This is a genomic window from Planobispora rosea (genome assembly GCF_014648175.1).
GTDB lineage: Bacteria > Actinomycetota > Actinomycetes > Streptosporangiales > Streptosporangiaceae > Planobispora > Planobispora rosea.
The window spans coordinates 1-46,225 of sequence record NZ_BMQP01000056.1; the positions used below are offsets into that span (position 1 = coordinate 1).

40 protein-coding genes and 1 tRNA gene are annotated in these 46,225 nt (G+C 71.7%); 35 read left to right on the plus strand and 6 right to left on the minus strand.

Annotated elements, in window-relative coordinates:
- Positions 1–202: 202 nt before the first annotated feature.
- The 23 genes from IEZ08_RS35300 to IEZ08_RS35410 all read left to right on the plus strand — a co-directional run bounded on the left by IEZ08_RS35300 (position 203) and on the right by IEZ08_RS35410 (position 26,762).
- Positions 203–1,495, plus strand: a complete 1,293-nt coding sequence (locus IEZ08_RS35300) for a bifunctional folylpolyglutamate synthase/dihydrofolate synthase (protein ID WP_068925724.1) — start codon at positions 203–205, stop codon at positions 1,493–1,495.
- 147 nt (positions 1,496–1,642) lie between these two features.
- On the plus strand, positions 1,643–1,960 hold the full coding sequence (locus IEZ08_RS35305) for a DUF4233 domain-containing protein (protein WP_229803878.1): 318 nt from the start codon (positions 1,643–1,645) through the stop codon (positions 1,958–1,960).
- An 11-nt stretch (positions 1,961–1,971) separates the two neighbouring features.
- Positions 1,972–3,927 (plus strand): prolipoprotein diacylglyceryl transferase, encoded by a 1,956-nt coding sequence (locus IEZ08_RS35310; RefSeq protein ID WP_141704196.1) that lies wholly within the window; start codon positions 1,972–1,974, stop codon positions 3,925–3,927.
- A gap of 92 nt (positions 3,928–4,019) precedes the next feature.
- Positions 4,020–4,430, plus strand: coding sequence for a nucleoside-diphosphate kinase (ndk, locus tag IEZ08_RS35315; protein ID WP_068925719.1), 411 nt, complete (start codon positions 4,020–4,022; stop codon positions 4,428–4,430).
- 211 nt (positions 4,431–4,641) lie between these two features.
- Positions 4,642–5,673: a rod shape-determining protein gene (locus tag IEZ08_RS35320; protein ID WP_068925718.1), complete on the plus strand. Its 1,032-nt coding sequence runs from the start codon at positions 4,642–4,644 to the stop codon at positions 5,671–5,673.
- A gap of 13 nt (positions 5,674–5,686) precedes the next feature.
- Positions 5,687–6,592 (plus strand): rod shape-determining protein MreC, encoded by a 906-nt coding sequence (gene mreC / locus IEZ08_RS35325; protein WP_068925717.1) that lies wholly within the window; start codon positions 5,687–5,689, stop codon positions 6,590–6,592.
- The gene (gene mreD / locus IEZ08_RS35330; RefSeq protein WP_189243902.1) at positions 6,593–7,156 is read left to right on the plus strand and encodes a rod shape-determining protein MreD; all 564 of its coding nucleotides are present in this window, start codon (positions 6,593–6,595) and stop codon (positions 7,154–7,156) included.
- Positions 7,153–9,249 carry a penicillin-binding protein 2 gene (gene mrdA, locus IEZ08_RS35335; RefSeq protein ID WP_068925714.1) on the plus strand — a complete coding sequence of 699 codons (2,097 nt, stop codon included), beginning with the start codon at positions 7,153–7,155 and terminating at the stop codon, positions 9,247–9,249. The genes mreD and mrdA overlap by 4 nt, the downstream gene beginning before the upstream one ends.
- Positions 9,246–10,406, plus strand: coding sequence for a rod shape-determining protein RodA (rodA, locus tag IEZ08_RS35340; RefSeq protein ID WP_068925712.1), 1,161 nt, complete (start codon positions 9,246–9,248; stop codon positions 10,404–10,406). Before mrdA ends, rodA begins: the two co-directional genes overlap by 4 nt.
- A 147-nt stretch (positions 10,407–10,553) precedes the next feature.
- Complete coding sequence (locus tag IEZ08_RS35345) at positions 10,554–10,808, plus strand: hypothetical protein (RefSeq protein ID WP_068925711.1); 255 nt, start codon at positions 10,554–10,556, stop codon at positions 10,806–10,808.
- A gap of 102 nt (positions 10,809–10,910) precedes the next feature.
- Complete coding sequence (locus tag IEZ08_RS35350; protein WP_068925709.1) at positions 10,911–12,347, plus strand: NsdA family TPR-like regulatory protein; 1,437 nt, start codon at positions 10,911–10,913, stop codon at positions 12,345–12,347.
- On the plus strand, positions 12,344–13,240 hold the full coding sequence (locus tag IEZ08_RS35355; RefSeq protein ID WP_084780539.1) for a phosphotransferase enzyme family protein: 897 nt from the start codon (positions 12,344–12,346) through the stop codon (positions 13,238–13,240). The genes IEZ08_RS35350 and IEZ08_RS35355 overlap by 4 nt, the downstream gene beginning before the upstream one ends.
- Positions 13,241–13,258: 18 nt before the next feature.
- Positions 13,259–15,169, plus strand: coding sequence for a TIGR03960 family B12-binding radical SAM protein (locus tag IEZ08_RS35360; RefSeq protein WP_189243903.1), 1,911 nt, complete (start codon positions 13,259–13,261; stop codon positions 15,167–15,169).
- 229 nt (positions 15,170–15,398) lie between these two features.
- Entirely contained in the window at positions 15,399–16,178 is a 780-nt protein-coding gene (locus IEZ08_RS35365) for a TIGR03936 family radical SAM-associated protein (RefSeq protein WP_189243904.1), read from the plus strand.
- Between the two features lie 94 nt (positions 16,179–16,272).
- Complete coding sequence (locus IEZ08_RS35370) at positions 16,273–19,146, plus strand: Rne/Rng family ribonuclease (protein WP_189243905.1); 2,874 nt, start codon at positions 16,273–16,275, stop codon at positions 19,144–19,146.
- Positions 19,147–19,407: 261 nt separating this feature from the next.
- The gene (gene rplU, locus IEZ08_RS35375; RefSeq protein WP_068925702.1) at positions 19,408–19,710 is read left to right on the plus strand and encodes a 50S ribosomal protein L21; all 303 of its coding nucleotides are present in this window, start codon (positions 19,408–19,410) and stop codon (positions 19,708–19,710) included.
- Between the two features lie 19 nt (positions 19,711–19,729).
- Positions 19,730–19,987 (plus strand): 50S ribosomal protein L27, encoded by a 258-nt coding sequence (gene rpmA, locus IEZ08_RS35380; RefSeq protein WP_068925700.1) that lies wholly within the window; start codon positions 19,730–19,732, stop codon positions 19,985–19,987.
- 277 nt (positions 19,988–20,264) lie between these two features.
- Complete coding sequence (gene obgE, locus IEZ08_RS35385; RefSeq protein WP_068925698.1) at positions 20,265–21,617, plus strand: GTPase ObgE; 1,353 nt, start codon at positions 20,265–20,267, stop codon at positions 21,615–21,617.
- 60 nt (positions 21,618–21,677) lie between these two features.
- On the plus strand, positions 21,678–22,811 hold the full coding sequence (gene proB, locus IEZ08_RS35390; RefSeq protein WP_218061748.1) for a glutamate 5-kinase: 1,134 nt from the start codon (positions 21,678–21,680) through the stop codon (positions 22,809–22,811).
- A gap of 21 nt (positions 22,812–22,832) precedes the next feature.
- Positions 22,833–24,173 (plus strand): glutamate-5-semialdehyde dehydrogenase, encoded by a 1,341-nt coding sequence (locus tag IEZ08_RS35395; RefSeq protein ID WP_189243906.1) that lies wholly within the window; start codon positions 22,833–22,835, stop codon positions 24,171–24,173.
- Positions 24,174–24,226: 53 nt separating this feature from the next.
- Positions 24,227–24,661, plus strand: coding sequence for an SRPBCC family protein (locus IEZ08_RS35400; protein ID WP_068925694.1), 435 nt, complete (start codon positions 24,227–24,229; stop codon positions 24,659–24,661).
- 49 nt (positions 24,662–24,710) lie between these two features.
- Positions 24,711–24,902 (plus strand): hypothetical protein, encoded by a 192-nt coding sequence (locus IEZ08_RS35405; RefSeq protein ID WP_068925693.1) that lies wholly within the window; start codon positions 24,711–24,713, stop codon positions 24,900–24,902.
- Between the two features lie 147 nt (positions 24,903–25,049).
- Positions 25,050–26,762, plus strand: a complete 1,713-nt coding sequence (locus IEZ08_RS35410; protein ID WP_189243907.1) for a serine/threonine-protein kinase — start codon at positions 25,050–25,052, stop codon at positions 26,760–26,762.
- 36 nt (positions 26,763–26,798) lie between these two features.
- Here IEZ08_RS35410 and IEZ08_RS35415 read toward each other — a convergent pair whose 3' ends face one another.
- Both IEZ08_RS35415 and IEZ08_RS35420 read right to left on the minus strand, forming a co-directional pair.
- The gene (locus IEZ08_RS35415; protein WP_084780537.1) at positions 26,799–27,572 is read right to left on the minus strand and encodes a neutral zinc metallopeptidase; all 774 of its coding nucleotides are present in this window, start codon (positions 27,570–27,572) and stop codon (positions 26,799–26,801) included.
- An 87-nt stretch (positions 27,573–27,659) separates the two neighbouring features.
- Positions 27,660–28,682 (minus strand): M48 family metallopeptidase, encoded by a 1,023-nt coding sequence (locus IEZ08_RS35420; protein ID WP_176728579.1) that lies wholly within the window; start codon positions 28,680–28,682, stop codon positions 27,660–27,662.
- A 74-nt stretch (positions 28,683–28,756) separates the two neighbouring features.
- On the opposite strand from IEZ08_RS35420, the gene nadD reads away from it, so the two are divergent.
- Together nadD and IEZ08_RS35430 are read left to right on the plus strand one after the other, a co-directional pair.
- Positions 28,757–29,377: a nicotinate-nucleotide adenylyltransferase gene (gene nadD / locus IEZ08_RS35425; protein ID WP_176728578.1), complete on the plus strand. Its 621-nt coding sequence runs from the start codon at positions 28,757–28,759 to the stop codon at positions 29,375–29,377.
- An 84-nt stretch (positions 29,378–29,461) separates the two neighbouring features.
- Positions 29,462–30,208 carry a hypothetical protein gene (locus tag IEZ08_RS35430; protein ID WP_203863656.1) on the plus strand — a complete coding sequence of 249 codons (747 nt, stop codon included), beginning with the start codon at positions 29,462–29,464 and terminating at the stop codon, positions 30,206–30,208.
- 229 nt (positions 30,209–30,437) lie between these two features.
- Here the strand turns inward: IEZ08_RS35430 and IEZ08_RS35435 are convergent, their stop codons facing one another.
- Entirely contained in the window at positions 30,438–30,845 is a 408-nt protein-coding gene (locus IEZ08_RS35435; protein WP_068925685.1) for a neutral zinc metallopeptidase, read from the minus strand.
- Positions 30,846–31,016: 171 nt separating this feature from the next.
- Between IEZ08_RS35435 and IEZ08_RS35440 the strand changes: the two genes are divergently transcribed.
- Positions 31,017–31,487, plus strand: a complete 471-nt coding sequence (locus tag IEZ08_RS35440; protein WP_068925683.1) for an SRPBCC family protein — start codon at positions 31,017–31,019, stop codon at positions 31,485–31,487.
- Here IEZ08_RS35440 and IEZ08_RS35445 read toward each other — a convergent pair.
- Positions 31,472–34,699, minus strand: a complete 3,228-nt coding sequence (locus tag IEZ08_RS35445; RefSeq protein WP_068925681.1) for an AfsR/SARP family transcriptional regulator — start codon at positions 34,697–34,699, stop codon at positions 31,472–31,474. The two genes, IEZ08_RS35440 and IEZ08_RS35445, sit on opposite strands and share 16 nt — an antisense overlap.
- Before the next feature lie 537 nt (positions 34,700–35,236).
- On the opposite strand from IEZ08_RS35445, the gene IEZ08_RS35450 reads away from it, so the two are divergent.
- The 7 genes from IEZ08_RS35450 (at position 35,237) to IEZ08_RS35480 (ending at position 40,197) form a co-directional block, all read left to right on the plus strand.
- Positions 35,237–35,812, plus strand: coding sequence for a MauE/DoxX family redox-associated membrane protein (locus IEZ08_RS35450; RefSeq protein ID WP_084780536.1), 576 nt, complete (start codon positions 35,237–35,239; stop codon positions 35,810–35,812).
- Positions 35,803–36,354 (plus strand): TlpA disulfide reductase family protein, encoded by a 552-nt coding sequence (locus tag IEZ08_RS35455; RefSeq protein WP_068925677.1) that lies wholly within the window; start codon positions 35,803–35,805, stop codon positions 36,352–36,354. The genes IEZ08_RS35450 and IEZ08_RS35455 overlap by 10 nt, the downstream gene beginning before the upstream one ends.
- Positions 36,351–38,198: an ABC transporter ATP-binding protein gene (locus IEZ08_RS35460; protein ID WP_068925675.1), complete on the plus strand. Its 1,848-nt coding sequence runs from the start codon at positions 36,351–36,353 to the stop codon at positions 38,196–38,198. The genes IEZ08_RS35455 and IEZ08_RS35460 overlap by 4 nt, the downstream gene beginning before the upstream one ends.
- Entirely contained in the window at positions 38,195–38,653 is a 459-nt protein-coding gene (locus IEZ08_RS35465) for a S26 family signal peptidase (protein WP_068925672.1), read from the plus strand. Before IEZ08_RS35460 ends, IEZ08_RS35465 begins: the two co-directional genes overlap by 4 nt.
- A 225-nt stretch (positions 38,654–38,878) precedes the next feature.
- Entirely contained in the window at positions 38,879–39,295 is a 417-nt protein-coding gene (gene rsfS, locus IEZ08_RS35470; RefSeq protein WP_068925670.1) for a ribosome silencing factor, read from the plus strand.
- Positions 39,296–39,368: 73 nt separating this feature from the next.
- Entirely contained in the window at positions 39,369–40,001 is a 633-nt protein-coding gene (locus tag IEZ08_RS35475; RefSeq protein WP_068925668.1) for a histidine phosphatase family protein, read from the plus strand.
- 123 nt (positions 40,002–40,124) lie between these two features.
- Positions 40,125–40,197, plus strand: a tRNA-Ala gene (locus IEZ08_RS35480).
- Positions 40,198–40,407: 210 nt separating this feature from the next.
- Here IEZ08_RS35480 and IEZ08_RS35485 read toward each other — a convergent pair.
- On the minus strand, positions 40,408–42,042 hold the full coding sequence (locus IEZ08_RS35485; RefSeq protein ID WP_068925666.1) for an ABC-F family ATP-binding cassette domain-containing protein: 1,635 nt from the start codon (positions 42,040–42,042) through the stop codon (positions 40,408–40,410).
- A gap of 96 nt (positions 42,043–42,138) precedes the next feature.
- On the opposite strand from IEZ08_RS35485, the gene IEZ08_RS35490 reads away from it, so the two are divergent.
- Positions 42,139–42,888: a TetR/AcrR family transcriptional regulator C-terminal domain-containing protein gene (locus IEZ08_RS35490; protein WP_068925664.1), complete on the plus strand. Its 750-nt coding sequence runs from the start codon at positions 42,139–42,141 to the stop codon at positions 42,886–42,888.
- 191 nt (positions 42,889–43,079) lie between these two features.
- Here the strand turns inward: IEZ08_RS35490 and IEZ08_RS35495 are convergent, their stop codons facing one another.
- The gene (locus IEZ08_RS35495; RefSeq protein ID WP_189243908.1) at positions 43,080–44,672 is read right to left on the minus strand and encodes an alpha/beta hydrolase; all 1,593 of its coding nucleotides are present in this window, start codon (positions 44,670–44,672) and stop codon (positions 43,080–43,082) included.
- 298 nt (positions 44,673–44,970) lie between these two features.
- Between IEZ08_RS35495 and IEZ08_RS35500 the strand changes: the two genes are divergently transcribed.
- On the plus strand, positions 44,971–46,225 hold a 1,255-nt coding region (locus IEZ08_RS35500; protein WP_189243909.1), incomplete at its 3' end, for an AfsR/SARP family transcriptional regulator.

Sequence of the window (46,225 nt, forward strand, 5' to 3'; positions counted from 1 at the left end):
GCCGGACAATCGTTTGAAAGAGGGTCACCCTTGTGGGTGGCCCTTTTTCGCGTTTACGGGAGTGTGCCCGGACGGCGGAGTGACTCCGGCTGAGCCGCTCCTTCGACTGTCTGCCCCGGTACGTCCCCCAGGCCGGTCAGGAACCCATCGCTGAGGTCAGTAGGCTGGGAACGTGGACTATCGAGCGGTTGAACTGGCAATCATGGAACGCGGCGTCGAATGGAACTTCGACCCCTCTCTCGACAGGATCGCCGCTCTCATGGACGTGCTCGGTTCCCCGCAGCGCGCCTACCCCGTCATTCATGTCGCCGGCACGAACGGCAAGTCGAGCACGACACGGATGATCGAGACCATTCTGCGTGAGCGCAATCTCCGTGTGGGGCGGTTCACCAGCCCGCACCTGGTCTCCATGCGCGAGCGCATCTGCGTCGACGGAGTCCCGCTGAGCGAAGAGCGTTTCACCGAGGTCTACGAGGATCTCCTTCCCTATCTCCAGATGATCGACGCTCAGGGGAGGCGGCTCTCCTTCTTCGAGACGCTCACCGGGATGGCCTTCGCCGCCTTCGCCGACGCGCCCGTCGACGTGGCGGTGGTCGAGACGGGGATGGGTGGCACCTTCGACGCCACCAACGTCGCCGACGGCGCCGTGGCGGTCATCACCCCCGTCTCCCTGGACCACACCGACTACCTCGGTCCCGACATCGCGACCATCGCCGGGGAGAAGGCCGGGATCATCAAGCCCGGGGCGACCGCCGTACTGGCGCAGCAGGAACTTCCCGCGGCCGAGGTGCTGATGCGCAGGGCCGTGGAGGCGGGCGCCACCGTGGCGCGGGAGGGGCTGGAGTTCGGGGTGCTCGCCCGGGAGCTGGCGGTCGGAGGGCAGCTGCTCCATCTGAAGACGCTCAAGGGTGAGTACGAGGAGATCCTCCTTCCGTTGTACGGCGCGCACCAGGCGGGGAACGCCGCCTGCGCGCTGGCGGCGGTCGAGGCGCTGACGGCCGGGGACGACCCGCTCGACCCCGAGCTGGTACGGCAGGCGTTCCTTCAGGTCCGTTCGCCCGGAAGGCTGGAGGTGGTCCGGAGGAGTCCCACGGTCCTCGTGGACGCCGGGCACAACCCGGGTGGGGTCCAGGCCACCCTGGAGGCCGTGCACGAGTCCTTCGGCTTCGCCAAGCTCATCGGGGTGGTGGCGGTGTTCGCGGACAAGGACGTGCGGGGCATCCTGGAGCTGATGGAGCCCATGCTCGACGAGATCGTGGTGACCCGGAACACCTCGCCCAGGTCCATGGACGTCTCCGAACTGGCCGCGCTCGCCGAGCAGATCTTCGATCCCGAGCGGGTGCACAAGGTCGAGCGGCTCGACGACGCGATCGATCTCGCCATCGCGCTGGCCGACGAGGCCGGTGAGTTCAGCGGGGCCGGAGTGCTGATCACCGGGTCGGTGGTCACCGCGGGTGACGCGCGCGTGCTGCTCAAGGTGGACGGGACGGGGTGATTCAGATGACCCCGCCAAACCGGCTGACCACGATGATCCTGAAGACCACGATGATCCTGAAGACCTGAAGACCATGAAGACGACGTGGGGCCGCCAGGCGGCCGGAAGACGGCGGGAAGGCAGAAAATGATCACGGTTACCCCGGGCATGCGGAGGCTCTGTGCCAGTGTGCTCGGCATGGAGGCGATCGTCGTCGGGCTCATCACCCCGGTGGCGATCAACACGCAGGATGTCGAACCTTCCGTGGCGGTGACCGTCGGCCTCGGCCTGGCGGTCCTCTGCGTCCTGGTCATCGGCCTGCTCAAGCGCCCCTTCGCCTACATCGTGGGGAGCGTCGTCCAGGTGCTCGCGATCGCCTCCGGCTTCCTGGTGCCGACCATGTTCTTCCTCGGCGCCGTCTTCGCCGCGCTGTGGATTACCGCGATATTCGTCGCTCACCGTGTCGAGGACGTGACTTCCCGCTAAAGTCGGCCTACATGGCCGTTCCCCCAACGAAGCCGGAGCAGACCGTGGCCGAGGAGCCCGCTGTTCCGGCGCGAGCACCCCGTTTCTCGCTGCTGGACGCCGTCCTCGGACTGCTGGTCGCCGTGGCGCTTCCGCTGGCGATCGTCGCCATCCCGAACACCATCTCGGTGGTGGCCGCCCTGCTGCCGCCCGACGTCTCCCAGATCGACATGATCCGGGCTCACGGGCTGGCGCTGCCCGCGATGGTCCTGACCGTTCCGCTGGCCGCGGTGGCCGTCCGCCGGATGCGGGCTGCCCCGGTCCTGGTCGGCGGGCTCACACTGCTGGCGGTCGCCGACGTGGTGGGGGGATACGCCGACTCCCCACTGCTGGTCGGTCTCCTCCGCGCCGCGCACGGCGTCGGCGCCGGTCTGCTGGTGCCGGCCACGTTGGTGGCGGTGTGGGAGCGCCCCCGGATCCTGCGCGCGGTGTGGGCGGGAGTGCTCGCGGTGAGCCTCCTGGCCGCGCAGGCCCTGGCGCTGTGGCCGCTGGACGCGGTCACGTCGTGGCGCATCACGCTGCAGCCGTACCCGATGCTGACCGGTGTCGCCCTCGCGCTCGCGGCGCTCTATCTCGTGCTCTGGCTCAGGAGCGACGAGAGCGAAGGGCGCGCTGCGAGGATCGGCGCGCTCGGCCCCGAGCGTGGGCGGTTGCTGATGACCGCGGTGCCCGCCGTGGGCATCGCGGTGCTCGCGCTTGGCACCACGTTCGACTGGTCGCCGGTTCTCGTGGTCGTCGCGGCGCTGCTGTCCGTTCTGGCGCTGCTGGGACTGGCGTCCGCCGGGACCTTCGCGGGAACGCGCGGCAGGGTCGCCGCCTACACCACGGTGGCGGTGGGAGCGGTCGTCCTGCCCACCGCGGCGCAGATCACCTACGTGGAGCTCCGTGGGCTGGGTGGTCCCGGGTTGTCCGGTCTCTGGCCGGCGTTCGTGATCGCCGGGGTGGCGGGCCTCGTCGCCGCCGTGCTGCTCGACCGGGCCGATGACGCGGTCATGCCGGTGGCCTCGGCGGGAGGCCTGGTCATCGTGGTGGCCGGGTTGTGCGCGGTCCGCTTCCTGCTCCCGGCCACTGACGGGCCCACGCTGGTCATCCCGTTCGCGTTGCTCGCGGTCGGCGCGGCGGTGGCGCTCACCTCGGCCCTGCGCCCGTCCGCCGTGGGCACCGCGCTCTTCGCGCTGTCGCTGTTCTTCCCCGGCGTGCTCGCGGGTTTCCTGCTGGGAAGCGGGGTCCAGTTCATGCACCTGGAGGAGGCGGACTCGCCGCGCGAACTGGTCGACGCGTTCGTGAGCGCGATGCACTGGTGGGCCTTGGTCGGCGGCATCCTCGTGGTGGTCGTGATCGTCCTCGGCGCGATCCTGACCCGTCGTTCCACGGAGGCGGGCACGGAGACGGCGGGTGAGCCGAAGGGCGGCGAAGGAGACACGGAGGCAAACGCGACAGGAAACGCGGCGGAGGTGACGGCTACGGGGGTGGGGACCGCTGAAGGAGGCCCGGCGGAGCAGCCGGTCGCGGAAACGAGGGCCGCAGGGCCGGAGCTCACCGATCTCACCGAGCTCACGGAGGTCGACGATCTCAAGAGCGCGCCCGGTGCCGAGCCTGTCTCCACCTCCACCTCCACCTTCCCCTCCGCCTCTCCCTCCGTGTCGGGTCCCGGCTCCGGAGCCCGACCCGATGCGCTCGTGGCGGCCGGGCCGGGCACGGCGGCGAAGTCCGACGCGGTGTCACCCGCGGCGACGAAACACAAGCCCGCGGCCGGAGCCCGCTCCGGGCCCGGGGCCGAGTTCGAGCCGGACGGATCTGATCCGGACGGGTCTGGTCCGGACCGGTCTGGTCCGGATGAGTCCGGTCCGGGCGGGTCCGCACCGGCGGTGCCCTCGCCGATGTCGTCTCCGGAGGGGCCGGCGGGGGATCGGCCGACGGGTGCCTGAGCTCGCCGCTCACGGGAGATCCGGCCGGGGGCGATAAACTTTCGCCCGTTCACCGCAGTCTGCGGGTCATCCATGTTCGAAGGAGAACATCAGTGTCCGAGCGCACTCTTGTCCTGATCAAGCCCGACGGCGTCGCGCGTGGTCTCATCGGCGACGTGATCGCCCGCATCGAGCGTAAGGGCCTGAAGGTCGTGGCGATGGACCTGCGCACCCTGGACGCCGACACCGCCAAGGCTCACTACGCCGAGCACTCCGAGCGGCCGTTCTTCGGTGAGCTGGTCGAGTTCATCACCTCCGGCCCGCTCGTGGCGATGGTGCTCGAGGGCCCCCGCGCCGTCGAGGCATTCCGCGCCCTGGCCGGCCTGACCGACCCGGTCAAGTCCGCGCCGGGCACCATCCGCGGCGACCACGCCCTGGAGATCGGTGAGAACGTGGTCCACGGCTCCGACTCCCCCGAGTCCGCCGCCCGCGAGATCAAGATCTTCTTCCCGGACCGCTTCTGACCGTCCGGTAGCAGTCGTCCGGCCGGGTTCTCCGGCGCCATCGGGCCTCGTCATCCCCTGGGGATGGCGGGGCCCGATGCGTTTTTCGGTACTAAAGATTTTTATGGGGCAAGACGGCTCATAATGCGGATAGTTGGGTACGTGTGGTTACGTTTCCACTCCATTCCGTAATTTCCGCCGGTGACCGGACGGAAGGAAGGCAGGCTTCCTCATGGGTGGCAAGCTGACGTTCCTCGGCCGCGACATGGCGGTTGACCTGGGTACGGCCAACACTCTCATCTACGTGCGAGGCCAAGGCGTCGTCCTCAACGAACCCTCCGTCGTCGCGATCAACACGACCACGGGAAAGATCGTGGCGATCGGCATCGAGGCCAAGCGAATGATCGGCCGAACCCCAAGCAACGTCGTGGCCGTACGGCCGCTCAGGAACGGGGTCATCTCGGACTTCGAGGTCACCGAGCGGATGCTCCGCTACTTCATCCAGCGGGTGTTCAAACGCCGTGTCCTGGGCAAACCACGCATCATCATCGCGGTCCCGAGCGGGATCACCAGCATCGAGCAGCGCGCGGTGAGGGAGGCCGCCTACCAGGCGGGAGCCCGGAAGGTCTACATCGTCCAGGAACCGATGGCGGCGGCCATCGGGGCGGGGCTCCCGGTGCACGAGCCGACCGGCAACATGGTGGTCGACATCGGCGGGGGCACCACCGAGGTCGCCGTCATCTCGATGGGCGGCATGGTGACCAGCCAGTCGATCCGGGTGGGCGGCGACGAGCTGGACCAGGCGATCATCTCCTTCGCGAAGAAGGAGCACTCCCTCATGCTCGGCGAGTGCACCGCCGAGGAGATCAAGATATCGATCGGCTCGGCCTGCGCCCTGCCGGAGGAGAAACACGCCGAGATCCGGGGCCGCGACCTGGTGAGCGGTCTGCCGAGGACGGCGGTCGTGTCCGCGGCGGAGATCCGTACGGCCACCGAGGAACAGGTCGGCTCGATCGTGGACGTCGTCAAGACGACGCTGGACAGGTGCCCGCCGGAGCTCTCCGGCGACCTGATGGACCGGGGCATCGCGATCACCGGGGGCGGGGCGCTCCTGGCCGGGCTGGACGAGCGGCTCAGGGACGAGACGGGTATGCCGATCCACCGGGTGGACAACGCCCTGGACGCGGTCGCCCTGGGATCGGGCAAGTGCGTCGAGGACTTCGAGGCGTTGCAGCAGGTCCTCGTCCCGGAACAGCGGCGCTGATGAAGGGACGCCGATGAGGGACACACGCCGGACCCGGGCGATCATGGGGCTGCTGCTGGCCATGGCGCTGGTGCTCATGACCGTGGACAGCCGCACGGGGGAGGGGTCGCCCCTCAGCCTGCTCAAGGGGGCCGGCACGACCGTGTTCGGTGCGGCCGAGCAGGTGGGGGCGGACGTGGTGCGGCCGGTGACCCGGTTCGTCGCCGCGCTGGTGGACGCGCCGGGGGCGCAGCGGCGGATGGAGGAGCTGACCCGCGAGAACGACCGGCTCCGGCAGGACCTGGCCGCGCAGACGCTCGACCGCAGCCGCTCCGAGCAGCTGCGCAGCCTGCTGAGCACCGCGGGGGCCGGCGGGTACACGATCGTGCCCGCCCATGTGATCGCCAGGCGCGGTGTGCCCGGGTTCGAGGAGGCCGTGGAGATCGACGCGGGCGAGGCCGACGGAGTGCGGCCGGACATGACGGTACTGAGCGGCGCCGGGCTGGTCGGCAGGGTGATCCGGGTGGGGCCGTCCACCTCGACCGTGCTGCTGATCAGCGACCTCGGCTCGGCGACGGGGGCGCGGCTGGAGGGCAGCGGCGAGATCGGGGTGGTGAACGGGGCCGGGGAGCAGGGCCGCCTGCTCCACTTCCGGCTGCTCGACTCCACCGCCCCGCTCGCCCCCGGCCAGCGGATCGTGAGCTTCGGCTCCCACCGCGGCGCGCCGTACGTGGCGGGAGTGCCGATCGGGGTGATCGAGCGGGTGGAGGCGACGCCGGGCGAGCTGACCAGGATCGCCTACGCGCGGCCGTACGCCGATCTGACCGCGCTGGACGTGGTCGGGGTGGTGGTGCGGCAGCCGCGACGCGATCCGCGTGACGCGGTCCTGCCGCCCGCACCCCCGGAGTCGTCCGCGAGCACGAAACGTGAGGGGGCCTGAATGACGAGCCGTGACACGGCCGGTCTGATACTGATCGTGGCGGTGATGATCGCCCAGGTGACGCTCGTCAACCGGCTGCCGCTGCCCGGTGGGATAGCGCCCGACCTGGCGCTGCTCGTCGTGGTGGGGTTCGCGCTGGTGCACGGGGCGGAGGCCGGGGCGATCACGGGGTTCTGCGCCGGGCTGCTCGGCGACGTCGTGCCGCCCGCCGTCCACCTGACCGGGGAGCACGCGCTGGTGCTGTGCCTGGTCGGGTACGCGGCGGGCCGCGTGGTGGAGCAGGCCCCGGACACCGGGCCGCTGGTGGCGCTGGGCGGCGCGGCGGCCGGACCGGTGCTCGCGGCGGTGGCCGGCGCGGCGTTCGGCGGCGTCCCGGTCGGCCCGGTCGTGCTGGCCGACCGGCTCGTCCCGGCGGTGGTGTGCAACGTGCTGGCCGCACCGCCGGTGGTGTGGGGGGTGATCCGGGTCTTCCGGGGCCGGACGCGGGTCGCGGAGCGGACGGAGTTCGAGGTGCCGGGCCGGGTGCGCTACGGCGTGCGCGGGCCCCTGCGGAGCCGGTCGTGATCCGGTTGCGGGGGCGCCTGCGCGTGCTGCGGGCGCTGACGCTGGCGCTGATCCTGCTGCTCGGCGCGCGGCTCTGGCAGGTCCAGGTGCGGGAGGGCGAGCGATACGTCGCGGCGGCGGCCGCGACGCGCACCCGCGACGTCGTCGTCCCGGCCGTGCGGGGGCAGATCCTCGACGCGATGGGACGGCCGCTGGTGCGCAACCGGACCACGCTGGTGGTCTCGGTGGACCGCGGGGCCCTGGAGCGGATGAAGGACGGCGGCAAGTCCGTGATGGCGAGACTGGGCAAGGTGCTCGGCCGCGACCCCGACGACCTGCTCCGGCAGATCCGGCCGTGCGGCCCGACGATCTCCCGCCCGTGCTGGACCGGCTCGCCGCACCAGCCGGCTCCGGTGGCCGGCGACGTCACCGCCCGCCAGGCCCTGCAGATCCTGGAGCGGCAGGAGGACTTCCCCGGCATCACCGCCCGGGAGCAGGCCGTACGGGAACACCCGGGCAAGAGCGCGGCGGTGCAGGCCCTCGGCTACCTGCAGCCGGTCACCCAGGAGGAACTGGAGAAGCGCGAGGGGCTCAAGGCGGAGTTCTCCGGGATCGACGTGGCGGGCCGGGACGGCCTGGAGTCGGTGTACGACCGGGAGCTGCGCGGCACGCCGGGGCGCAAGCGCGTGCAGGTGGACCGGCTCGGCAAGGTTCTCGGCGTCGAGCACGAGACGGCGTCGCGCCCCGGGGACACGCTCATCACCAGCATCGACGCCAAGGTGCAGGCGGTGACGGAGAAGGCGCTGGCCGAGGCGATGAAGAGCGCGCCGCAGGCCGACGGCGCCGCCGGGGTGGTGCTGGACGCCAGGACCGGCCGGGTCATGGCGATCGCCAGCGCGCCGACCTACGACCCGGAGGTCTGGACGGGCGGCATCGACGAGGCGGACTACCGGCGGCTGCTGTCGGAGAAGGCCGGCCTGCCGTTGGTGTCGCGGGCCATCAAGGGCGAGTTCGCGCCCGGATCGACGTTCAAGATGTCGTCGGTCACGGCGATGCTGCGGGCCGGATACCCGATCAACGGCCGGTACGACTGCCCCGGCTCGTTCATGGTCGGCGGCCGGTCGTTCAACAACTTCCGGGGGCGGGCGCTGGGCGTGATGAGCCTGCACACGGCGCTGGTGAAGTCCTGCGACACGATCTTCTACCGGGCGGCGTTCGAGCAGTACACGAAGGACGGCGGGAGGCACCCCAGGGGCAGGCCCAAGGAGGTCATGGCGAACACGGCGCGGGCCTTCGGGTTCGGCAGCCCGACCGGCATCGACCTGCCCGGCGAGTCACCGGGCAGGATCCCCGACCGGGCGTGGAAGAAGAAGATGTGGGCCGCGACCAAGGACCAGAACTGCCGCCGCGCCAAGATCGGCTACCCGGAGGTCGCCAAGACCGACCCGGGCCGGGCCTCCTTCCTCAAGGCGCTGGCGCGGGACAACTGCCAGGAGGGCGACCAGCTGCGTCCCGGTGACGCGGCCAACTTCTCCATCGGGCAGGGCGACGTGCTGGTGACGCCGTTGCAGCTGGCGGCGGCCTACGCGGCGCTGGTCACCGACGGCCGGCTGCGCAGCCCCCGGGTGGGCTGGATGCTGGTGCGGCCGGACGGCACCAAGGTCAAGGAGATCAAGGTGCCGGTCCGGGGGAAGCTGCCGCTCGCGCCGTACGAGCGGGCCTACATCAAACGGGCGCTGAGCCAGGTGGCCTCCGACGGTACGGCGGCCGGGGCGTTCCTCGGGTTCCCGATGAAGAAGGTGCCGATCGGCGGCAAGACCGGAACCGCCGAGGTGTACGGCAAGGCCGACACCTCGTGGTTCGCCTCGTTCGCCCCCGTGCACGACCCCCGGCTGGTGGTCGTCGTCATGGTGTCCCAGGGCGGCATGGGAAGCCAGACCGCGGCGCCGGCCGTACGGAAGATCTACGAGGGCATCTACGGCCTCGCCCCCAAGGGGGAGAAGCCGGCTCCGGCGGCATTGCCGGGCGGGGTGCCCGCGTCCAGGCCTCCGGTGATCCTGCCGGACGGCACGGTCGCCAAGAAGATCGTGCCGGAGCGGGGGAGGGTGCGGTGAACGGGTTGGTCGGGACGCGGGGCAGGCCCTTCGCCCGCAGACCGGCGGGCGTGCGCTCGCCGGTGTGGAAGGCCGACGGGCTGCTCATCGTCGCGGTGGCGGGCCTCGCCCTGATCGGCACGCTGCTGATCTGGTCGTCCACCAGGACCTGGACCGCGGACGGCACGAGCATGCTCAAGAAGCACCTGCTCAACCTCGGCATCGGGACCGCCCTGGCCGTCGCGGCGGCGACGGTGGACCACCGGCTGCTGCGGGCCTACACCCCGCTGGTGTACGCCGCCGCCGCGCTCGGGCTGATCCTGGTGATCACCCCGGTCGGCTCGGAGGTCAACGGCGCCCACTCGTGGATCATGCTGGGCGGCGGGTTCGCCCTGCAGCCGTCGGAGTTCGCCAAGCTCGCCCTGGTGCTCATCCTGGCCATGCTGCTGGCCCAGCCTGCCGAGGGCGACGACCGGCCCCGCGGGCTGGACGTGATGATCGCTCTGGTGGCGGCCGCGATCCTGATGGGCCTGGTGATGCTCCAGCCCGACTTCGGCACCACCATGGTCCTCGGCGTGATCACGGCGGGGACGCTCATCCTCAGCGGGCTCCGCAAACGCTGGATCGCGGCTCTGGCCGTCGCCGTGGCCGCCGGCGGGACCGCGGTGTGGTTCCTCGACGTGCTGGAGCCGTACCAGGTCGCCCGGTTCACCGCGTTCGTCAACCCGGCCACCGACCCCAGGGGGGTCGGCTACAACAGCACGCAGGCGCTGAACGCCGTCGGTTCGGGGGAACTGTTCGGCAAGGGCCTGTTCGGAGGCGGCCAGACCCTGGGCCGGTTCGTGCCGGAGCAGCACACCGACTTCGTCTTCACCGTCGCGGGCGAGGAGTTCGGCTTCCTGGGGGCGGTGACCGTGGTGGTCCTGCTCGGGGTGGTGCTGCTGCGGGGCCTGCGCATCGCGCGGTTGTGCGAGGACCGGTTCGGCACGCTGGTGGCCGGGGCGATCGTCTGCTGGCTGGGCTTCCAGACCCTCATCAACGTCGGCATGACGATCGGGGTCATGCCGATCACCGGCCTCCCGCTCCCGTTCGTCTCCTATGGCGGCACCGCGACCTTCGCCAATATGATCGCCGTCGGGGTGCTCCAGGCGATCCACATGCGTGAGCAGTGGCACTGACCCGTCACCGGCCCGACGACCGGTCACCGGCCCGGCGACCGACATGAGAGCCGTCCGCATGTACGCGGCCCCCGGCTCTCACTGGCGTTTCCACCGTCAAGCGAACATTCTGGGAACGACGACGGAACTCGCGATGACGGAGGGGCCGTGACATCGGAGCTCGCCGAGCGGAAGCGCGCGCTGGAGTTGTTGCGCACCGCGTTCCCCGACTACCGGATCGTGTTCAGCAAGGGCAGGTGGGTCGCGGTGTCGGCGGGCAGCCCGCCGGAGGTCTTCTTCGCCGAGAGCCCGAGCCGCCTGTGCGGCCAGCTCTTCCAGGCCCAGCTCCGCGCCGGCGGGACGGTCGTCCCCTTCCGCCGGGCCGTACCGCCCCGTGACGGGACGGCGGAGGCGGCCCCGTGAGAGGAGCGCACTCCCGTGGCGGAGGAAGCCTCTCAGTCCACCCGGCGCCTGCCGGGACATTAGTGTCGTGGTGACCGCTCGCAGACACGGCCGGGAGAGCCGATGACCCACAGTTCACGTGGCGGTGACCGCGCCACGCTGGCCTACGCGACCATCATCCGCAACCGGACGCTGGCCGAGCTGTCCGGTCTGCCGTCCGCGGCCGTCATCCAGCGGATGGTGGACGAGATCCACGCCTGCGCGCCGCAGCAGACCAGGTTCAAGTGCTGGCGGCTGGCGCACGGCTGGACGGTGGAGGAGGCCATCGAGCGCTTCCACGCCATGTGCGACCGGCAGGGCGTCAAGCGGCGCGGGCTCAGCGAGCGCTCCTGGCGGGAGTGGGAGGCGGGGGCGCGGCCCGACCGCGACTACACCGACCTGCTGTGCCGCCTGTTCGAGACCGGGCCGGTCCAGCTCGGCTTCGCGCACGACTACACGCCCGAAGGGCTGCGCACCGCGCCGCCCGCACTCGACCTGATCGCCACCGCCGCCGACGAGGCGGGCAGCCACGCCGAGCAGGCCGAGGCCAGCGAACTGGGCTCCGGCGCGCTGGAGCGGCTGCGCACCCAGGTGATCTGGATCGCCAAACGCTACGTCTCCGAGCCCCCGCTGCCCCTGTTCGTGGAGATGCGGGAACTGCAGGAACGCACCCGCCGGGCACTGGACAAGCGCATCCACCCCGGCCAGGCCCGGGAACTGTACTTCCTCACCGGCACGCTGTGCGGGCTGATGGCCAACGTCAGCATGGACATGGACCGCCGCATCCCCGCCGACACCCTCGCCCGGGCGGCGTGGACCTACGGCAAGGTGGCCGGGCACGCGGTGCTGATGGGCTGGGCGCGCGGCATGCAGTCCTCGGTGGCGCTGTGGGACCGGCGCTACGGGGACGCGGCGCGCTACGCCGAGGAGGGCCTGACCCACCTGCACGCGGGCTCGGGCGCGACCCGGCTGCACATGCTGAGGGCCCGGTCCTACGCGATGATGGGCCGCAACCGGGAGGCCGGCGAGGCGCTCGTCCAGGCGGCGGACGTGCGGTCGGCCGGCGCCGACGAGCTGCACGACGAGATCGCCGGGGAGTTCGCCTTCCGCCCGGCCAAGGAGCGCTACTACGCGGCGGTCACCCACCTGCACCTGGGTGAGCCGGAGCCGGCGATCGAGGCGGCCCGGGAGTCGTTGTCCCTCTACGCGGTGGGGGAGCCGGAGAACCGCTCCTACGGCTGCGAGTCCATGGCCAGCGCCCACCTGGTCGTCGCACACCTGATGGAGGGCGACACCGACGGCGCGGAGGACGCGATGGCGCCGATCCTCGCGCTCCCGCCCGACAAGCGCATCAGCAGCCTGGGCACCACGTTGAACACCGGCCGCGCGCTGGTCTCCGCCCAGCGGGGCGGGGAGCGGATCACGCGGCAGATCGAGGGTTTCTGCGCCGTCGGCCTGCCGCAGCGGGCCCGGAACGCGATCTTTCGAGCACACGACCCCCGAGAGGAGCCGATGACATGACGATCGCCGCCGAGGGGGAACTCCTCGGCCAGGCGGGCGCCGCGGCGCTCCGCCTGGCCTGCGGGCAGGCCGGGCTGGACGCCGCGGGGGCCACGCTGCTGCGCGACTTCGCCAACGCCGTCTACCGCCTGCCCGCCGAGGGCGTGGTGGTACGGCTGGCGCAGGCGACTCCGGGCAAGTACGACCGGCTGGCGACCTCCGTCCGGGTCACCCGCTGGCTCGCCGAGCAGGGTTTCCCCACGGTCCGGCCGCTGGAGGTCCGGCAGCCGGTCGCCGCCGAGGGGTTCCTGGTGACCTTCTGGCACCACGAGGAGCACGCCGGACCGCCGCCGGAGCCGGCGGAGCTGGGGGCGATGCTGCGGCTGCTGCACGAGATGCCGCCGGTCCCGTTCGAGCTGCCGACCCACGACCCCTTCGGGCCGGTGCTCCGGGCGATCGAGGCCGCGCGCCTGCTCGGCGACGACGACCGGGCCTGGCTGTCGCGGCGCTGCGGGGAACTGGCCGAGACCTACTACGAGCGGGTGCGCTTCGCCCTGCCGTACGGGCTCATCCACGGCGACGCGCACCGCGGCAACCTGATCCGCACCCGGGGCGGGCTGCTGCTGTGCGACTGGGACTCGGTGTGCGCCGGGCCGCGGGAGACCGATCTCATCCCCACCCTGCAGGGGGTGCGGTTCGGGCTGACCGGGAGCCAGCGCGCCGGGTTCAGCCGGGCCTACGGCCACGACCTGACCACCTGGGCGGGCTACCCGGTGATGCGTGACATGCGTGAACTGCAGACTCTCACCGCCGTACTGCGCAACGCCCACCGCGACCCCGTCGCCGCGGGTGAGCTGAGGCACCGGCTTGACTCCCTGCGAGCGGGCGACGACCGCCCGTGGCACCCGTTCTGACGGGATACCCTGGGTTCCATGCCTGTCGAGTCCCTGTTTCCCCGCCTGGAGGCCCTGCTCCCCAGGGTGCAGAAGCCGATCCAGTATGTCGGGGGTGAGCTCAACTCGACCGTCAAGGACTGGGACGAGGCCACGGTCCGCTGGGCTCTGATGTACCCCGACGCCTACGAGGTGGGACTGCCCAACCAGGGCGTCCAGATCCTCTACGAGATCCTCAACGAGATGCCGGAGACGCTGGCCGAGCGAACCTACGCGGTCTGGCCCGACCTGGAGGCGCTCATGCGCGCCGAGGGCGTCCCGCAGTTCACGGTCGACGCGCACCGGCCGGTGCGGGCGTTCGACGTGTTCGGCGTCTCCTTCTCCACCGAGCTGGGCTACACCAACATGCTGACCGCGCTCGATCTGGCGGGCATCCCGCTGGTGGCGGCCGACCGCGGTGACGACGACCCGATCGTGCTCGCGGGCGGCCACGCGGCCTTCAACCCCGAGCCCATCGCCGACTTCCTCGACGCCGCGGTGCTGGGCGACGGGGAGCAGATCGCCATCGCGATCACCGAGGTCGTCCGCGAGTGGAAGGCCGAGGGCTCGCCCGGCGGGCGCGACGAGCTGCTGATGCGGCTGGCCGAGTCGGGCGGGGTATACGTCCCGAAGTTCTACGACGTCGACTACCACCCCGACGGCCGGATCCGGCGCGTCGCGCCGAACCGGCCGGGCGTGCCGTGGCGGGTGCACAAGCACACCGTCATGGACCTGGACGAGTGGCCCTACCCGAAGAAGCCGCTGGTCCCGCTGGCCGAGACCGTGCACGAACGGTTCAGCGTGGAGATCTTCCGCGGCTGCACCCGCGGCTGCCGCTTCTGCCAGGCGGGGATGATCACCCGTCCGGTGCGGGAGCGGTCGATCACCACGATCGGCGACATGGTCGAGGCGGGCGTCAAGGCGTCCGGCTTCAACGAGGTGGGGCTCCTCTCGTTGTCCAGCGCCGACCACTCCGAGATCGGTGACATCGCCAAGGGCCTGGCCGACCGCTACGAGGGCACCAACACCTCGCTCTCGCTGCCCTCGACCCGGGTCGACGCCTTCAACATCGACCTGGCCAACGAGTTCTCCCGCAACGGCCGCCGATCCGGCCTGACCTTCGCCCCGGAGGGCGGCTCCGAGCGCATGCGCAAGGTGATCAACAAGATGGTCACCGAGGAGGACCTCATCCGGACCGTCACCACGGCCTACACCCAGGGCTGGCGGCAGGTGAAGCTCTACTTCATGTGCGGGCTGCCGACCGAGGAGGACGCCGACGTCCTGGGCATCGCCGACCTGGCCAGGAAGGTCATCAAGGCGGGCCGGGAGGCCACCGGGTCCCGCGACATCCGCTGCACGGTCTCCATCGGCGGGTTCGTGCCCAAGCCGCACACGCCGTTCCAGTGGGCGGCCCAGGCCGACCACGAGACGGTGGACCGCAGGCTCAAGGCGCTCAAGGACGCCCTGCGCGGCGACAAGGAGTACGGCCGGGCCATCGGCATGCGCTACCACGACGGCAAGCCCTCGATCGTGGAGGGCCTGCTGTCGCGGGGCGACCGCCGGGTGGGCGGGGTCATCCGCGCGGTGTGGGAGGACGGCGGCCGGTTCGACGGCTGGAGCGAGCACTTCTCCTACCAGCGCTGGATGGACGCCGCGGCCAAGGCGGGCGTCGACGTCGACTGGTACACCACACGCGAGCGCGAGGAGAACGAGGTCCTGCCCTGGGACCACCTCGACGCCGGGCTCGACCGCGAGTGGCTCTGGCAGGACTGGCAGGACGCGATCAACGACGTGGAGGTCGAGGACTGCCGCTGGACCCCGTGCTACGACTGCGGCGTGTGCCCGACCATGGGCACCGAGATCCAGATCGGCCCGACCGGCAAGAAGCTCCTGCCGCTCACCGTGGTGTAGCGCCCGGGCGGTCGCGCCGCCTCCTGCCGGAGGACGGCGCGGCCTCCGGGAGGATTCTCCGGCGAAGACCGGCGTCAGGTACGCCCGGCCGGGGGAAGAAGCTTTCGACACCGGCCGTTGTCACGGATACGCCGTGTTCAGGCACGGCATATCCGAAAGGTGACGGTCATGATTTGGGAAGGAAGACACCACTCTGAAACCCGCTCCCGATGGGCCCGCGCCCGCGCCCGTGGCACAGCGCCTGCGCGTGCGCTACGCCAAGCGTGGACGCCTGCGCTTCACCAGCCACCGTGACATCTCCCGGGCCGTCGAACGCGCGGTACGGCGTGCGGATGTCCCCGTGGCCTTCAGCGCGGGCTTCTCGCCGCACCCGAGAATCTCCTACGTGGGATCGGCCGCTCCGACCGGAGTCGCCAGCGAGGCCGAGTACCTCGAGATCAGCGTGACGAGGCAGTGCGATCCCGACCGGCTCCGCGCCGCTCTGGACGCCTCGCTCCCGCCCGGCCTCGACGTGCTCGACGTCGTCGAGGCGGGATCCGGGAGCCTGGCCGACCGGCTGGAGTGCTCGGTGTGGCAGGTACGGCTGCCCGGGGCCGATCCCGTCCTGGCCAGGACGGCGATCGAGCAGTTCACCGCGGCCGACCGCATCGAGGTGGAGCGCCTGACGAAGAAGGGGATGCGCCGCTTCGACGCGCGGGAAGCGGTGCTGAGCCTCCACATGCCCGAAGGGAGCGAGACAACAGCAGGTCAGGCGTCCAGTCAGTCATGTGTCATACTTCGCATGGTTGTACGGCACGCAGTTCCTGCCGTCCGACCCGACGACGTTCTCACTGGATTGCGTCTCGTGGCCGACTTCGCGCCGCCGTCACCACCCGAGGTGACCAGGCTGGCGCAGGGGCCGCTGGACCCGCGAACCGGTGCGCCCGCCGACCCGCTCGACCTGGACCGCGACATGACGCGCGGCGGCGAAACGGGACCGGTGAGCGAGTACGTCGTCGGCGACCTATAGGACTTGCGCCGGGCCCCGGCCCGGTGGACAGCGAGAGACGAGAGCTCCCGCGCGGCGCGGAGACGCGCCCGGGAGCTGACGGGAGAGCGCCCGCATGCTCGACAACGAGCCCAACGTCGGGGCCAACGGCCCTGCTGGGGACATAACGGAACAGCCAGTTCAGCCCGCGCGCCGGCGGCGTGCCGCCAGCCGGCCCGCCGGGCCCCCGCCGGAGGACCCGGAGCCCGCGCCGGCTCCCGCCCCGGCGACCGCGCAGGCCGCACAGCCGGAAGCGGTCGCCGCGCCGGTGACGCAGGCCGTACAGGCTCAGGCCGACGCGCCCGCGGCCGGTGGGGAGACACCGCCTGCCGGTGAGCAGGCGCCGCCCAAGCGTGCCACCCGCCGCAGGGCGGCCGCCAGGACGACCGCCGGGGAGAGCGCTTCCGCGGAGGGCGCTTCCGGGGAGGCCGCTCCGGCGGAGGCCGCCGCCAAGACGACCGCCGGCACCCGGCGCAGCCGTGCGAAGAAGGCGGAGCCCGCCTCCGGGGAGGCCCCCGAGCCGGCCCCGGCGGAGGCTCCGGCCGAGGAGCCCGCGGAGTCCACCGTGCCCGCCGTGCCCGCCGCGGAGCCGGCCGCTTCCGCTGCGGAGCCCGTCGCGGAGACGGCGAAGCCCGCCAAACGGACCCGCTCGCGCAGGAAGGCCGCCCAGGAGGAGACCCCCGAGCCTGCACCGGCCACGGCCGTCGAGATGGAGCCGCCGCTGGACCTGACCACCGCCGAGGCGGAGGAGGTCGCGGCGTCCCTGCTGCTGGCGATGCCCGCCGACGAGCCGCTGGACGACGAACCGGCCGGCGAGGAGATCGTCGAGGAGCGCCGGGGACTGTTCGCCGACCCGTTCGGACTGGCCGCCCAGGAACGCGCCGAGGTGCCCTCGGTGACGTTCCAGGCGCCCGCGGCGGTGTTCCAGCCGCTGTTCCAGGCCCCCGACCCGCACCGGGCCGAGCCGGTCGTGGCCCGTCCCGTCCCGGCGCAGCCTCCGGTGGAGGAGGAGGCCGAGGCGGAGGAGATCGAGACCGCCGAGGAGCCCGAGGACGACGAGACCGACGAGGCCGAGGGCGAGGACGGCGGCTCGCGCCGCCGTCGCCGCCGCAGGGGCGGTCGCGGCCGGGGCAAGGTGCGCGACCTGGAGGAGACCGAGGAGGAGGGCGCCGCCGAGGAGGCGGAGGAGGAGACTCCCGAGGCCGAGGAGGAGGGCGCCGCCGAGGAGGGCACCTCGCGCCGCCGTCGCCGCCGTCGCCGCCGCAGCTCCGACGAGGTCGGCGAGACGCCGGACGACCCGCCGAACACCGTGGTGCGCATCCGCGCCCCCCGTGCGGGACGCAGCACCTCCATGGACGAGGTGCAGAGCGTGCGCGGCTCGACCCGCCTGGAGGCGAAGAAGCAGCGCCGCCGGGAGGGCCGCGAGCTCGGCCGGAGGCGTCCGCCGATCATCACCGAGTCGGAGTTCCTGGCCCGCCGGGAGTCCGTGGAGCGGGTGATGGTGGTCCGCCGGACCGGAGGCCGCACCCAGATCGCGGTGCTGGAGGACGACGTCCTCGTCGAGCACTACGTCGACCGCGAGGCCAGCCAGTCCTACGTGGGCAACGTCTACCTCGGCAAGGTGCAGAACGTCCTGCCGAGCATGGAGGCGGCGTTCGTCGACATCGGCAAGGGCCGCAACGCGGTGCTGTACGCCGGCGAGGTCAACTTCGACACCGCCGGGATGGAGGGCCAGCCCAAGCGGATCGAGGCGGCGCTGAAGTCGGGGCAGTCCGTCCTGGTCCAGGTCACCAAGGACCCGATGGGCCACAAGGGCGCCCGGCTGACCTCGCAGGTCAGTCTCCCCGGCCGCTACCTGGTCTACGTGCCGGACGGCTCGATGACCGGGATCAGCCGCAAGCTCCCGGACAAGGAGCGCACCCGCCTGAAGAGCATTCTGAAGAAGGTCATGCCCGAGAACGCCGGTGTGATCGTCCGTACCGCGGCCGAGGGCGCCTCGGAGGACGAGCTCGCCCGCGACGTGGCCAGGCTCTCGGCCCAGTGGGAGAACATCCAGCGCAAGGCCAAGACGGCCAGCGCCCCCGAGCTGCTCTCCTCCGAGCCGGACCTGACCGTCCGGGTGGTCCGCGACGTGTTCAACGAGGACTTCACCTCGCTGGTCGTCCAGGGCGACGAGGTGTGGACCACCGTGGACGAGTACGTCCGCTACGTGGCTCCGCACCTGGCCGACCGGCTGACCCGCTGGGACGAGGACGGCGACGTCTTCGCCGCCTACCGGATCGACGAGCAGATCGCCAAGGCGATGGAGCGCAAGGTCTGGCTCCCGAGCGGCGGCTCCCTGGTGATCGACCGGACCGAGGCGATGACCGTCGTCGACGTCAACACCGGCAAGTTCACCGGGCAGGGCGGGAACCTGGAGGAGACCGTCACCCGCAACAACCTGGAGGCGGCCGAGGAGATCGTCCGCCAGCTCCGGCTGCGGGACATCGGCGGCATCATCGTCATCGACTTCATCGACATGGTGCTGGAGAGCAACCGGGACCTGGTGCTGCGGCGGCTGCTGGAGTGCCTGGCCCGGGACCGTACCAAGCACCAGGTCGCCGAGGTCACCTCCCTGGGCCTGGTCCAGATGACCCGCAAGCGGGTCGGACAGGGCCTGCTGGAGGCCTTCTCCACCGTCTGCGAGTGCTGCAACGGCCGCGGCCTGCACATCTCGGCCGAGCCGGTCGAGGGCAAGCCGGAGCCGCGCGGCACCCAGGCGAAGATGGCCATCGAGAAGGCCGTCGCGGAGAAGACCGGCAAGGAGTCGGCCGCCGTCGCCGCCGGGGACCCGTCCGGACGTGATACCGTGACCGATGCGCTTGACGACGGTCAGGCGGACGACTCCCAGGTCTCACAGGCCTCCGGCCGGGGGCGGCGACGCTCCCGCAAGGCCAAGCCGGCCGACTAGGCGTCCGTCCCGCGGCGGGCGAGAGCCCTGCGGGACGGATCCCAGCCGGTCCGGCGATCGCCGGCGCGCTTCGGCTGCGCCGGCACCCCCGACGTTCCGCCCGGTTCGACCAGGACACCGACGTCCGGTACCCTAGTGAATCGGTGCGCTCGTGGCGCGCCCTGTTCGCGCGCCTACCCGGTTCGTCGGTCAAACCAGTGACCATAGCCGGATGCGGGGCGCAGCATCCAGCGAGCATGTAGTCAGAAGAAGGGTTCCGCGGTGTACGCGATCGTTCGTTGCGGCGGCAGGCAGCAGAAGGTCTCCGTCGGTGACGTCCTCGAGGTGGACAAGGTCGCCGGCGAGGTCGGTTCCACGGTTACGCTGCCGACGGTGCTCGTCGTCAACGACGGCGACGTGACCACCGAGGCGGGCCGGTTCACGGTTGCCGCCGAGATCCTCGGCGAGACCAAGGGTCCGAAGATCCGCATTCTGAAGTACAAGAACAAGACCGGTTACAAGAAGCGCCAGGGTCACCGCCAGCGGTACACCCAGGTGAAGATCACCGGCATCAACCAGGCCTGAGTTTCGGGAGTTTTGCGAGATGGCACACAAGAAGGGCGCGTCGTCCACTCGGAACGGCCGTGACTCCAACGCCCAGCGGCTCGGTGTGAAGCGCTTCGGCGGCCAGCTGGTCAACGCCGGTGAGATCATCGTTCGTCAGCGTGGCACCCACTTCCACCCCGGCGACAACGTCGGCCGTGGCGGTGACGACACCCTGTTCGCGCTGACCGCCGGTCACGTGCAGTTCGGCACCAAGCGCGGTCGCCGCGCGGTGAGCATCGTCCCGGTCGCGGAGTAGATCCGCGCCGGAAGACGTTGACGACAGGGGTGGATCGCATTCAGCGGTCCGCCCCTGTTCGCGTTCGAGCGCCGGGTTCCCTCGCCGGGTTCCCTGTTCGGGTTCGAGCGCAAGGTCGGGAAACGCGGGGGTTCCACCGTACGGCGGAGCCCCCGGACACAGGCGGGACGCCCGCGCGGGCGGGTCCCGCGATGAGCGGGAATCTCCGTGATTCCGCGATGGGCGGGAACCTCCGCGGTGATGCGGGGGGTCTCGTAGATGGGGGAGGAAAGCAGACATGCCGGACTTTGTGGATCAGGTGATCCTGCACATCAAGGCCGGTGACGGGGGACATGGCTGCGCCTCTGTGCATCGGGAGAAGTTCAAGCCGCTGGGCGGGCCCGACGGGGGCAACGGCGGCCGCGGCGGTGACGTGATCCTGGAGGTCGACCCGAACACCGCGACCCTGCTGGACTACCACCGCCGCCCGCACCGCAAGGCCGACAACGGCAAGCAGGGCTCCGGCTCCAACCGCGACGGGGCCAACGGCGAGGACGTCATCCTGCCCGTCCCCGACGGCACCGTGGTCAAGGACGCCGCCACCGGCGAGGTCATCGTCGACCTGATCGGCGCCGGCACCCGCTACGTCATCGCCGAGGGCGGCCACGGGGGGCTCGGCAACGCGGCCCTGGCCTCCGCCAAGCGCAAGGCCCCCGGCTTCGCGCTGCTCGGCGAGCCCGGCGACGCGCTCGACGTGATGCTGGAGATGAAGAGCGTCGCGGACGTGGCGCTGGTCGGCTTCCCGAGCGCGGGCAAGTCCTCCCTCATCGCGGCGCTCAGCGCCGCCCGGCCGAAGATCGCCGACTACCCGTTCACCACCCTGGTGCCCAACCTCGGCGTGGTCACCGCGGGCGACACGGTCTTCACCGTGGCCGACGTGCCCGGTCTGATCCCCGGCGCGTCCGAGGGCAAGGGTCTCGGCCACGAGTTCCTGCGCCACGTCGAGCGGTGCAACACGCTCGTGCATGTGATCGACTGCGCCACCATGGAGCCGGGCCGCGACCCGATCAGCGACTACGAGGCGATCGAGGCCGAGCTGGCGGCGTACGGCAGGCTGGAGGACCGGCCGAGGCTGGCGGTGCTCAACAAGGCGGACGTGCCCGACGCCCGCGAGCTGGCCGACATCGTCCGGCCCATGCTGGAGGAACGGGGCCTGCGGGTCTTCCAGATCTCCGCGGCCACCCACGAGGGCCTCAAGGAGCTGACCTACGCCATGGGCGAGATGGTCGCCGCGGCCCGCGCCGCCGCCCCCGCCCCCGAGCCCACCCGCCTGGTGATCAAACCGCGGCAGCTCGGCGACGCCGGGTTCACCGTACGGAAGGTCGGCGAGAACACCTTCCAGGTCACCGGCGTCAAGCCGGAGCGGTGGATCCGCCAGACCGACTTCACCAACGACGAGGCCGTCGGCTACCTCGCCGACCGGCTGGAGCGCCTCGGCGTGGAGGAGGAGCTCACCAAGGCCGGTGCCACGGCCGGCGCCGAGGTGATCATCGGTTCGATGGAGGGCGGCTACGTCTTCGACTGGCAGCCCACCCTCAACGCCGAGGCCGTTCACCAGGGCCCGCGCGGCACGGACAACCGGCTCGGATAGCCCGCCCCCGCCCATCGTCTCCCGAGACTTCATCCAGGCCCCCGTGAAAGGTGCGTCCCTGTGACCCCGGCGACCTCCGCCCGTGACCGGATCGGCACGGCCTCACGCCTCGTCGTGAAGGTCGGTTCGTCCTCGCTGACCACACCGCAGGGGATGATCGACGTCGACCGGGTGGACGCCCTGGTCGACGTGCTGGCCGCCCGGCGGAAGACCGGCACGCAGATCGTGCTGGTCTCCTCCGGCGCCATCGCGGCCGGGCTCGGACCGCTGGGCCTGTCCGCCCGCCCCCGCGACCTCGCCACCCAGCAGGCCGCCGCCTCCGTCGGCCAGGGCGTGCTGGTCGCCCGCTACACCTCCTCCTTCGCCCGGTACGGCCTGCGCGTCGGCCAGGTGCTGCTCACCGCCGACGACATGATGCGCCGCGCGCACCACGTCAACGCCCAGCGCACCCTCAACCGCCTGCTGGAGCTGGGCATCGTCCCGGTGGTCAACGAGAACGACACGGTGGCCACCGACGAGATCCGCTTCGGCGACAACGACCGGCTCGCCGCGCTGGTCGCCCACCTGATCCGCGCCGACGCCCTGGTGCTGCTGTCCGACGTGGACGCCCTCTACGACGGCGACCCCCGCCGCCCCGGCGCGCGCCGGCTCGGCGACGTCCGCGGCCCCGAGGACCTCGTCGGGGTCGAGCTGGGCAAGGGCGGCGCGGTCGGCACCGGCGGGATGGTCACCAAGGTGCAGGCGGCCAGGATCGCCACCGGCGCGGGCGTGCCGGTCGTGCTCACCGCCGCCGCGCACGCCGCCCAGGCCATCGCGGGCGCCGACGTCGGCACCTACTTCCACCCGGGCGGCCGCCACCCCGGCACCCGGCTGCTCTGGCTGGCCCACGCCACCACCGGCCGCGGCCGCCTGCACCTGGACGGCGGGGCGGTCGAGGCCGTCGTGGCCCGCCGCAAGTCGCTGCTGCCGGCCGGGGTCACCGCGGTGGAGGGCGACTTCGCCGCCGGGGACCCGGTGGACCTGTGCGGGCCGCACGGCCACGTGGTCGCCCGCGGGCTGGTCAACTTCGACGCCGCGGAGATCCCGGGCCTGCTCGGCCGCTCCACCCGGGAGCTGGCCAGCAGCCTCGGTCCGGAATACGAACGCGAACTCATCCACCGTGACGACATCGTCATACTGGAGCCCACCCACTAGTTCCCGCCCATGGAGCACGAAATGGCCGTTTCGCCGGGAAATCTCATACCGACTTCTGAGATTTCCGAGCCCGATTTCCTGAAGGTAGCCCTGGCGGCTAAGGAGGCCGCCGCCGAGCTGGCCCCGCTGCCGCGGGCGCCGAAGGACACCGCGCTCCGGGCGATCGCCGACGCGCTGGTGGCCAGGTCCGCCGAGATCATCGAGGCCAACGCCGTCGATGTGGCCAGGGCCCGGGAGAACGGCACCTCCGAGTACATGATCGACCGGCTCACCCTGGACGTCGGGCGGATCGAGGCCATCGCCGACGCCGTCCGCCAGATCGCCGACCTGCCCGACCCGGTCGGCGAGGTGATCCGGGGCAACACCCTGCCCAACGGGCTGGAGCTGCGTCAGCTCCGGGTGCCGCTCGGCGTGATCGGCATCATCTACGAGGGCCGCCCCAACGTCACGGTCGACGCCGCCGCGCTCTGCCTCAAGAGCGGCAACGCCACCCTGCTGCGCGGCTCCTCCAGCGCCTACTCCTCCAACACGGCGCTGGTGAAGATCATGCAGGAGGCGCTGGCGGGCACCGAGGTGCCGGCGGGAGCCGTACAGCTCGTGCCCGGGCAGACGCGCGAGTCGGTCAAGACGCTGATGAAGGCCCGCGGCCTGGTCGACGTGCTGATCCCGCGCGGCGGCGCCTCGCTGATCAACTCGGTGGTGGAGGAGTCCACGGTCCCGGTCATCGAGACCGGCGTGGGCAACTGCCACGTCTACGTCGACGCCGAGGCCGACCTCGACCTGGCGCTGGAGATCCTGCTCAACGCCAAGGCGCAGCGGCCCTCGGTCTGCAACGCGGCCGAGAGCCTCCTGGTGCACACCGCCGTCGCCGACGCCTTCGTGCCGCGCGCGCTGGCCGCGCTGGCCGAGGCGGGCGTGACGGTGCACGGCGACGAGCGGATCGCCGCCTACGGCGACGCCGTGGTCCCGGCGACCGAGGAGGATTTCGGCACCGAGTACCTCTCCCTGGACATCGCCGCCGCCGTGGTCGACTCCCTGGAGGACGCGGTCGCCCACATCAGGAAGTACGGCTCCTCCCACACCGACGCGATCGTCACCCGGTCGGTCACCGCCTCCCGCAGGTTCGTGGCGCTGGTCGACTCCGCGGCCGTGGCGGTCAATGCCTCCACCCGCTTCACCGACGGCGGCGAGTTCGGCTTCGGCGCGGAGATCGGCATCTCCACCCAGAAGCTGCACGCACGCGGCCCGATGGGCCTGCCGGAGCTGACCTCCACCAAGTGGGTCTACACCGGCGAGGGCCACCTGCGCACCTCGACGGGCACCGTCATCGCCTCCTGCGAGGGCGAGGCCTGCGGCAAGTAGGGGGTGCAGCCCGCGGCAAGCGGGACACAAGGCGGGCGGGATATCAGTGGGGCATGGCCGAACAGCGCATCGATATCACGCACGACTCGCCCGCCTCGCCCGACCGTCTCTGGGCGGTCCTGACGGACGTCTCCACCTGGCCCCGGTGGGCCGCCTTCGACGCGGCGGAGCTGGAGCGTCCCGGCGCCCCCGAGCGTGACGGCGTCGGGGCGGTCCGGCTCCTCCGGCGCGGGCGCAAGATCACCCGGGAGCGGGTGGTCGTCTTCGACCCCGCCTCCCGGCACTTCGCCTACGAACTGCTGGAGGGCGTCCCGGTCCGGGACTACCGGGCCGACGTCACACTGGAGCCGATCCCCGGGGGCGGGACCACGATCCGCTGGAGATCCCGCTTCCGCGGACGCCTTCCCGGGCAGGGGCCGATGGTCAGGTTCGTACTCCGCAGGTTCATCGATGATCTGGTAAAGCGTCTCGCCGCTCAGGGTATGTGACCGCGTGTCGTCCCCCCGGGGTCCGGCGCGTGTGGATTGACTGGCCCGCATGGAGATCGTGATCGCGTTGTCCTCCGCCGCCGTGGTGCTGTTCGGCGCCGACCGGCTGATGTTGTTCCTGGAGAGCCGGGGACACGTGAACTGGAGGCGTAAGGGGATCCCGGACCTGGAGGACGAGCCCGTGGCGGAGCTGGAGAGCCTGCTGGTCCTGCCGGATCGGGAGCTCGCGGGCCGGCGCTAGGGCCCTTCCGCGGGCCGGTCCTTCCACGGGTCGGCCCGCTCTGTTTCCCAAGCCGATCTCTGTAGTCGATCTCTGCGCGTACGGCGCGCCATCGGGGATTCGCCGTATCCACCCGCTAGTGTGTGATCCCCTATGGGTGGAGGGCGGGTGGGCAGGCTCGGGCGCGTCGGTCCGTACACGCTGGCGGAACGCCTCGGCAAGGGCGGTATGGGCGAGGTCTACCTCGCCACCACCCGCCGGGGGGAGAACGTCGCGCTCAAAATGCTCCACGAGGCCATCGACGCCGACTCCGAGGCCCGCATCCGCCTGGAGCGCGAGGTCCGCGCGCTGCGCCGGGTCGAGAGCCCCTACATCGCCCGGGTCGTCGACGCCGACCTCACCTGTGAGCGTCCCTACCTGGTCATGGAGCACATCGAGGGCGACACCCTCCTGGAGCGGGTACGGCGCGGCGGCCCGCTGAAGGGCGCCGACCTGATCATCCTGGCCCAGGGACTGGCGTCGGCGCTGGCGGTCATCCACGCGGCCGGGGTCGTCCACCGCGACCTCAAGCCCGCCAACGTCCTCATCGGCACGTCCGGCGAGCCCGTCCTGATCGACTTCGGCATCGCCCAGGTCCTGGACGCCACCCGCCTGACCGTGACCGGCGCCTTCCTGGGCACCCCCGGCTACGCCGCCCCCGAGCTGTTCGCGGACGAGCCCGTGGGCGAGCCGGCCGACGTGCACGCCTGGGCCGCCACCGTGGCCTTCGCCGCCACCGGCCGTCCCACCTTCGCCGGGGGGACGGCCGAGGCGCAGATGTATGCCGTCCTGAACGGTCAGGCCGACCTCGCGGGCGTCCCGGCGGCGCTCCTGCCGCTGGTGCGCGCCGCCCTCCACCGGGAGGCCGCCAAGCGCCCCACCGCGGCCCTTCTGGCCGCCCGGCTGTCCCGCCTGGCCAGGGCCGCCCTCGTGCAGCCGCCGCCCCCCAGGGCGGCCACCAGGGTCGCGAGGAAACCGGCTCCCGCCGAGCCGTCCCCGGCGAAGCCCGCGGGCGCCAAATCCACCGGTGCCAAGCCCACCGGTGCCAAGCCCGCCGCGGTCAAGCCGGTTGCCGTCAAGCCCGCCGGGGCCAAGCCGGCCAGGTCCGCGGGCGAGAAGACGGGACCGGAGCGGGCGGGAGGCCGGAAATCCGGGGCGAAGACGGAGAACAGGCCGAAGCCGGAGAGCCGGGCGGCGGGAGCCGAGGCGAAGGAGACGCGGCATCCCTCCGGTGCGGGGACGAGAGCCGCACGGGCGGTTCCCCGGGGGCGGCAGGCGGACAGCGCCCTGGCCGCCGAGGCCGCGCCCGCCCTCCCGGCGGGACCGTTGCCCGCGGGGAACATGGCGCTGATCGTGCTGGCGTTGCTGGCGGTGCCCTGCGTCGTGGCCTCGGTGATCTGGCCGCCGGCGACCTTCGCGGTGACCGGGCTGTTCGCCGTCCTGGCCCGCACCGGGTGGGCCGGTCACTGGCTGGTCAGGAAGCGCAGGTCCGCCCGGGTCCGGGGGGCCCTGCGGGTTCTGGGCTTTCCGGTGACCTTCGCGGGGGCGCTCGCGACCGCCGTGGTCTGGCCGGGGCTGCCGGCGGCGGGGCTGGCGGCCATCGCGCTCTGGCTGACGCTGGGCGGGTCGCTGCCACCGGACTGGTGGCAGCGACCCGCCCCGGTCGCCGTCGCGGGCGTCGTGTTCGGGGTCGTCTGCGGTGGGATCATCGGCCGTGAGGTCGAACGGGTCGGCTCCGGCCTGCCCGAGCTGCGCAAGGAAGGGCTGCGGGCGCTGGCCGTCCTCGGCGGGTTCGTCGCCCTGTGCGCGGCGGCCGTACGGATCGTCGCGCTGGTCCTCTGATCACGCGGACGTGACCCGGCGGGTCCGGAGGAGGCGTCAGGCGACCCTGGAGGTGGAGGCGGTCCAGGTGTTGCAGGAGGCGGGGTCGCCGGTGGTGTAGCCGCGCTTGGTCCAGTAGGCGATGTTGCTGCCCTTGCCGTAGACGCGGGCCTCACCCTTGGCGTCGCCGCTGTCCTTCAGACCGCTCTCCAGCAGCTTCCAATCCTTGGCCGTCCGTCCCAGGGAGGGCCAGACGCTTCGGAGGAACACGCCGCTGAGGCAGTTGACCTGGAGACTCTGCCGCCGGATCTGCTCGTTCATCTCGTTCTTGTTCGCGTACGGCGCCGCCTGGAATGCCTTGTCGATGCCGACGAGGTTCTGAACGTGGTAGCCGTACATCGCGCTCGCGAGGTCGAACAGCCAGAGGTCGTTCGTGTCCTCGAGCCAGTCCTTGCCGATCTGCACGTAGACGGTCTTCGACTCCGGGCAGTAATACGACATCGAGTTGTCCTTGTCGATGTCGTAGTCGCAGAACTTCTTCGGGATCTTCCCGAACTTCAGGACCGGCGTGCTGAACGGGAGTCCCGCCTCGGTGAGGTGGGTCTTCCAGGCGGTGTTCAGGCAGGACTGGATCCCGGTCCAGTACTTCCGCACCGAGGCCGCGTCGCCGTCCTTGACCGCGGGCTCCTCGCAGGTGGTCGCGGCGAGCTTGCCGGAGGAGTAGAGCTCGTTCTTCGTCAGGGCTTCGTCCTTGATCGGGTAGGCGTGGGCCGTGCCCGTCAGGAGGAGACCGGCCAGCCCCGTCAAGGCGGCGATCATACGGATTCTCATGGCCCGGCACAGTAGAGCAATCCATATAAATACGCAAAAAGGTCCGAGAGCTGAACTCTCAGACCTTTCTGGTGAAGGAAATCGCTCTTAGTTATCGCGCCGGGCGAAACGGTTGAAGATGCGCTCGCCCGCGTTGACCGCGCCCTCGGCCACGTCGCGCAGCACGCCGATGAACGGGTCCTGCGACTGCGACCACGACTCGCGGTAGGAACGGGCGGCGGCCTTGACCTCCTCGCTGACCTTGGCGTTGGCGTCGTCGGCGCGGCGGGGGTATTCGCCGCGGAGGATGGTCTCGTACTCTCCGCTGCGGCGCCACCTGTCCAGCTCGGCGACGCGGGAGACGGCGAACGGGTGGGTCGTGCCCAGCAGGTTGAGGACCTTCAGCAGGCCGTCGCGGACGTCGCCCGCCGTGTCGTACTCCCGTGCCTGGTCGAGGAAGGCCTCGATGTTCATCTCGTGCAGGCGCGAGCCGCCGGCGAGCTTCATCAGCGCGCGCAGGGCCGCCTCCGGGTCCTGGCCGACGAGGAGGCCGCCCCGGTCGGCGGAGAGCTCGGACTTGCGGTGCCACTCCTCCAGGCCCGCCACGATCGCGCGCAGGCCGATGTATCCCAGCGGGATCCAGGCCACCCGCTGGGCCAGGTTGGTGAGGATGACCAGCATGGTGCGGTAGACCGCGTGGCCGGACAGGATGTGGGCGGTCTCGTGACCGATGACGAAGCGCTGCTCCTCCTCGTCCATCAGGTCGAGCAGGCCGGTGCTCACGACGATGAACGGGTCGTCGAAGCCGATGGCCATGGCCTGGGCCATGGGGTTCTGCTGGACGTAGATCTCCGGGATGCGGGGGAGATCGAGCACGTAGGCCGCGTCACGGCCCATGTCGTGCAGGGCACGGAACTGGGTGTCGCTCGTGCGCACCGACGAAGCGAGACGGATCAGGCGCAGACGGCGCTCACTGATCAGGCCGGACATCTGCTTGAGTACCGTGTCGAACCCGCTGAGCGAACGGAGAGCGACCAGCGCGGACCGGTCGGCGGGATGTTCATAGGCACGGGAACTGATGCCGGGAAGCTGCACGCGGTTGCGATCCGGGGTGGTGGTCATGTCCGGCATGCTACGTCGGAGACGCCTGTCACGCGCGGGGGGCGGTTAAAACCTCTGTACGGCTTGCGCGTATGGTCCGTTCCATGATGAACGCGCCGATCAGCCGGGGAAAGCGTCGTCTGGGCGTCATGGGGGGAACCTTTGACCCGATCCATCATGGCCACCTGGTCGCCGCAAGTGAGGTCGCCCATCATTTCGATCTTGACGAGGTCGTCTTCGTGCCGACCGGCCGGCCGTGGCAGAAGGCCGACCAGGTGGTCTCCGCGCCCGAGGACCGCTACCTGATGACGGTCATCGCGACCGCGTCCAACCCGAGGTTCTCGGTGAGCCGGGTGGACATCGACCGCCCGGGCCCGACCTTCACCATCGACACCCTGCGGGACATCGCCGAACTCTACGGCCCGGAGACGGAGCTGTACTTCATCACCGGCGCCGACGCCCTCTCCCAGATCCTGAGCTGGCGCGACGTGGACGAGCTGTTCACCATCGCCCACTTCGTGGGCGCCACCCGCCCCGGCCACCACCTGCACGACCCCGGCCTGCCGGCGGGCCGCGTCAGCCTGCTGGAGATCCCGGCCCTGGCCATCTCTTCCTCGGAGTGCCGGGAACGGGTCGCCGCGGGCGAGCCCATCTGGTACCTGGTCCCCGACGGCATCGTTCAGTACATCAACAAGCGCGGCCTCTACCTGGACAAGGACGCCTGACCCGGGCTTCCGCCGCCGTCCTTCGGGGAGGGCCGTCGCTCCCGGCGGAGTTGAGGAGCCGACGTGGTAGGCGAAAGTGGACGTGTGACCAGTAAAGAGATCTGCCGGTGTTTCGACCAGTACAAGGTCCGTCCGCCGCATGTGGTGCGCTTCCACGGCCAGCGTCAGGACACGGCGTCTGCCGCATGGCATCGCTTGCTTGAGCTGGTGGAGGAAGCGGCGGCGGACGGCCGGGAGGAGTTCCGGCCGCTGGCCGAGCTCAGTCCGGACGAACGACGTCAGATCATCACCCTGCCGCCGACCATCGCCAAGCTCACCGAGGTCAAGCACCTGATGCTCTACGGCAGCAACCTGGTGCGGATCCCACCGGAGATCGGCGCGATGACCAGCTTGCAGAAGTTCACCCCCTACACCTCGAACCGCCTGCACTGGTTTCCGTACGAGCTGACCCGATGCCGGCGGTTGAGGGCCAGCACGGTCAGCACCCGCTCGCTGTACGGCAACGTCAAGATCCGGCCGCCGTTCCCTCCGCTCCAGCCGGGCAGGGCGTCGACCCATGACCTCGACGTCAGCGGCCTCGACCCCAAGGTGTGGGGCGCCGATGCGATCCGGGCATGCGGTGTCTGCGACCGGCCGATCACCGAAGCCGGGCTCCACCAGGTCTGGATCTCCCTGCCGGTCGGCACCGATGTGCTGCCGCTCCTGGTCAACGCCTGCTCGCCCGCCTGTGTCGATGCGCTTCCGGCCCCTGCCGAGGGCTACGTGCCGACACCGCACACCGGCGGACCCGGCGTCGTCCAGCCGCGTGCCGACTACGCGAAGGAGATCTGAGACCGCCCAGATCCGCCGGAGGTGAAGGTCACCGGTCCTTCACGTGACCGGAGCCGTTCCGTCCATGGACCAGATGACCCTGAACCCCTGCGCATGCGGCTCCACCCGGAGACGGGAACCGTCGTGGTCTGTGTCGCCTGGAGCGGTCCTCACGGCGCTCCAGGACGAACCCGGTTCCCGCCGGCCGGGAGGGATCGTCGCCGCGGAGGGGTGGCAGCGGGGCGAGGGGTCAGGAGACTTTGCCGGAGGGGACGGTCCAGGTGTTGCAGGATTCGGGGTCGCCGGTGGAGTAGCCCCGCTTGGTCCAGTAGGCCAGGTTGGAACCCTTGCCGATCCAGCCGGACTTGCCCCTGACGCCGCCGCTGGCCGCAGCCAGGTCCAGCAGGCGCTTGAGGTTCTTGGACGAGTAGCCGAGAGCGGGCCACAGACTTTTGGCGGTTACCCCGCTCAGGCAGTGCGCCTGCATGTTGTAGCGGCGGAGCTGCTCGGAGATCTCGGCGGCGTCGTCGGCGTGCAGCGCGTTGTATCCCTCCGCGATGTCGACCATGTTCATCACGTGTTCGCTGTACGCGAGGCCGAGCCGCGCGAAGATCTGGACGTCGTCGGACGCCTTGGTCCAGTCAGGGCGGATCTGCACGACGTAGTTGGCTGCCCATCCGCATACGGATCCTCCCCGGTCACGGTCACCGGAGCGCGCTTTCGATGTCGGCACGGTGTGCCGGACCGGTCGTAAGGGCGGAGGAAGGGGATCTTAAGGCCGGTCGAGCACTGTGGAGCCATCGCAACCGAGCAAGCAGAGGACACGACGATGGCCCAGACCGCCGAATACGAGATCAACCGAACCTTCGACGCGCCCCGCGAGCTGGTGTACGCCGCGTGGACCGAGCCCGAGCGCTTCTCCCGCTGGTTCGGTCCCCGCATGCTGGCCACGCCCGTCGGGCGGATCGTCCTGGACGTACGGCCCGGCGGGGCATGGCGGGCCACGCTGGTGGGGGAGGAAGGGTTCGAGGTCACCTTGACCGGGACATACCGGGAGGTCGCGGCGCCTGAGCGGCTGGTCTTCACGACCGGTGACCCCGACAGCCCCGGTGACGGGCCCGCCTCCGTGGTGACGCTGAGCCTGGCGGAGGCGGACGGCGCGACGGAGATGCGCTTCCACCAGTTCGGGGTGAACACCGATCAGGAGCACGCCGAGCAGGCCAGGGCGGGCTGGCTGGAGTTCTTCGACCGCCTGGCCGAGCATGTCGAACAGGCCCGCCGGCTTCAGATCAGGTCGTGAGCGTCGCCCAGCTTGAGCTTCGCCCCCTCCTCGTACGCGGCGGTGAACGCCTCCTCGCCGAGCACGTCGCGGGCTCGGGCCGTGGCGCGCGCGAGGTCGTCGAGCTCCGACGGGCCGGCGGGTATCTGGATGAGCTCGCGGGACGAGGCCGCCAGCCCGAGCAGCCGGGCCGCCCGCTCGGCGAAGGCCGCGGCGGACGCCGTGGCCGCGGCAGCCGCGGCGGAGGCCGCCCCTTCCACAGCGAGTGCCGCCGTCCCGGGGTCGCCGATGCGCTGGGCGGCGATCAGCGCCTCCAGGTGCAGCTCCCGGGCCGCCGCCGGGTCGCCGCGCAGCTCGGTGAGGAAGCCGAGCTCGATGAGCACGGTCGGCAGGTGCAGCGAGGGCTCGACCTCCGGACCCCTGGGCACGCCGTCCAGCAGGTGGAGAAGGTGCGTTTCGGCCAGGTCCAGCAGGCCCGCGCGGCGGGCGGAGAAGGCCAGGACCATCTCGGCCATGACCATGCCCTCCCGGTATCCCTGGGAGGCGGCCAGCTTCCCGGCCCGCTCGCAGAACTCCATGGCCCGCTCGTACGCACCGGCCTGCATGGAGATCCATCCCAGCCAGCCCGTGTGCCGCGCCACATCGGACCAGAGTCCCAGGTCCTCGGCCAGGCGCAGGCCCTCGCCGAACAGCCGCATGGCCCGCTCGCCGTCGCCGCTCACCTCCGCCAGCCCGGCCAGCCACTCCGTGGCCTGCAACTGGCCCCACCGGTCACCGAGGGAGGCGAACAGCCGGGCGCTCTCCCCGGCGTCGCGTTCCAGCGCCTGGTTGTCCCGCCGGGTGAACGCCTCCCGGGCCCGCCTGCTCAGCGCGGCCGCGGTGCCCCACCGGTCACCGATCTCGCGGAACGTGACCAGCGCCCGGTCCACCAGCTCCTGCGCGGTCGGCAGGTCGGGTACGGCCATGGCGACGAACAGCTCGGCCCTGGCCCGCTGCCCGGGGTCTCGGACCCGGTCCAGCACCGGCTCCCACTCGACCTCCTCGCCCAGCATCATCGCGAACCCGGCGTGCCAGGCCGCGGCCCTGTCGCGGTCATCGGCCCTGTCGCGGTCACCGTCACCGGCGATGTCCGCGCTGCCACCGGCCGTCCCCGTGCCGCCGCCGGACGCGTCCGGCGCCCCGCCGGGGTCCGTCCCGGCCGCGGCAAGCGCGGCCTCCAGCTCCCGCCTGCCCTCCGCCAGCCTGCCGCGCAGGAACCAGTACCACGCCAGCGCGTTCACCATGGTCAGCGCGTCCGGCCGCCCGGCCGCCGCGCCGAGCGCCGCCCGCAGGTTGGCGGCCTCGGCGTCCAGCCGCAGCAGCCACTCACGTTGTTCGCGCCCGTACAGTCCGGGCTCCGCCGCCACGGCCAGTTCCAGGTAGTACCGCAGGTGCGCATCCCGTACCGGAGCCAGCTCACCCGCCTCGGCCAGCCTCCGCCGGCAGTACTCCGCCACCGACTCCAGCAGCCGGTAGCGCACGCCCGCCGGGCCTTCGGCCATCACCACGAGCGAGCGGTCGACCAGTCTGGCCAGCAGGTCGAGCACGTCGAGCCCGTCCTCGCCGCACACCGCCTCGGCCGCCTCCATCGTGCAGCCGTCGCGGTGTACGGCCAGCCGCCGCAGCACCCGGCGTTCCTCATCCGTCAGCAGCTCCCAGCTCCAGTCGATCACCGCCGTCAGCGTCTGCTGGCGCTGCGGGGCGCCCCGCTGGCCCGAGGCCAGCAGCCTGAACCGGTCGTCGAGCCTGGCCGCCACGCCCTGGACACCGAGCGCCCGTACCCGCGTCGCCGCCAGCTCCAGGGCGAGCGGGATCCCGTCCAGCCGCCGGCAGATCTGGGCGACGGCCTGCGCGTTGCCCGCGTCGAGCGCGAACCCGCGTGCGGAGGCCGCGGCCCGCGCCACGAACAGCCGTACGGCGTCCGACCTGGCCATGACCGTCAAGTCCGCGCTGGAGGGTACGTCCAGCGGCGGGACGCTCCACAACACCTCGCCGTCCACGGCCAGCGGTTCCCTGCTGGTCGCCAGGACACGCAACCCCGGCGCGGCCCGCAGCAGCAGCTCGGTGAGCTCGGCGACCTGCTCGACGACGTGCTCGCAGTTGTCCAGCACGAGCAGCAGCCGCCTCGCGCGCAGCGCGTCCGCCAGCCGGTCGGCGGGCGTGGCGGGGCCGGCGTCCTCCTTGATGTCGAGCGCGGTCATGACGGCCTCGGCCGGCGAGCGGGTCTGGTCCAGCTCCACCAGCCACGCGCCGTCTTCGAAGGAGTCCATGAGCCGGGCGGCGGTCGCCAGCGCCAGCCGGGTCTTGCCGACGCCGCCGGGACCGGTGAGCGTGACCAGGCGCTCGTCCTCGATCAGCGAGCGGATCTCGGACAGGGCACCGTCCCGTCCGATCAGCTTGCTGACCGCGGCGGGCAGGTTGGTGACGGGCCGTTCGGCGGGAACGCTCAGCGCCGGGTCCTGCCCGAGGATGGCCTGGTACAGCGTGACCAGGTCGGGGCCGGGGTCGAGGCCCAGTTCCTCGGCCAGGCGCTCGCGGAGCTCGGTGTAACTGGCCAGAGCCTCGCCCTGGCGCCCCGCCCGGTAGAGGGCGCGCATGTGGACCGCCCGCAGCCGTTCCCTGAGCGGGTGCCTGGCCACCAGATCACCCAGCTCACCCACGAGCAGGCCGTGCTCTCCCAGTTCCAGCCGGGCCTCGGCCTGCTGTTCGAGCGCGGACAGCCGCTGCTCCTCCAGCCGGAGGATCGCCGACCTGGTGTACTCCTCGTCGGCGAAGTCGGCGAAGGCCGGTCCCCGCCACAACGCCAGCGCGTCGGTCAGCAGCTCCGCCCGGGTGCGCGGGCTGCCGGCCGCCTCCGCCCGCGACAGCAGCTCGGTGAAACGCGTCGCGTCCACCGCGCCGGGATCGGGACGCAGCAGGTATCCGGGAGAGCGGGAGACGACCAGGTTCCTGCCGCCCGGCTCGGCGTCCTCCAGCGCCTTGCGCAGCTGGGAGACGCGCACCTGCAGCGCGGCCGCAGGGTTTCCCGGCGGCTCCTCGCCCCACAGGTCGTCCACCAGCCGGTCGGCCGAGACGGGCTGCCCCTCGTGCACGAGCAGGTCGGCGAGCAGCGCGCGCACCTTCAGCCCGGGGATGACCACGGGGTCTCCCGCGTCGGTCCACACGGCCAGCGGTCCCAGCACCCCAAAACGCATGCCCGTCACCCTACGGGCGGCCCGGAGCGCGCGAGAAGGGCACCCGGAGGCCGTCCCCGCGCGGCGGTGGAGCGTCCCGCACGCATCGTGAGGGCGCCGAATCGGGAACGGGTGTTTCAGCCGGTCATCCCGTGTGCTCCCCATTTGAATTGGATCATTTATTGTATTTGCTTTACCGGGGGGGGCCGGTGTGATTCTCTGAGGCTGGTCGGTCGTGAGGGGAGGTGGATGTCGATGACCGGTGCGATGATGCGATTCGGTGACAGACTGCTGGAGAAGCTGGTTCCCAGGGCGACGGCCCTGGCCGCGAGCCCCTGCCAGTGCCGGCGGCGTTGTTGCAGGATTGTGGGTGCGCGCGCAGTCGAGGGCTATTACATCGAGCACTGTTTCAGTGGTGCCGCATGTACCGGCTGCAACCTTACCGGCGCTTCCTGTTAAGGGAATCGGCCGAACGAAAAAGGGTCACCGTGCTCCTTGCGGGCACGGTGACTCTGGAATTCCGCCGGACGGGGCCTTTTCTGCGCCGGGAGGGCATGCGTGGAATACATCGCTTTCGGATGTCACTTTATTATCGGTCTCGTCTTCGCCGTTTCCGTTGTGAGCAAGCTCCGGAGGGCGGAGTGGCGTGACTTCGCGGAGTCGACGCGAAAGCTGCTGGGGGCCTTCCTCCCGTCGCGGACCGTGCCCGCCGCCGTCGCCCGGCTCGCCGCCGTCGCGGTCGTGACGGCCGAGGCCGCGGTGGTGGTCATGCTCATCGTCCCCGCGCGGACGGCGGGGCTCGTGCTCGCGGCCGCCCTGGTGACGGTGTTCGGCCTGGCCGTCGCCCTGGCGTTGCGGCGCCGCGTCGTCACCGCGTGCCGGTGCTTCGGGGGGGCGGCGGAACTGAGCCGGTGGCATCTGGTGCGCAACGCCCTGCTCCTCGGCGTGATCGCCACGGGGCTGGCGCTCGGTGCCGGCGGGTTCGCGACCGCCGACGCGGGAGGACTGGCGGTGGCCGCCGGGGCGGCGATCGCGCTGGGTGCGGTGATCGTCCGCCTGGACGACGTGGGAGAGCTGTTCGGCCCGGGGCCTCGTGGCCGCCGGAGCGTGGAAGGGAACATGCGATGGCCGTGATGTGGGCCGCCCTCCTCCTGGTGGGGGCGATCTGCCTGCTGGACCTGTTTCTCACCCTGGGGGTCGTGCGCCGCCTGAGAGAGCACACCGCCCACCTGGAGAAGCTCATGCAGGGCGGTGGTGCGATGCCCGCCACGGGACTGCCGGAGGCAGGCGCCGTCGTCGGCGCGTTTGAGGCGAGGACCCTCGACGGGGAGGAGATCTCCAGGGACGTCCTGTCGGGGGAGACGCTGGTGGCCTTCTTCAGCCCGGGATGCAAACCGTGCCTGGAGAAACTACCGGGCTTCCTGGAGCACGCGCGCCACCGCATCGGAGGCCGCAGCCTGATCCTGGCGATCGTGGCCGGCGGGGACTCGTCGGAGGAGATGGTGCAGGCCCTGCGGCCGGTGTCGAGGGTCGTCGTCGAGGACGGGTACGACGGCCCGGTCGCGCGGGCGTTCCACGTCAGCGAGTACCCGGCCTTCTGCCTGGTCGACAGTGAGGGCACGATCGTCGCGGCCGAGGGCGACGTCACCCGTCTGGCCCTGCCCGCCGACAGATGACGGGCCCCGGCCACCGCGTGTCGGCGGCGGGGGCGGTACGCGCGCTGGGCCTCGCCTTCCGGTCCGCGCCCGCGACGATGACCTGCCATCTGGCCGTCACCCTGCTGGCGACCGCCTTCCCGATCACGATCGCCTGGCTGACCAAGGCGACTCTGGACACGCTGGCCTCGGCCGGTTCCGCCGCGGCGGTCACCGGGCCGGTGCTCGGCCTGGTGGCGGTGGGGCTCGCCGCCGCGGCCCTGCCGCAGGCGGGACAGTACCTGCGTGCGGAGATGGACCGCCGGATCGGCCTCGCGGCGCAGAACGAACTGTTCCGCGCCCTGGACCGGTCGGTCGGGGTGGGCAGGCTGGAGGACCCCGCCTTCCTGGACCGGCTCCGGCTCGCCCAGCAGAGCGCGGGCTCGCCGGGGCAACTGGTCGACTCGGCCTTCGGCTTCGCTCGCGGCGCGCTCACCCTCGCCGGATTCGTCGGTTCGCTGGCGCTGATGAACACGCTCGTCACGGTCCTCGTGCTCGTGGCGGCGATTCCGGCCCTGCTGACGGCCGTACGGCTCTCGCGGCGCAGAGCGGAGATGCTGCTGGCCATCGGGCCCACCGAACGCCGCGAGTTCTTCTACGCCGACCTGCTGTCCAGCGTGGACGCCGCCAGGGAGGTCCGGCTCTTCGGGCTGGGGGCCTTCCTGCGCGGGCGCATGCTCGCGGACCGGTCCGCCGCCAACGACGCCCGGCGCCGCCTGGAGCGCCGGGAACTGGTGATCCAGACGGCTCTGACCGTGCTGTCCGCGGGGGTCTCGGGCGCGGGCCTGGCCTGGACCGTCTTCGCGGCCGTCCGCGGGCAGCTCACGGTGGGCGACGTGTCCATGTTCGTGGCGGCCGTCGTGGGTGTGCAGGGCGCCCTGGACGCCCTGGTGGGGGCCATGGCCACCGGCCATCAGCAGCTGCTCATGTTCGGCCACTACGCGGCCGTGGTGGACGCGGGACCGGACTTGCCCGTCCCCGCGGATCCCGGGGACCCGCCCGCCCTGCGCCACGGCATCGAGCTGCGGGATGTGTGGTTCCGTTACAGCGCGGAGCATCCGTGGGTGCTCCGCGGAGTCAACCTGTTCCTGCCCGCAGGCGGGGTGCTGGCGCTGGTCGGCCACAACGGCTCGGGCAAAAGCACGATCGTCAAGTTGTTGTGCCGCTTCTACGACCCCACCGAGGGTGCCATCCTGTGGGACGGCGTGGACATCCGCCAGGTGTCCCCGGAACGGCTGCGCGAGCGCATCGGCGCGGTGTTCCAGGACTTCATGGCCTACGACTTCAGCGCCGCCGACAACATCGCACTGGGTGACCTGACCGCGCTCGGCGACGCCGGGCGCGTCGAGACGGCGGCCCGGAGCGCGGGCGCGCACGAGACCCTCAGCGGACTTCCCCTGGGGTACGACACCCTCCTGACGCGGATGTTCTTCAGCGAGTCCGACCGGGCCGACGCGCGGACCGGGGTGGTGCTGTCCGGCGGGCAGTGGCAGCGCGTGGCGCTGGCACGCGCCTTCCTGCGCGCATCCCGGGACCTCATGATCCTGGACGAGCCGAGCGCGGGCCTGGACGCCGAGGCGGAGTACGAGGTCCACACCCGGCTGCGTCAGATCCGCGCGGGCCGTACCAGCCTGCTCATCTCCCACCGGCTGGGCGCCGTCCGTGACGCCGACGTCATCGCCATGGTCGTGGACGGCCGGGTGACCGAGCGGGGGACCCATGACGAACTCGTCGCCGCGGACGGCGCCTACGCGCGCCTGTTCCGGTTGCAGGCGCAGGGTTACTCCGAGGAGACGGCGCGGCGACCGGAAGGGTCCCTGAAATGAGGGCCGCCGCGCCGGTGGCGGCGGTGGCGGCGTGCCTGGCGGCGGTGGCGGGGGGCCTGGTGTGGGTCCGCCGCCGGTACGTGGTGGTCTCCGTACACGGGCCGAGCATGGAGCCTGCCTACCGCTCCGGCGACCGGGTGTGGGTCCGGCGGGTCCCGGTCACCGCGGTGCGGGCCGGTCAGGTCGTCGTGGTCGGGCTGGCCTTCCCGGAGGGCTGGGACCTCGCGGCCGGGAAGTCGTGGAGCATCAAGCGCGTGGCGGCGGCCCCCGGTGACCCGGTGCCCCGGGACGGGTTCGCCGCGCTGGAGCGGGTACCCGGGACGACGGTGCCCGACGGCTGCCTGGTCGTGTCGGGAGACAACGCCGACCACTCGTATGATTCACGGCACTGCGGTTACGTGCCGGGTGACCGGCTGCTCGGCGTCGTGGTGCGCGGATCGGCCGGAAACCGCTGATGAGAGCCCGACGGCCGGTGACGGGAGCCCGCCGGCCGGCCGTGAAAAGGTCCCCGAGCCGTCGCGGGGCCGTCGCGGGCCGCCGATTCGCGATTGCGGTGCGGAATCGGGTGGCACACCATAGGCGTTGTACTCGTGCCCGCTCTTCAATACGGGCCACAGCGGGCATTCCCAGGAGCGATCCTTGGAATGACAGGGCCGACTATCGGAGGACTAACCCACACCGTGACAGCAACCGAAAGATCCATCCAGCTCGTGAGGATCGCCGCAGAGGCGGCCGCGGACAAGCTGGCCGACGACATCCTCGCCTACGACGTGAGCGACCAGCTCGTCATCACCGACGCCTTCCTGCTCTGCTCCGCCACCAACGACCGTCAGGTCCGTGCCATCGTCGACGAGATCGAGGACCGGCTGCGGATCGAGGCCGACGCCAAGCCCGTCCGCCGCGAGGGCGAGCGTGAGGGCCGTTGGGTGCTCCTGGACTACGTCGACATCGTCGTCCACGTCCAGCACGAGGAAGACCGCACCTTCTACGCCCTGGAGCGGCTGTGGAAGGACTGCCCGTCCATCTCCCTGCCCGACAGCGTGACCCAGGTGGCCGCGCAGCGCGCCCGGCCGACCGGCCCGGGGGACGTGCAGTGAGGCGAGGGCACCTCGGGGCCGCGCACGGCGGCCCGGTGGGCTCGGCCGTCCCGGCGCCCGGAGAGGACGGAGCATGAGCCGCCGTGTCCTGTGCCTGCGGCACGGGCAGACGTTGTGGAACGTCGAGCGCCGTTTCCAGGGTCACACCGACATCCCTCTGGACGAGACCGGCATGGCGCAGGCGGCCCGTGCCGCCTCGATGCTCACCACGCTCCGCCCCGAGCTCATCGTCTCCTCCAACCTTCAGCGGGCCGCCGCCACCGCCCAGGCGCTGGCCCAGCTCACCGGCCTGGACGTGGCCGTGGACGAGGATCTGCGCGAGCGCGGCGGCGGTGAATGGGAGGGGCTCACCCGCGAGGAGATCGCCGCGGGCTGGCCCCGGGAGTTCGCCGCCTGGGAGGCCCCCGGGGGTGAGGACGTCGGCGACGTCGCCAAGCGGGTCTCGGCGGCGGTGCGCCGCTGGGCCGAGCAGATCAGCCCCGACGGGCTGCTGGTCGTGGTCTCCCACGGCGCCGCGATCCGGCTCGGCATCGCCATGCTGATGGGCCTGCCACAGCAGCACTGGCCGGCCCTCGGCAGCCTGGGCAACTGCTCCTGGTCGGTGCTGGAGGAGGGGCGCAAGGGCTGGCGCCTGCTTGAGCACAACGCCGGCACCCTGCCGGAGCCGGTCCAGAGCGACGACGACCCCGATGCCACCCCGGCCTGATCGCGCGCACGGCTCGCATCCCGGGTGACGGGCGCGAGCCGTACGGCCGCCGATTAGGTGAACGGAAGGTTGTGCCTATATGCTTCCGGAGCGCCGCAACGAGAGCACTCGGAGCGGTGACCAGGGGCTATGGCGCAGTTGGTAGCGCGCTTCCATGGCATGGAAGAGGTCTGGGGTTCGAATCCCCATAGCTCCACACCAGGTCTCGTCACTCGAACACCGCTCGTCGAGAACGGCGACGAGGAGCGCAGACCTTCCGCCGGCGGCGGTGCCTATCGGGGCACCGCCGTTGTTGTCCGTGTCCCGGCGTCGGCGTCGGTGTCGGTTCTTCCGTTCGCACTACGGCTCAGGACGGCGGCAACCGCTGCGATTCCGGTGATCCGCGTCCTGCCGGTCGGGGGCGCCGTCACCGTCCGTGTGTGCGCTCGACCCGTCCTTCGTGCCAGACCGGCTCGTCGCTCTCGTAGACGGTCCCGTCGGCGCCGAAGATCAGGAAGCGGTCGAAGTCGGCGGCGAACCAGCGGTCGTGGGTGACGGCCAGCACGGTTCCGGAGAAGGATGCCAGGCCCTGCTGCAGGGCCTCGGCACTGGCCAGGTCCAGATTGTCGGTGGGCTCGTCCAGCAGCAGGAGGGTCGCGCCTGACAGCTCCAGCAGCAGGATCTGCAGGCGGGCCTGCTGCCCGCCCGAGAGCGTCTCGAAACGCTGGTCGGCGGCGGGGGCGAGTTCGTAGCGGGCCAGAGCGGCCATCGCCTCGTTCAAGGTGAGCGCGTGACCGGTCATGACCAGCTCAGCCGGGCTGCGGCCGTGCAGGTCCGGCCGGGTGTGGGTCTGCACGAAACGGCCGGGTGCCACCCGGGCTCCCAGCCGTACCGAACCGGTGTGCGGTACGGCGGGCACCGCGCCGTCGGCGGCCTGCTCCAGCAACTGCAGGAAGGTGGACTTACCCGAGCCGTTGGAGCCGAGCACCCCGACGCGCTCGCCGTACCAGATCTCGGTGCCGAACGGCCGCATCAGACCGGTGAGCTCCAGGTTCTCGCAGACGACGGCGCGTTTGCCGGTGCGGCCTCCGCGCAGCCGGATCCGTACGTTCTGCGCCCTGGGCGGACGCTGCGGCGGGCCGGCCTGCTCGAAGCGGCTCAGCCGGGTGCGCGCGGCCCGATAGGCCGAGGCCAGCGCGTCGTTGCCGGCGGCGGTCTGCTGCAGGGTGCGCACCAGTCGCCTGAGCCTGGCGTGCTCCTCGTTCCAGCGGCGGCGCCGCTCCTCCAGCCGGCTGATGCGCTCCTCGCGTGCCCTGGCGTAGGTGGCGAAGCCCCCGCCGTGGATCCAGACCCCGCGGTCCTCCACCGTCACGATCCGGTCGGCGGCGTCGGCCAGGAGCCGCCGGTCGTGGGAGACGAGCAGCACGGTCTTGTCCGTGGCCTGCAACCGGCCCTCCAGCCACTGTTTGCCGGGCACGTCCAGGTAGTTGTCCGGCTCGTCCAGCAGCAGGACCTCGTCCGGGCCGCGCAGCAGGGCTTCCAGGACGAGGCGTTTCTGCTCGCCTCCCGACAGGCTGCTCACCGGGCGGTCCCGGATCGCGTCGTAGGGCAGGCCCATGGACTCGGTGGCGCAGACGTCCCAGACGACCTCCATGGCGTAGCCGCCGGCGTCGGCGTAGTCGGAGACGGCCTGCGCGTAGGCCAGCTGCGCCGCCTCGTCGTCGCGGGCGGCCAGCGCCGCCTCCGTCCGCAGCAGGGCCGCGGCGGTGGCCCGTATCCGGTCCGGCGCCACCGACAGCAGCAGGTCGTGCACGCTCCGGTCGTCGCGGATGCCGCCGATGAACTGGCGCATCACCCCCAGGCCTCCGGAGGAGACCACGCGGCCGTCGTCCGGCTGCAGGTCTCCGGCGATCAGCCGCAGCAGAGTGGTCTTGCCCGCGCCGTTCGGGCCCACGAGTCCGGCCTTGACCCCGTCGCCGACGCGGAACGACACCTCGTGCAGCAGAAGCCGCCCGTCCGGCAGCACGTAGGTCAGCCGGTCCACCTCGACATGCCCTGCCATCGTCGCTCCTCCACCGCCCCGGGCGCGGCTGCTGGATCGATGTTCCGGTTACCGGATCAACGATCCAGTACTCGATCCTCATACTAGACTCCTCCTGTGGAAGCGAGTGAGGCAGGACGGGGAACCGGGGGTTCGGGCACCGCGGGCCAGGTATGGCTGCGCACCCCGGCGCGGGCCGGGCGGGCCGCGCCGCCGCTCACCCGGGAGCGGATCGTCGAAGAGGCCGTGGCGCTGCTGGACGCCGAAGGCGCCGACCGGCTGACCATGCGGCGCCTGGCCGAACGGCTCGGCACCGGCTCCACCACGTTGTACTGGCACGTGAAGACCAAGGACGACGTCCTCGACCTCGCCCTGGACGCGATCTTCGCCGAGGTCGAGATTCCGCCGGAGGGCGGTCAGGGGTGGCGTGCCGGCATCACCGCGCTGATCAACGGATGGCGTGCGGTCCTGCTGAGGCATCCCTGGTCGGCGGCTCTGCTGAGCCGTCCGATGCTGGGCCCCAACGTGCTGGCCCGCAGCGAGTTCCTGTACGCCACTCTTCTGGAGGCCGGAGTCACCGGACCCGGCCTCACCGCCGCGGCGTACGGGCTGTCCAACTACGTCATCGGCTCCGGGCTGATGCAGGCGACCTGGCCGACCGGCGCGGAGCGGGAAGTACGGCGGGCCGCGCGGGAATACCTGCACGCCAACCGGGAGCGCTACCCGGTCCTCGCCGCCCACGGGCCCCTCGTCGCGGACGATGACTGGGAGACCGGTTTCGCTCTCGGCCTGACCTGGATCCTCGACGGCATCGAGGCCGGTATCGCCAGGGCCGATGAGCGCGGGCCGATGAGCGCGGGCCGATGAGCGCGGGCCGATGAGCGCCGGGACGCCGCGGCGCGTTCCACGGGAGGAGCCCCGCCCGCCGGAGTGACGCCGGTGAGCGGGGCTCCTCCGCCGGCCGGTCGACGGCCGAGGGGTCGTCCCATGACTCTCAGGGACTCATGCAGGGACTCATGACTCCCAGGGGCTTCGAGGGTTCCCGGGGACCCTCGGGCCTACCCGGCGTGCGCCGCCAGGCGTGCGGACAGGAGCCATCCGGGTACGGTCGGCAACGGCCCGGTCGGCTTCGGCCACTGCTTTCCTGCGGCCTTCGCCTGCATGGGCGGTACGGCCGGGCAGCGGGCGCCGCGGGCGGGCAGGGTCAGGTTCACCAGATAGCCGTCGAAGGCCCCGAGGGTGCACTCGCTGCGGTCGTAGACGCCGTGCCCCCAGCCTTCGTAGGTCAGCAGCACCGCCTGACGGCCGAGCTGCCGGGCCGTGCCGAGCGCCCAGTCGTATCCGGTGGCCGGGTCGTGCAGCGCGTTGCCCAGCAGCAGCGGCGCGCTGCCGCGGACCCGCAGCGGGTGCTGGGGGTTGGGGATCGGGGCCGGCTGGCCCAGGCAGGCAGCGGCCATGCTGAACGCCAGCGGGCTGTACCGCATGTCGGGTGCGATCCTCGCCGAGCGGCGCAGGTGGGAGGCGTACTCCCGGTAATCGCGGATCGGCAGCCGGTAGTCCAGGCAGAACACCTGAGCCGGGAACTGCGAGACCTCGGCGTTCTGCGCCCGCGGCCGGGACAGGATCCCGGCGGGCGGCTCGGTGCCGGTGTCGATGGCGACGAGGAGCTCCGCCAGCTGCGCCCAGGAGGGGCCGTAGAACCCGCCGAAGGCCAGTCCGATGAGGTCCAGCTGGGTCAGGGGGATGTCCGGCTCTCCGGGGAAGCGCAGCTCGCCTCGCTCGGCCCGGGTGAGCAGATCGGCCCAGAAGGCCCGCAGGTCCCTGCCGTGCAGCACGCAGGTCGCGTCCCGGCCGCACCAGGCGGCGAACTCGTCGAAGGAGTCCTGCGCGGCGGCGCTCTCGGTGTCCAGGAAGGCCCGGGTCCCCAGGTTGTGGTCCATGTTGCTGTCCAGCGCGAGGGCGCGGACCCGGTGGGGGAAGGTCTCGGCGTACAGCTGTCCGATCAGTGTGCCGTACGAGACGCCGTAGTAGGTCAGCCTCCGCTCGCCCAGGGCGGCGCGGATGGCGTCCATGTCGCGCACCACGCTGAGGGTGTCCACGTGATCGTAGAGGGGCCCGGTGCGGGCCCGGCAGTCCTCGCGCAGCTGCCGGTTGTAGGCCAGCAGGCCGTCGAAGTCGGCCTGGCTCCTCATGATCGGGTACGGCGCGCGGGCGAGCAGGTCGGTCGAGCACACGACGGGGTTGCTGCGGGCCACCCCACGCGGGTCGAAACCGACGACGTCGAAGCGGCGGGTGATCTCCTCGCTGAAGTAGCCGCCGTAGATGGCGAAGTCCACGCCGGAGCCGCCGGGACCGCCTGGATTGATCAGCAGGGACCCGATCCGGGCCGCGGGATCGGTGGCCTTGCGCCGGGCCAGGGCCACCTCGATGGTGGGGCCGCCCGGGGCGGCCCAGTCGATCGGGACCGCCAGTTTGCCGCATTCGACGGCCGGGTTCTCGGGGCAGGGCGTCCAGGTGATGCCCTTCCCGCCGGGAGGCGCCGGATTCCGGGCGGTGGCGGCTCCGGCGGTGGCGGCTCCGGCGGGGGCGAGGGGCAGCAGGACGGTGACGGCGAGCAGGACGAGGGTGAGCAGGGGGAGCTTTCTGCGCACACGGTCTCCATTCGTCGGGCCCGAGCCGGACGTCCGCGTCCGTGAAGGAGACGGGTCATCCCGGCGATGGTGCCCGGGCCGTCCTGCGGGTAGCGGGTGCGGCTCATGGCGTGCGTGGCTCTGGTGTGCGAGCCGAGTCGATTGTCAACCGGCTTCACCGATCTGCATATCGGGAGCAAGGAGGAGAAACGAGACCGTCGCTCCTCCGGCGGCAGGAGGGCGGCCTCCGCCTGAAGACTCGGGGAAATCGTCCCTATAGATTGGCTATATGCCCAGATAAATAACGATAATCAGTACTATGTGGTTTGGCGTTCTGGGCGCGGTGGAAGTGCGGGACGCCGAAGGAGAGGCGATCGCGGTGGGCGGGCCCCGGGTCCGCGCGCTGCTCGCGATGCTGGCGATCGAAGCCGGGCGGCTGGTCACCACGGAGTGGCTGATCGACGGCCTGTACGGCGACCAGCCGCCGGCCAACGCCGCCAACGCGCTCCAGTCGCAGGTCTTCCGGCTCCGCCGGCAGCTGCGGGGGGCCGGTGCGGTCGAGGGACATCCGGCGGGCTACCGGCTCGCCGCGGCGGCCGAGGACGTCGACGCGCACCGGTTCGAGCGGCTGGCGCTCGCGGGACGCCGCGCCCTGGCCGCGGGTGACCCGGCGGGCGCGGCGGTGCTCCTGCGGGACGCGCTCGCCCTGTGGCGGGGACCGGCGTTCGCGGACGTGGGAGACGCCCCGTTCGCGGCCGGGCACGCAACACGGCTGGAGGAGCTGCGCCTGGGCGCCGTCGAGGACCGGATCGAGGCCGAACTGGCCATGGGCGGGCATCGGACGCTGGTCGGAGAGCTCCGGGACCTGGTGGCCGGACACCCGCTCCGGGAGCGGACACGCGGGCAGCTCATGCGGGCGCTGTACGGCAGCGGCCGCCAGGCGGAGGCCCTGGCCGCCTACGAGGAGGCCCGCCGGGTCCTCGCCGAGGAGCTCGGCACGGAACCCGGGCCGGACCTGGCGGCCCTGCATCTGGCGGTGCTCCGGGGCGACCCCTCGCTCACCGACCCCTCGCTCACCGAGCCGTTGCTCGTCGTAGCGCCGCTCATCGAGCCGTCACCCGGCCATCCGCCGCCCGCCGATTCGTCAGCCGGGCATCCGCCGCCCGCCGAGCCGGTGGAGGAGGCCGACGGGATCGCGGCCGGAGGCGGCCCTCACACCGGGCTTCCCGCGCAACTCACGAGCTTCGTCGGGCGGGAGGAGGAACTGGAGCGGGTCGGCGCCCTCCTCGGCGCGGTGCGGCTGGTCACCCTCACCGGTTCCGGGGGAGCGGGCAAGACCCGGCTGGCGGTGGAGGCGGCGGGACGTGTCTCCGGTGAGGTCCGCTTCGCCGACCTGGCCGCGGTGACGGACGGGGCCGACGTCCCCCAGGCCGTGCTCGGGGCGCTCGGCCTGCGCGAGGCCGGTATCGCGCCACCGGTGCCCGGCCGCCCCGCCCCGGACGCCACCGAGCGGATGGTGGCGGCGTTGAGCGGGCGGGAGGTGTTGCTGGTGCTGGACAACTGTGAGCATGTGG

Excerpts from the sequence above, each read along its gene's own strand:
- IEZ08_RS35300 (WP_068925724.1), top strand. The coding sequence starts at position 203 with ATGGAACGCGGCGTCGAATGGAACTTCGACCCCTCTCTCGACAGGATC.
- IEZ08_RS35305 (WP_229803878.1), top strand. The coding sequence starts at position 1,643 with ATGCGGAGGCTCTGTGCCAGTGTGCTCGGCATGGAGGCGATCGTCGTC.
- IEZ08_RS35310 (WP_141704196.1), top strand. The coding sequence starts at position 1,972 with ATGGCCGTTCCCCCAACGAAGCCGGAGCAGACCGTGGCCGAGGAGCCC.
- IEZ08_RS35320 (WP_068925718.1), top strand. The coding sequence starts at position 4,642 with ATGGGTGGCAAGCTGACGTTCCTCGGCCGCGACATGGCGGTTGACCTG.
- mreC (WP_068925717.1), top strand. The coding sequence starts at position 5,687 with ATGAGGGACACACGCCGGACCCGGGCGATCATGGGGCTGCTGCTGGCC.
- mreD (WP_189243902.1), top strand. The coding sequence starts at position 6,593 with ATGACGAGCCGTGACACGGCCGGTCTGATACTGATCGTGGCGGTGATG.
- IEZ08_RS35350 (WP_068925709.1), top strand. The coding sequence starts at position 10,911 with ATGACCCACAGTTCACGTGGCGGTGACCGCGCCACGCTGGCCTACGCG.
- IEZ08_RS35355 (WP_084780539.1), top strand. The coding sequence starts at position 12,344 with ATGACGATCGCCGCCGAGGGGGAACTCCTCGGCCAGGCGGGCGCCGCG.
- IEZ08_RS35360 (WP_189243903.1), top strand. The coding sequence starts at position 13,259 with ATGCCTGTCGAGTCCCTGTTTCCCCGCCTGGAGGCCCTGCTCCCCAGG.
- IEZ08_RS35370 (WP_189243905.1), top strand. The coding sequence starts at position 16,273 with ATGCTCGACAACGAGCCCAACGTCGGGGCCAACGGCCCTGCTGGGGAC.
- rpmA (WP_068925700.1), top strand. The coding sequence starts at position 19,730 with ATGGCACACAAGAAGGGCGCGTCGTCCACTCGGAACGGCCGTGACTCC.
- obgE (WP_068925698.1), top strand. The coding sequence starts at position 20,265 with ATGCCGGACTTTGTGGATCAGGTGATCCTGCACATCAAGGCCGGTGAC.
- IEZ08_RS35395 (WP_189243906.1), top strand. The coding sequence starts at position 22,833 with ATGGCCGTTTCGCCGGGAAATCTCATACCGACTTCTGAGATTTCCGAG.
- IEZ08_RS35400 (WP_068925694.1), top strand. The coding sequence starts at position 24,227 with ATGGCCGAACAGCGCATCGATATCACGCACGACTCGCCCGCCTCGCCC.
- IEZ08_RS35405 (WP_068925693.1), top strand. The coding sequence starts at position 24,711 with ATGGAGATCGTGATCGCGTTGTCCTCCGCCGCCGTGGTGCTGTTCGGC.
- IEZ08_RS35415 (WP_084780537.1), bottom strand. The coding sequence starts at position 27,572 with ATGAGAATCCGTATGATCGCCGCCTTGACGGGGCTGGCCGGTCTCCTC.
- IEZ08_RS35420 (WP_176728579.1), bottom strand. The coding sequence starts at position 28,682 with ATGCCGGACATGACCACCACCCCGGATCGCAACCGCGTGCAGCTTCCC.
- nadD (WP_176728578.1), top strand. The coding sequence starts at position 28,757 with ATGATGAACGCGCCGATCAGCCGGGGAAAGCGTCGTCTGGGCGTCATG.
- IEZ08_RS35440 (WP_068925683.1), top strand. The coding sequence starts at position 31,017 with ATGGCCCAGACCGCCGAATACGAGATCAACCGAACCTTCGACGCGCCC.
- IEZ08_RS35445 (WP_068925681.1), bottom strand. The coding sequence starts at position 34,699 with ATGCGTTTTGGGGTGCTGGGACCGCTGGCCGTGTGGACCGACGCGGGA.
- IEZ08_RS35455 (WP_068925677.1), top strand. The coding sequence starts at position 35,803 with ATGGCCGTGATGTGGGCCGCCCTCCTCCTGGTGGGGGCGATCTGCCTG.
- IEZ08_RS35460 (WP_068925675.1), top strand. The coding sequence starts at position 36,351 with ATGACGGGCCCCGGCCACCGCGTGTCGGCGGCGGGGGCGGTACGCGCG.
- IEZ08_RS35465 (WP_068925672.1), top strand. The coding sequence starts at position 38,195 with ATGAGGGCCGCCGCGCCGGTGGCGGCGGTGGCGGCGTGCCTGGCGGCG.
- IEZ08_RS35475 (WP_068925668.1), top strand. The coding sequence starts at position 39,369 with ATGAGCCGCCGTGTCCTGTGCCTGCGGCACGGGCAGACGTTGTGGAAC.
- IEZ08_RS35485 (WP_068925666.1), bottom strand. The coding sequence starts at position 42,042 with ATGGCAGGGCATGTCGAGGTGGACCGGCTGACCTACGTGCTGCCGGAC.